Annotated in this window: 69 protein-coding genes (1 of these 69 only partly in view); 28 read left to right on the plus strand and 41 right to left on the minus strand. The window is 72.5% G+C overall.

Annotated features, from left to right (window positions below; all coding sequences use genetic code 11):
- Positions 1–237: integrase core domain-containing protein (locus ACXJKF_RS01750; RefSeq protein WP_456786023.1), on the plus strand; the 237-nt coding region annotated here is incomplete at its 5' end.
- Here the strand turns inward: ACXJKF_RS01750 and ACXJKF_RS01755 are convergent.
- Entirely contained in the window at positions 168–713 is a 546-nt protein-coding gene (locus ACXJKF_RS01755) for an MFS transporter (protein WP_456786024.1), read from the minus strand. The genes ACXJKF_RS01750 and ACXJKF_RS01755 overlap by 70 nt on opposite strands.
- Positions 714–813: 100 nt before the next feature.
- The gene (locus ACXJKF_RS01760; protein WP_456786025.1) at positions 814–1,089 is read right to left on the minus strand and encodes a helix-turn-helix transcriptional regulator; all 276 of its coding nucleotides are present in this window, start codon (positions 1,087–1,089) and stop codon (positions 814–816) included.
- 64 nt (positions 1,090–1,153) lie between these two features.
- Here ACXJKF_RS01760 and map point away from each other — a divergent pair, with 64 nt between their 5' ends.
- Positions 1,154–1,927 (plus strand): type I methionyl aminopeptidase, encoded by a 774-nt coding sequence (gene map / locus ACXJKF_RS01765; protein ID WP_456786026.1) that lies wholly within the window; start codon positions 1,154–1,156, stop codon positions 1,925–1,927.
- Positions 1,928–1,930: 3 nt separating this feature from the next.
- On the opposite strand, the gene ACXJKF_RS01770 is transcribed toward map, so the two are convergent.
- Genes ACXJKF_RS01770 through ACXJKF_RS01785 form a run of 4 tightly spaced genes read right to left on the minus strand, consistent with a single transcriptional unit; the run spans position 1,931 to position 3,998 of the window.
- Positions 1,931–2,308: a HEPN domain-containing protein gene (locus ACXJKF_RS01770; RefSeq protein WP_456786027.1), complete on the minus strand. Its 378-nt coding sequence runs from the start codon at positions 2,306–2,308 to the stop codon at positions 1,931–1,933.
- A 2-nt stretch (positions 2,309–2,310) separates the two neighbouring features.
- A complete protein-coding gene (locus tag ACXJKF_RS01775; protein WP_456786028.1) occupies positions 2,311–2,949 on the minus strand; it encodes a nucleotidyltransferase domain-containing protein in 639 nt (212 codons plus the stop codon).
- A 45-nt stretch (positions 2,950–2,994) separates the two neighbouring features.
- The gene (locus ACXJKF_RS01780; RefSeq protein ID WP_456786029.1) at positions 2,995–3,528 is read right to left on the minus strand and encodes an AAA family ATPase; all 534 of its coding nucleotides are present in this window, start codon (positions 3,526–3,528) and stop codon (positions 2,995–2,997) included.
- 50 nt (positions 3,529–3,578) lie between these two features.
- Complete coding sequence (locus ACXJKF_RS01785) at positions 3,579–3,998, minus strand: NUDIX domain-containing protein (protein WP_456786030.1); 420 nt, start codon at positions 3,996–3,998, stop codon at positions 3,579–3,581.
- Between the two features lie 190 nt (positions 3,999–4,188).
- Between ACXJKF_RS01785 and ACXJKF_RS01790 the strand changes: the two genes are divergently transcribed.
- From ACXJKF_RS01790 to ACXJKF_RS01805, 4 genes are read left to right on the plus strand one after another with little or no spacing between them, the layout of a single operon-like run.
- Positions 4,189–5,469, plus strand: a complete 1,281-nt coding sequence (locus ACXJKF_RS01790) for a WGR domain-containing protein (RefSeq protein WP_456786031.1) — start codon at positions 4,189–4,191, stop codon at positions 5,467–5,469.
- 22 nt (positions 5,470–5,491) lie between these two features.
- A complete protein-coding gene (locus tag ACXJKF_RS01795) occupies positions 5,492–5,806 on the plus strand; it encodes a hypothetical protein (protein WP_456786032.1) in 315 nt (104 codons plus the stop codon).
- On the plus strand, positions 5,803–5,973 hold the full coding sequence (locus ACXJKF_RS01800; RefSeq protein WP_456786033.1) for a hypothetical protein: 171 nt from the start codon (positions 5,803–5,805) through the stop codon (positions 5,971–5,973). Before ACXJKF_RS01795 ends, ACXJKF_RS01800 begins: the two co-directional genes overlap by 4 nt.
- Positions 5,970–6,725 carry a class I SAM-dependent methyltransferase gene (locus ACXJKF_RS01805; protein ID WP_456786034.1) on the plus strand — a complete coding sequence of 252 codons (756 nt, stop codon included), beginning with the start codon at positions 5,970–5,972 and terminating at the stop codon, positions 6,723–6,725. Before ACXJKF_RS01800 ends, ACXJKF_RS01805 begins: the two co-directional genes overlap by 4 nt.
- Positions 6,726–6,727: 2 nt before the next feature.
- Here ACXJKF_RS01805 and ACXJKF_RS01810 read toward each other — a convergent pair whose 3' ends face one another.
- Together ACXJKF_RS01810 and ACXJKF_RS01815 are read right to left on the minus strand one after the other, a co-directional pair.
- The gene (locus ACXJKF_RS01810; protein ID WP_456786035.1) at positions 6,728–7,393 is read right to left on the minus strand and encodes a cation transporter; all 666 of its coding nucleotides are present in this window, start codon (positions 7,391–7,393) and stop codon (positions 6,728–6,730) included.
- Entirely contained in the window at positions 7,390–7,719 is a 330-nt protein-coding gene (locus ACXJKF_RS01815; RefSeq protein WP_456786036.1) for an ArsR/SmtB family transcription factor, read from the minus strand. Before ACXJKF_RS01815 ends, ACXJKF_RS01810 begins: the two co-directional genes overlap by 4 nt.
- Positions 7,720–7,788: 69 nt before the next feature.
- Between ACXJKF_RS01815 and ACXJKF_RS01820 the strand changes: the two genes are divergently transcribed.
- Together ACXJKF_RS01820 and arr are read left to right on the plus strand one after the other, a co-directional pair.
- Positions 7,789–9,153: a CoA transferase gene (locus ACXJKF_RS01820; protein ID WP_456786037.1), complete on the plus strand. Its 1,365-nt coding sequence runs from the start codon at positions 7,789–7,791 to the stop codon at positions 9,151–9,153.
- A 12-nt stretch (positions 9,154–9,165) separates the two neighbouring features.
- A complete protein-coding gene (gene arr, locus ACXJKF_RS01825) occupies positions 9,166–9,594 on the plus strand; it encodes an NAD(+)--rifampin ADP-ribosyltransferase (protein ID WP_456786038.1) in 429 nt (142 codons plus the stop codon).
- Here arr and ACXJKF_RS01830 read toward each other — a convergent pair.
- The 5 genes from ACXJKF_RS01830 to ACXJKF_RS01850 all read right to left on the minus strand — a co-directional run bounded on the left by ACXJKF_RS01830 (position 9,591) and on the right by ACXJKF_RS01850 (position 13,557).
- Entirely contained in the window at positions 9,591–10,010 is a 420-nt protein-coding gene (locus tag ACXJKF_RS01830; protein ID WP_456786039.1) for a DUF6314 family protein, read from the minus strand. The two genes, arr and ACXJKF_RS01830, sit on opposite strands and share 4 nt — an antisense overlap.
- 50 nt (positions 10,011–10,060) lie before the next feature.
- Positions 10,061–10,498, minus strand: a complete 438-nt coding sequence (locus tag ACXJKF_RS01835; protein ID WP_456786040.1) for a hypothetical protein — start codon at positions 10,496–10,498, stop codon at positions 10,061–10,063.
- 38 nt (positions 10,499–10,536) lie between these two features.
- Positions 10,537–11,646 (minus strand): glycoside hydrolase family 53 protein, encoded by a 1,110-nt coding sequence (locus tag ACXJKF_RS01840; RefSeq protein WP_456786041.1) that lies wholly within the window; start codon positions 11,644–11,646, stop codon positions 10,537–10,539.
- A gap of 169 nt (positions 11,647–11,815) precedes the next feature.
- On the minus strand, positions 11,816–12,415 hold the full coding sequence (locus tag ACXJKF_RS01845) for a histidine phosphatase family protein (protein WP_456786042.1): 600 nt from the start codon (positions 12,413–12,415) through the stop codon (positions 11,816–11,818).
- A gap of 8 nt (positions 12,416–12,423) precedes the next feature.
- Complete coding sequence (locus ACXJKF_RS01850; RefSeq protein ID WP_456786043.1) at positions 12,424–13,557, minus strand: PEP/pyruvate-binding domain-containing protein; 1,134 nt, start codon at positions 13,555–13,557, stop codon at positions 12,424–12,426.
- A gap of 53 nt (positions 13,558–13,610) precedes the next feature.
- On the opposite strand from ACXJKF_RS01850, the gene ACXJKF_RS01855 reads away from it, so the two are divergent.
- Entirely contained in the window at positions 13,611–14,006 is a 396-nt protein-coding gene (locus ACXJKF_RS01855) for a DNA-binding protein (RefSeq protein WP_456786044.1), read from the plus strand.
- Complete coding sequence (locus tag ACXJKF_RS01860; RefSeq protein WP_456786045.1) at positions 14,003–14,638, plus strand: transcriptional regulator; 636 nt, start codon at positions 14,003–14,005, stop codon at positions 14,636–14,638. The genes ACXJKF_RS01855 and ACXJKF_RS01860 overlap by 4 nt, the downstream gene beginning before the upstream one ends.
- A 203-nt stretch (positions 14,639–14,841) precedes the next feature.
- Here the strand turns inward: ACXJKF_RS01860 and ACXJKF_RS01865 are convergent, their stop codons facing one another.
- The 4 genes from ACXJKF_RS01865 to ACXJKF_RS01880 all read right to left on the minus strand — a co-directional run bounded on the left by ACXJKF_RS01865 (position 14,842) and on the right by ACXJKF_RS01880 (position 18,251).
- On the minus strand, positions 14,842–16,191 hold the full coding sequence (locus ACXJKF_RS01865; protein WP_456786046.1) for an MSCRAMM family protein: 1,350 nt from the start codon (positions 16,189–16,191) through the stop codon (positions 14,842–14,844).
- A 102-nt stretch (positions 16,192–16,293) separates the two neighbouring features.
- Entirely contained in the window at positions 16,294–16,851 is a 558-nt protein-coding gene (locus ACXJKF_RS01870; protein WP_456786047.1) for a dihydrofolate reductase family protein, read from the minus strand.
- A 15-nt stretch (positions 16,852–16,866) separates the two neighbouring features.
- Positions 16,867–17,670 carry an MBL fold metallo-hydrolase gene (locus ACXJKF_RS01875; protein ID WP_456786048.1) on the minus strand — a complete coding sequence of 268 codons (804 nt, stop codon included), beginning with the start codon at positions 17,668–17,670 and terminating at the stop codon, positions 16,867–16,869.
- Positions 17,670–18,251, minus strand: coding sequence for a dihydrofolate reductase family protein (locus ACXJKF_RS01880; protein ID WP_456786049.1), 582 nt, complete (start codon positions 18,249–18,251; stop codon positions 17,670–17,672). The genes ACXJKF_RS01875 and ACXJKF_RS01880 overlap by 1 nt, the downstream gene beginning before the upstream one ends.
- A gap of 74 nt (positions 18,252–18,325) precedes the next feature.
- Between ACXJKF_RS01880 and ACXJKF_RS01885 the strand changes: the two genes are divergently transcribed.
- From ACXJKF_RS01885 to ACXJKF_RS01910, 6 genes are all read left to right on the plus strand, one after another.
- The gene (locus ACXJKF_RS01885) at positions 18,326–18,790 is read left to right on the plus strand and encodes a winged helix-turn-helix transcriptional regulator (RefSeq protein WP_456786050.1); all 465 of its coding nucleotides are present in this window, start codon (positions 18,326–18,328) and stop codon (positions 18,788–18,790) included.
- Positions 18,791–18,833: 43 nt separating this feature from the next.
- Positions 18,834–19,418: a pyridoxamine 5'-phosphate oxidase family protein gene (locus tag ACXJKF_RS01890; protein WP_456786051.1), complete on the plus strand. Its 585-nt coding sequence runs from the start codon at positions 18,834–18,836 to the stop codon at positions 19,416–19,418.
- Positions 19,419–19,561: 143 nt separating this feature from the next.
- Entirely contained in the window at positions 19,562–19,876 is a 315-nt protein-coding gene (locus ACXJKF_RS01895) for a hypothetical protein (RefSeq protein WP_456786052.1), read from the plus strand.
- A gap of 177 nt (positions 19,877–20,053) precedes the next feature.
- Complete coding sequence (locus ACXJKF_RS01900) at positions 20,054–20,968, plus strand: eCIS core domain-containing protein (protein ID WP_456786053.1); 915 nt, start codon at positions 20,054–20,056, stop codon at positions 20,966–20,968.
- Between the two features lie 5 nt (positions 20,969–20,973).
- The gene (locus ACXJKF_RS01905; protein ID WP_456786054.1) at positions 20,974–21,333 is read left to right on the plus strand and encodes an immunity 8 family protein; all 360 of its coding nucleotides are present in this window, start codon (positions 20,974–20,976) and stop codon (positions 21,331–21,333) included.
- Positions 21,334–21,374: 41 nt separating this feature from the next.
- Positions 21,375–21,812: a VOC family protein gene (locus ACXJKF_RS01910; RefSeq protein ID WP_456786055.1), complete on the plus strand. Its 438-nt coding sequence runs from the start codon at positions 21,375–21,377 to the stop codon at positions 21,810–21,812.
- 5 nt (positions 21,813–21,817) lie between these two features.
- Here the strand turns inward: ACXJKF_RS01910 and ACXJKF_RS01915 are convergent, their stop codons facing one another.
- From ACXJKF_RS01915 to aroA, 9 genes are all read right to left on the minus strand, one after another.
- Positions 21,818–22,165 (minus strand): hypothetical protein, encoded by a 348-nt coding sequence (locus ACXJKF_RS01915; RefSeq protein WP_456786056.1) that lies wholly within the window; start codon positions 22,163–22,165, stop codon positions 21,818–21,820.
- Positions 22,162–22,410 (minus strand): DUF6406 domain-containing protein, encoded by a 249-nt coding sequence (locus ACXJKF_RS01920; RefSeq protein WP_456786057.1) that lies wholly within the window; start codon positions 22,408–22,410, stop codon positions 22,162–22,164. The genes ACXJKF_RS01915 and ACXJKF_RS01920 overlap by 4 nt, the downstream gene beginning before the upstream one ends.
- The gene (locus ACXJKF_RS01925) at positions 22,407–23,876 is read right to left on the minus strand and encodes a C2 family cysteine protease (protein WP_456786058.1); all 1,470 of its coding nucleotides are present in this window, start codon (positions 23,874–23,876) and stop codon (positions 22,407–22,409) included. Before ACXJKF_RS01925 ends, ACXJKF_RS01920 begins: the two co-directional genes overlap by 4 nt.
- Complete coding sequence (locus tag ACXJKF_RS01930) at positions 23,873–24,199, minus strand: hypothetical protein (RefSeq protein ID WP_456786059.1); 327 nt, start codon at positions 24,197–24,199, stop codon at positions 23,873–23,875. The genes ACXJKF_RS01925 and ACXJKF_RS01930 overlap by 4 nt, the downstream gene beginning before the upstream one ends.
- Before the next feature lie 67 nt (positions 24,200–24,266).
- Positions 24,267–25,058: an alpha/beta fold hydrolase gene (locus ACXJKF_RS01935; protein WP_456786060.1), complete on the minus strand. Its 792-nt coding sequence runs from the start codon at positions 25,056–25,058 to the stop codon at positions 24,267–24,269.
- Positions 25,059–25,100: 42 nt separating this feature from the next.
- Positions 25,101–25,592 (minus strand): hypothetical protein, encoded by a 492-nt coding sequence (locus ACXJKF_RS01940; RefSeq protein ID WP_456786061.1) that lies wholly within the window; start codon positions 25,590–25,592, stop codon positions 25,101–25,103.
- Positions 25,593–25,863: 271 nt separating this feature from the next.
- The gene (locus ACXJKF_RS01945; protein ID WP_456786062.1) at positions 25,864–26,337 is read right to left on the minus strand and encodes a hypothetical protein; all 474 of its coding nucleotides are present in this window, start codon (positions 26,335–26,337) and stop codon (positions 25,864–25,866) included.
- 122 nt (positions 26,338–26,459) lie between these two features.
- The gene (locus tag ACXJKF_RS01950; RefSeq protein ID WP_456786063.1) at positions 26,460–27,635 is read right to left on the minus strand and encodes a VOC family protein; all 1,176 of its coding nucleotides are present in this window, start codon (positions 27,633–27,635) and stop codon (positions 26,460–26,462) included.
- Positions 27,636–27,742: 107 nt separating this feature from the next.
- Positions 27,743–28,984, minus strand: a complete 1,242-nt coding sequence (gene aroA, locus ACXJKF_RS01955; RefSeq protein WP_456786064.1) for a 3-phosphoshikimate 1-carboxyvinyltransferase — start codon at positions 28,982–28,984, stop codon at positions 27,743–27,745.
- Between the two features lie 231 nt (positions 28,985–29,215).
- On the opposite strand from aroA, the gene ACXJKF_RS01960 reads away from it, so the two are divergent.
- Complete coding sequence (locus tag ACXJKF_RS01960) at positions 29,216–29,932, plus strand: hypothetical protein (RefSeq protein ID WP_456786065.1); 717 nt, start codon at positions 29,216–29,218, stop codon at positions 29,930–29,932.
- A gap of 36 nt (positions 29,933–29,968) precedes the next feature.
- Here ACXJKF_RS01960 and ACXJKF_RS01965 read toward each other — a convergent pair whose 3' ends face one another.
- A complete protein-coding gene (locus ACXJKF_RS01965; protein WP_456786066.1) occupies positions 29,969–30,301 on the minus strand; it encodes a YnfA family protein in 333 nt (110 codons plus the stop codon).
- Between the two features lie 237 nt (positions 30,302–30,538).
- On the opposite strand from ACXJKF_RS01965, the gene ACXJKF_RS01970 reads away from it, so the two are divergent.
- Positions 30,539–31,219: a hypothetical protein gene (locus ACXJKF_RS01970; RefSeq protein ID WP_456786067.1), complete on the plus strand. Its 681-nt coding sequence runs from the start codon at positions 30,539–30,541 to the stop codon at positions 31,217–31,219.
- 118 nt (positions 31,220–31,337) lie between these two features.
- On the opposite strand, the gene ACXJKF_RS01975 is transcribed toward ACXJKF_RS01970, so the two are convergent.
- Together ACXJKF_RS01975 and ACXJKF_RS01980 are read right to left on the minus strand one after the other, a co-directional pair.
- Positions 31,338–31,772 (minus strand): hypothetical protein, encoded by a 435-nt coding sequence (locus ACXJKF_RS01975; RefSeq protein WP_456786068.1) that lies wholly within the window; start codon positions 31,770–31,772, stop codon positions 31,338–31,340.
- 131 nt (positions 31,773–31,903) lie between these two features.
- Positions 31,904–32,566: a Type 1 glutamine amidotransferase-like domain-containing protein gene (locus tag ACXJKF_RS01980; RefSeq protein ID WP_456786069.1), complete on the minus strand. Its 663-nt coding sequence runs from the start codon at positions 32,564–32,566 to the stop codon at positions 31,904–31,906.
- A 173-nt stretch (positions 32,567–32,739) separates the two neighbouring features.
- Between ACXJKF_RS01980 and ACXJKF_RS01985 the strand changes: the two genes are divergently transcribed.
- Entirely contained in the window at positions 32,740–33,393 is a 654-nt protein-coding gene (locus ACXJKF_RS01985; RefSeq protein ID WP_456786337.1) for an HAD family hydrolase, read from the plus strand.
- 6 nt (positions 33,394–33,399) lie between these two features.
- Here ACXJKF_RS01985 and ACXJKF_RS01990 read toward each other — a convergent pair whose 3' ends face one another.
- Positions 33,400–33,969 (minus strand): TetR/AcrR family transcriptional regulator, encoded by a 570-nt coding sequence (locus tag ACXJKF_RS01990; protein ID WP_456786070.1) that lies wholly within the window; start codon positions 33,967–33,969, stop codon positions 33,400–33,402.
- A 168-nt stretch (positions 33,970–34,137) separates the two neighbouring features.
- Here ACXJKF_RS01990 and ACXJKF_RS01995 point away from each other — a divergent pair, with 168 nt between their 5' ends.
- Positions 34,138–35,406, plus strand: coding sequence for an MFS transporter (locus ACXJKF_RS01995; protein ID WP_456786071.1), 1,269 nt, complete (start codon positions 34,138–34,140; stop codon positions 35,404–35,406).
- Between the two features lie 99 nt (positions 35,407–35,505).
- Entirely contained in the window at positions 35,506–36,009 is a 504-nt protein-coding gene (locus ACXJKF_RS02000; RefSeq protein WP_456786072.1) for a GNAT family N-acetyltransferase, read from the plus strand.
- Between the two features lie 36 nt (positions 36,010–36,045).
- Here the strand turns inward: ACXJKF_RS02000 and ACXJKF_RS02005 are convergent, their stop codons facing one another.
- Genes ACXJKF_RS02005 through ACXJKF_RS02015 form a run of 3 tightly spaced genes read right to left on the minus strand, consistent with a single transcriptional unit; the run spans position 36,046 to position 38,512 of the window.
- A complete protein-coding gene (locus tag ACXJKF_RS02005) occupies positions 36,046–36,603 on the minus strand; it encodes a RidA family protein (RefSeq protein WP_456786073.1) in 558 nt (185 codons plus the stop codon).
- Between the two features lie 26 nt (positions 36,604–36,629).
- Positions 36,630–37,256: a LuxR C-terminal-related transcriptional regulator gene (locus ACXJKF_RS02010; RefSeq protein ID WP_456786074.1), complete on the minus strand. Its 627-nt coding sequence runs from the start codon at positions 37,254–37,256 to the stop codon at positions 36,630–36,632.
- On the minus strand, positions 37,253–38,512 hold the full coding sequence (locus tag ACXJKF_RS02015) for a sensor histidine kinase (RefSeq protein WP_456786075.1): 1,260 nt from the start codon (positions 38,510–38,512) through the stop codon (positions 37,253–37,255). The genes ACXJKF_RS02010 and ACXJKF_RS02015 overlap by 4 nt, the downstream gene beginning before the upstream one ends.
- 158 nt (positions 38,513–38,670) lie before the next feature.
- Between ACXJKF_RS02015 and ACXJKF_RS02020 the strand changes: the two genes are divergently transcribed.
- The 3 genes from ACXJKF_RS02020 to ACXJKF_RS02030 all read left to right on the plus strand — a co-directional run bounded on the left by ACXJKF_RS02020 (position 38,671) and on the right by ACXJKF_RS02030 (position 41,659).
- Positions 38,671–39,756, plus strand: a complete 1,086-nt coding sequence (locus ACXJKF_RS02020) for an ABC transporter permease (protein WP_456786076.1) — start codon at positions 38,671–38,673, stop codon at positions 39,754–39,756.
- A gap of 39 nt (positions 39,757–39,795) precedes the next feature.
- Complete coding sequence (locus ACXJKF_RS02025; protein ID WP_456786077.1) at positions 39,796–40,524, plus strand: ABC transporter ATP-binding protein; 729 nt, start codon at positions 39,796–39,798, stop codon at positions 40,522–40,524.
- A gap of 157 nt (positions 40,525–40,681) precedes the next feature.
- Positions 40,682–41,659, plus strand: coding sequence for a squalene cyclase (locus tag ACXJKF_RS02030; RefSeq protein ID WP_456786078.1), 978 nt, complete (start codon positions 40,682–40,684; stop codon positions 41,657–41,659).
- Here ACXJKF_RS02030 and ACXJKF_RS02035 read toward each other — a convergent pair.
- Positions 41,656–42,594 (minus strand): fructosamine kinase family protein, encoded by a 939-nt coding sequence (locus tag ACXJKF_RS02035; protein ID WP_456786079.1) that lies wholly within the window; start codon positions 42,592–42,594, stop codon positions 41,656–41,658. The two genes, ACXJKF_RS02030 and ACXJKF_RS02035, sit on opposite strands and share 4 nt — an antisense overlap.
- A gap of 108 nt (positions 42,595–42,702) precedes the next feature.
- On the opposite strand from ACXJKF_RS02035, the gene ACXJKF_RS02040 reads away from it, so the two are divergent.
- Positions 42,703–43,062 carry an MmcQ/YjbR family DNA-binding protein gene (locus ACXJKF_RS02040; protein WP_456786080.1) on the plus strand — a complete coding sequence of 120 codons (360 nt, stop codon included), beginning with the start codon at positions 42,703–42,705 and terminating at the stop codon, positions 43,060–43,062.
- On the opposite strand, the gene ACXJKF_RS02045 is transcribed toward ACXJKF_RS02040, so the two are convergent.
- Complete coding sequence (locus ACXJKF_RS02045; protein ID WP_456786081.1) at positions 43,029–43,910, minus strand: alpha/beta fold hydrolase; 882 nt, start codon at positions 43,908–43,910, stop codon at positions 43,029–43,031. The genes ACXJKF_RS02040 and ACXJKF_RS02045 overlap by 34 nt on opposite strands.
- Entirely contained in the window at positions 43,897–46,644 is a 2,748-nt protein-coding gene (locus tag ACXJKF_RS02050) for an MGH1-like glycoside hydrolase domain-containing protein (protein ID WP_456786082.1), read from the minus strand. Before ACXJKF_RS02050 ends, ACXJKF_RS02045 begins: the two co-directional genes overlap by 14 nt.
- A gap of 199 nt (positions 46,645–46,843) precedes the next feature.
- Here ACXJKF_RS02050 and ACXJKF_RS02055 point away from each other — a divergent pair, with 199 nt between their 5' ends.
- Positions 46,844–47,434, plus strand: coding sequence for a maleylpyruvate isomerase N-terminal domain-containing protein (locus ACXJKF_RS02055; RefSeq protein ID WP_456786083.1), 591 nt, complete (start codon positions 46,844–46,846; stop codon positions 47,432–47,434).
- Between the two features lie 197 nt (positions 47,435–47,631).
- Here ACXJKF_RS02055 and ACXJKF_RS02060 read toward each other — a convergent pair whose 3' ends face one another.
- Positions 47,632–47,853: a hypothetical protein gene (locus ACXJKF_RS02060; protein WP_456786084.1), complete on the minus strand. Its 222-nt coding sequence runs from the start codon at positions 47,851–47,853 to the stop codon at positions 47,632–47,634.
- Between the two features lie 467 nt (positions 47,854–48,320).
- Positions 48,321–49,943 carry a glycoside hydrolase family 6 protein gene (locus ACXJKF_RS02065; RefSeq protein WP_456786085.1) on the minus strand — a complete coding sequence of 541 codons (1,623 nt, stop codon included), beginning with the start codon at positions 49,941–49,943 and terminating at the stop codon, positions 48,321–48,323.
- 253 nt (positions 49,944–50,196) lie between these two features.
- On the opposite strand from ACXJKF_RS02065, the gene ACXJKF_RS02070 reads away from it, so the two are divergent.
- Positions 50,197–51,270, plus strand: coding sequence for a LacI family DNA-binding transcriptional regulator (locus ACXJKF_RS02070; protein ID WP_456786086.1), 1,074 nt, complete (start codon positions 50,197–50,199; stop codon positions 51,268–51,270).
- 35 nt (positions 51,271–51,305) lie between these two features.
- Here the strand turns inward: ACXJKF_RS02070 and bglS are convergent, their stop codons facing one another.
- From bglS to ACXJKF_RS02085, 3 genes are all read right to left on the minus strand, one after another.
- Positions 51,306–52,088 carry a beta-glucanase gene (gene bglS / locus ACXJKF_RS02075; RefSeq protein WP_456786087.1) on the minus strand — a complete coding sequence of 261 codons (783 nt, stop codon included), beginning with the start codon at positions 52,086–52,088 and terminating at the stop codon, positions 51,306–51,308.
- 167 nt (positions 52,089–52,255) lie between these two features.
- Complete coding sequence (locus ACXJKF_RS02080) at positions 52,256–52,789, minus strand: putative immunity protein (RefSeq protein WP_456786088.1); 534 nt, start codon at positions 52,787–52,789, stop codon at positions 52,256–52,258.
- A 1-nt stretch (position 52,790) separates the two neighbouring features.
- Positions 52,791–53,342 carry a GNAT family N-acetyltransferase gene (locus ACXJKF_RS02085; RefSeq protein ID WP_456786338.1) on the minus strand — a complete coding sequence of 184 codons (552 nt, stop codon included), beginning with the start codon at positions 53,340–53,342 and terminating at the stop codon, positions 52,791–52,793.
- On the opposite strand from ACXJKF_RS02085, the gene ACXJKF_RS02090 reads away from it, so the two are divergent.
- Positions 53,341–53,649, plus strand: the start of a protein-coding gene (locus ACXJKF_RS02090) for an alpha/beta fold hydrolase (RefSeq protein WP_456786089.1). Its footprint extends 438 nt past the window's final position; only the first 309 of its 747 coding nucleotides appear in the window; the start codon lies at positions 53,341–53,343; the stop codon falls past the right edge of the window. The two genes, ACXJKF_RS02085 and ACXJKF_RS02090, sit on opposite strands and share 2 nt — an antisense overlap.

Below are 53,649 nucleotides of genomic sequence, written 5' to 3' on the forward strand. Positions count from 1 at the left end.
GTCGCTGCGGACCTCGGGGCGAAGCAGGTCTTCATCCGGCCGCACTGCCCCTGGCAGAACGGCAAGGTGGAGCGCCTGAACCGCACCCTGCAGACCGAGTGGGCCTACCGGCAGGTCTTCACCAGCAACGCCGAACGTACCGCCGCCCTTGCCCCCTGGCTCGAGCACTACAACACTCGACGACGCCACAGCGCCCTCGGAGGCCTCCCACCGATCAGCCGACTGTCACCAACGTGACGGCCGAGTACACCTAGCGGCGGTCCGACGAACTCGTCGACGACCGTCTGCGTGGCCGCGACCTGCGAGTTGGCCCGGTCGAGCGCGTCGGGTCGCACCGCCTGCGGCAGGACCGCGAACGACGCGCTGTCGGAGAGCGTCTCGACGACGCCCATGACCGCGTACACGACGTACAGCGCGGCGAGCGGGGTCGCGCCCGTGAGCACGAGCGCGGCGAGCGCGGCGAACAGGGCGGCGCGGGAGACGTTCGCCGCGACGAGCAGCCGGCGCCGGTCGACCCGGTCGATCAGCACCCCGATCCCGAGCACGGACAGCACCCGCGGCGCGGAGTACGCCACGGCCAGGCCCGCGATCGCGATCGGGCTCTGGGTCAGGGTCGCCGCCAGGAGCGGGAGCGCGACGAACGTGATCCCGTCGGCCAGGTTCGCCGAGGCGTTGCCGGCCCAGATCCGGCGGTACTCGCTGCCGAGCGTCATCGGCGCAGCAGCGCGACGAGATCGACCGCCCTCATCTCTGCCTCTCGCTCGCTCTCGACCGACGAATCTGCGCTGCGGTCACACCGGCCAGGGAGACGGCTTACGACGCGAGCGGCTCCCGGGCGTCGCGCCCGGGAGCGCTGATCTCCGCCCACACCTCGTCCAGCGAGAGCCCGAGCACCGCGGCGATGGCCGCGACCGTCGGGAAGGCCGGGGTCGCGACGCGGCCCGTCTCGATCTTGCGGAGGGTCTCGGGCGAGACGCGGGCGTCCAGCGCGACGTCGAGCATCGGACGCTGTCCCCGTGCACGACGCAGCAGGGCACCGAGGCGCTGTCCGCGCTCGATCTCGTCCGGGGTGAGCGGCAGCCTGACCATGACCGCGATCCTAGCCGGGATAATATGGCCGGGATAGTTATTGGACTTCGCCGGAGGACGACGCATGATCGAGATCCTGACCCCCACCGAGATCGCCCGCGCCCGGGAGACCGGCGCCCTGGTCGGGCACATCCTCCAGACGCTGAGGAGCCGCGCCACGGTCGGCACGAACCTCCTGGACATCGACCGGTGGGCCCAGGCGATCATCGTCGAGGCCGGAGCGCAGTCCTGCTACGTCGACTACGCGCCGACGTTCGGGCGCGGGCCGTTCGGCCACTACATCTGCACGTCCGTCAACGACGCCGTGCTGCACGGCCGCCCCCGCGACTACTCGCTCGCCGACGGCGACCTGCTGACCCTGGACCTCGCCGTGTCCCTGGGCGGGATCGCGGCCGACTCGGCCGTGAGCTTCCTCGTCGGCGACGCACGGCCCGCCCAGAGCGTGGCGATGATCGACGCGACCGAGCGGGCGCTGAGCGCAGCGATCGCCGTCGCCGGACCCGGTGCCCGCATCGGCGACCTCTCCCACGCCATCGGCACGGTGCTGAGCGAGGCGGGCTACCCGGTCAACACGCAGTTCGGCGGGCACGGCATCGGGTCGACGATGCACCAGGACCCGCACGTCACGAACACCGGACGGCCCGGCCGCGGGTACACGCTGCGCCCCGGGCTCCTGCTCGCGCTCGAGCCGTGGGTCATGGCCGACACCRACGAGCTGGTCACCGACGCCGACGACGGGTGGACGCTGCGCAGCGCCACCGGCTGCCGGACCGCGCACAGCGAGCACACCATCGCGATCACGGACGACGGCGCCGAGATCCTGACCCTCCGCACGTGAGCCTCAGCCGCGCACGACGTCGTCGGCCGCGTCCACGATGCGCGTCGCCCACTCCACCGCCTTCTCCGCGTCGGCGGCACTGACCGGAGTCGGCTGGTACTGCGCTGCCGTCTTCATCTCGATCAGCCGCCGGAACGTCGACTCCAGGCGCTTCCCTGCCGGACCCGCGCCGGCGAGCTCCGTCACGGCCGCGCGATGGTCGTCGGTCTTGCCGGTCCGTCCCGTCAACCGGTAGCAGAGGGCGTCCTTGGCGTTGATCCCGGCAAGGACGGCGCTGGACGCCGCGGCGCTGTACAGCTCCCCGGCAAGCTCGACGTCGGCCGCGGTGAGGAACTCCCGGGCCTTGGCGAGATGATGGCGGGCGGCAGCGAGCGGCTCCACGCTCAGCCCGCCGTGGCCGGAGMCGGGACCGCGCTCAGGCGTCCGACCAGGGCACGACCGTCGCGACGGATGTTGTCCAGGAGGGGCTGCCGCTCGAGGGCCATCACGGCCAGGTCGCGGGGGGATCGGTCGAGGATCTCGGCGCTGTTGCCGGTCCAGCGGTGGACCGCGTCGGCGAGACCGGTCAGGCCGGCCTGCCAGTCCGTGTCGTCCTGCGGGACGGCGTCGGGGCGCACGACCAGGAGGTCGACGTCGCTGCGGCTGCCACCGTCTCCACGCGCAGCGCTCCCGTAGACGATGAGCCCGTCGGGCTGGTGAGCCCAGGTGCGGGTGTGCTCGACGATCGCGTCCCACAACCTCGCGCGCAGGTCGACGAGCGCAGAGATCGCGTCGGCGGCGAGGTGGTCGCGGTTGAAGGCGTACAGGTAGGCGCTGCCGGCAGGCGTCACGGTGACGATGCCGTCCTCGGTCAGCGCCCGCAGGATCTGAGACACGTGGCTCTGGGAGACGTGCGGGTCGGTCAGGTCCGCGACGGCTCGGCCGGTCAGCGGAGTGCCGGACCTCGCGAGGACGGTCAGGACAGGTGCGTATGCGGTGGGCAGGACGCTGCGGATCGGCGTGCCGAGGTCCACGTCACGCACCCGCCCTCTCAGTCATGCGACCACTATAGCGCTCGCATGAGCGTTCTAGCGCTCACAGCCGTTCCCCTTCGTCCTGGCGATCTGCTGGGCCACCTGCGCGGGCGTGAGGTGGTTGGTGTCGACGACCTCGGCCTCGGCGTGCAGCCACGTGCGGGCCGCCTCGGTGTACGCCTCCACGTACTGGTGCCGGAACGCGGACGGACCCATGACGGTGTCCCCGTCGATCCGCGCGCGCAGCGTGTCCTCGTCGGCGTGCAGGACGACATGCCGCACGGGGATGCCGTGCGCGGCGAGGCCGGCGCTGATCTCGCGCCAGTACGGCTCGACCAGGACGGTCATCGGCATCACCAGGGTCTCGCCGGCGTAGTCGAGGACCCGGCGGGCGGTCTCGACGACGAGCGGACGCCACGGCGGCCAGTGCTGGAAGTTGTCGGTCTCCGGCAACCCGGGCGTGATGTCCATCAGCGTCTCGCCGACCTTCTCGGCGTCCAGGACCCGGGCGTCCGGGAGCAGGGGCTGCACGAGCGCGGCGACCGTCGTCTTGCCTGCGCCGTGCGTGCCGTTGAGCCAGACGATCATGGCCCGAGGCTAGAGGCAGCCCGGCTCCTGCCTGCGCAGGCGTGCGGCCACTACGGCGCGGTGCGCCCCGCCTGGTCCAGGGCGGCCCGCAGGAGGCCGTCCAGCGCGGGGTGCGCCAGGTCGGCCGTCGGCAGGTCGTCGACCCCGAACCACTCCAGCGCGTCGTGCTCCTCGGGCGCTCGGTTGACGGGCGTCCCGGCCCACGCCGTCACCAGCCACACGTCGATGACGACGCCGTCGGGGAGGCAGACCCGGTCGTGCTCGCGGGCGGACAGCACCGTGACGCCGAGCTCCTCGCGGACCTCGCGCACGAGGGCCTCGCGGCTCGACTCGCCCGGCTCGACATGTCCTCCGGGGACGTCCCACACGTCGGGGTACCACCGGCGTCCCGGGTGGCGGTGCCCCAGGAGCACGCGACGCCCGGCGACCAGCAGCCCGCCGACGACGTGGACGGTCCGTCCCGGCGTCATCGGCGGTCGCCGACCCCGGTCGGCACGTCGTCGACGTCCCGCCGGCACGGGAGGTCCAGGGCAGGCTCGACCGTCGTCACGGGGTGCAGTGTGCCAGCGGAGCAACCGCGCCCGCCCGGCGTTGCTCCGACCGGCTGACCTCGTCGACCGCCGGGCTCGTCTGTCACCGGGCGCGGCTACCGTGCGGCGCATGACCGACACCATGGGCTCCGTCGTGACGCTCGAGTTCACGCAGGGCAGCAGCGACAAGTTCTACCGGGTGTTCACGGTCGGCGACGCGATGACCTGCCAGTACGGCCGCAACGGCACCTACGGCTCGTTCACGGCACGCACGGTGTTCGCCGACGTCTCCGCGGCTCGCGCGGCGGCGCTCAAGGCGGTGGCCGGGAAGGTCGCCAAGGGGTACGTGGTGACCCGCACGGGTGAGACTGCGTTCGACACGGGACCGACCGACGCGGACCTGGACGGCTGGGCGGGCGCCCTCCCTGCCGACGGTCTCGCGGTGGCCGTCGTCGTGCCGCAGGAGCGCCGGCAGGCCGCTGCCGTCGCGGCGGTCGCGGACGGTCCGTACGACCCTGCCGCCCTCGCGCGCGTCACCGACGCCCTGCTCGCGCTGGACCTGCCCACGCCCGCCGCGATGCCCGGCACCACGACCCCGCTGCCGATGCTCGCGCAGAACGTGGAACCGGCACGGCTGGACGGGCTGCTCGACGACGAGGCGTGGGTCGCGCAGCCCAAGCTCGACGGCGAGCGGCTCCTGGTCGAGGTCGTGGACGGCGCCGTGCGGGCGTTCGGTCGCAACGGGCAGGCGAAGGCCTCGAACGTCGGGGCCGCGATGCTCGCGCCGTTCCGGGCGCTGACCGCGGGTCGGTGGGTGTTCGACGGGGAGATCGTCGGGCGCACCCTGTGGCTGTTCGACCTGCCGGCCGCGGCGGACCACGTCGGCGCGGGCACCCCGTTCCGGCTGCGGCACGCCGCCCTCGTGGCGGTCGTGGGGGCGCTGGCGCCGGACCCCGTCGCGGTCGGCGTCGTGGGCATCGCGTCGGGCCCGCAGGCGAAGCGGACGCTCCTGGCGGACGCCGAGTCGGGACGCAAGGAGGGCGTGATGCTCCGCGCCGCGGACGCCCCGTACACGGTCGGGCGGTCCGCCGGGCTGCTGCGGCACAAGTTCGTCAAGACGCTCGACGCCGTCGTCGTCGAGACCGGGCGCGGCGGCAAGCAGACCGCCGTGCTGGGCGTGCACGACCACGACGGCGCCCTGGTGCGGATCGGGAACGTCACCACCATCGGCAAGGGCGGTGCCGCCGGCATCTCCGTCGGTCAGGTGGTCGAGGTCGCCTTCCTGTACGTCGTCGACCCCGAGCACYCCGTGCTCTACCAGCCGCGCATCCTGGCGGTCCGCACCGACAAGTCGCCGACGGAGTGCAGCGTCGACCAGCTGCTCGGTGCGCACACCGACCGCACCGCGTGACCGGACGGGCATGATGGCGGCCATGGAGGTCCTCGACCACGAGCGCTGGAGCTGGTTCCTGCTGGCGTCGGACGGGGACCTGCTGTTCGACGCGGTCGTCAGCCACGGCCCGTTCAGCACGTCGCTGCTCATCGCGCTCGACGACGACGAGCGTGCCGCCCTGGACCGCGAGGGGCGGACGTACCTGGACCGGCTGGCGCKGGAGATCCAGGACTCCGTACCGCTGCGGGCCGACGCGGGTTCGACCTACCGACCGCGCGACCTCACCAGGACGTTGAACGACGCCGTCACCCAGGCCGTGGTCGCGTGGCGGGAAGCCACCGGGACCCCGGTGTGACGCTGCCCGACGGTCGGCGGACGGGTCGGCAGGACGGCGTCGGGGTGGACGGCCTGACCCCGGAGCGCAGCGAGACGATCGGGTTCGTGCTCGCTGCGCTGTTCGCGGGAGCGATCGACGTGGGCGAGCTGCGGGCGCGGGCGCTGGTCGTAGGGTCGCGCGGGTGACCGCCTTCGACAGCCATCTCGAGGACTGGCGTGCGTGGCAGGAGTCCCCGTGGGGTCGGATCCGCTACCGCGTGGCAGCGCACACCCTCGCCCGGACGTGCGGGGCGGTCGCCGCGCGGCCTCTGCGGGTCCTCGACGTCGGCGGTGGCGACGGGAGCGACTCGGCCCCCCTGGCCGACGCCGGCCACGACGTCACGGTCCTCGACCGGTCCGAGGTCCTGCTCGCCCAGGCGCGCTCGCGGGCAGACCTGCGCACCGTCTGCGCCGACCTGGACGACCTTCCCGGGCTGGGACTCGGAACCTTCGACCTCGTCCTGTGCCACAACGTGATCCAGTACCGGCCCCACACCGTGGCGGTCGTCGGGGTGCTCGCGGGCGTCGTCGCCGTCGGTGGCGCGATCTCGCTCATGGCGCCCAACCCGCCCGCCGAGGTGCTGGCGGCGGTCATCCGGCGCGCCGACCTGCAGGAGGCCGCGCACCTCGTCGACGCACCGACGATCCGGACGGCGACGTTCGACCAGGACGTGCGGCGGGTCGGTGCCGACGAGGTCGTCGTCGCCCTGCAGGACGTCGGCTTCTCCTCCCTCACGCGCTACGGCATCCGGTGCGTCACCGACTACATCGCCGACGACGACCGCAAGAGCGACCCCGACTTCTACGCCGAGCTGGAGGCGCTGGAGCTCACGCTCTGCGACCGCGAGCCCTTCGTCCGGACAGCCCGGATGTGGCAGCTCGTCGCCCGTCGTCCCTGAGGTCAGCAGCGGTCGTCCGGGCACCGGCCTACGTCGCCGGCGACGAGCTGGGAGACGGGGGTGCAGCACGCGTCGCCGCGCCAGGCCTCGATGCCCTCCCGGAGGGCGAACGCGGCGATCACCACGGCCGCGATCGGGTCGGCCCACCACCAGCCCACGGTGCTGTTCAGCACGAGCCCGACCAGCAGGACCGCGGACAGGTACGTGCAGATCAGGGTCTGCCTGGAGTCCGCGACGGCAGAGGCCGAGCCGAGCTCGCGGCCGGTGCGGCGCTCGGCCCAGGACAGGACCGGCATGACTGCCAGACTCACGGCCGCCAGGATGATCCCGGCGGTGGAGTGCTCCGGCTCCGTCGCGTTCAGCAGGGTCCGGACGGCGTCGACGGTGACGAACGCGGCCAGGCCGACGAACGACAGTGCGATGGTCCGCATCGCCGCGCGCTCTCGGGTGTGCGGGTCCGGGGCCGAGAACTGCCAGGCCACCGCAGCGGCGGACAGCACCTCCACGACGGAGTCGAGGCCGAACCCGATCAGTGCCGACGACGACGCGAGCCGGCCGGCGACCAGCGCGACGCCGGCCTCGACGACGTTGTAGGCGATCGTCGCGGCGACGATCCACCGGATCCGCCGTTCGAGCAGCGGTCGGCGGTCGGCGGTCGTGGTGCTCATGCGCAGGTGCAGTCCGGTCCGCAGCACGTCGGGTCCACCGCGAGCACCAGCTGCAGCAGGTCCGCGAGCGCCGACGACAGGTGCGGGTCCGCCAGCCGGTACCAGGTCCGGCGCCCGTCGGGGACGGACTCGACCAGCCCGCACCCGCGCAGGCACGCAAGCTGGTTCGACATGACCTGCCGGGACACGCCCAGCGCGTCGGCCAGGTCCGACGGGTACGCGGGTGCCTCCCGCAGGGCCAGGAGGATCCGCGTGCGTGTCTCGTCCGACAGGGCGTGCCCCAGCCGGGAGAGCGCGGAGGTGTGCGTGAGCGTGGCTGTCCCCATGGACGCGACGATACACATTTCGCTGTATTCAGAGAAGGCTGTACCGAGGTCGGCGCTAGCCTCCGGGAGATGAGCGCTGTGGACCCCGCGACCGCCCACGCCTGGCACGCGCTGGGTGGTGCGGCGGAGCTCGCCGAGCAGGTCACCTACACCGGGTCGGCGCAGCTGGGTGGCACCCTGCCGACGCGCGAGCTCGCCCGGGCGAGCGTCGGCGTCTGCTCGCTCGCCGCCGCCGAGCTTCTCGCGCTGCGGACCGGACGCGCGCTGCCGGCGGTCCGCGTCGACGAAGGGTCGGTCGCGGCCGCCTTCGCCAGCGAGCGCCACCTCCGGGTCGACGGACGACCGATCCCGCTGTTCGCCCCGCTCTCCCGCTTCTGGCCCGCGGCCGACGGCTGGGTGCGCACGCACGCGAACTACCCGCACCACCGGGCGCGGCTGCTCTCCGCCCTGGAGCTGCCGGAGTCCGGCGACGACGCGGCCCTGGTCGACCGGCTCTCCGCCGCGATCCGCGAGCGCGCAGCGCGTGACGTGCAGGAGACCGTCTACGCCGCGGGCGGGCTCGCCGTCGCCGTCGCCGCGCCCGGGTCGTTCGACGAGCCGCTCGTGACCCGCGCCACGGACGGCACGGACGACACCGCACCCCTGCCGCCGGCCACGCTCCCCGCCGAGGGCGTCCGCGTCCTCGACCTCACCCGCGTCCTGGCGGGGCCCGTAGCCACCCGGACGCTCGCGCTGCTCGGTGCCGACGTGCTGCGGGTCGACGCCCCGTGGCTGCCCGAGGACCACGGCACCCACCTCGACACCGGCTTCGGGAAACGGACGGCCCGGCTCAACCTCGGGGACGCAGCCGACCGCGCAACCTTCGAGGGTCTGCTCGACGCGGCGGACGTCGTCGTCCTCGGGTACCGCCCCGGCGCACTGGACCGCCACGGGCTCGGTGCGGACGCACTGGTCGCCCGCCGGCCCGGGCTGGTCGTCGCCGAGCTCTGCGCCTGGGGCTGGGACGGCCCGTGGGCCGGACGACGCGGGTTCGACAGCCTCGTCCAGGCCGGCACCGGAGTCTCKGTCGTCGAGGGGACCGCCGACGGACGACCGGGCGCCCTGCCCGTCCAGGCGCTCGACCACGGCACGGGCTACCTGGTCGCGGCGGCCGTCCTGCGTGCGCTCACCGCCCGGGCGGTCACGGGCGGCGGCCAGCACGTGCGGCTGTCGTTGGCGGGCACCGCGACGTGGCTGTTCGGCACCACCCCGCTCGCTGCACCGACCCCACCGGCGGGCTCGCCCGACCGGTGGCTCGTCGAGACCGGCTCTCCCTGGGGGCGGCTCCGTCATGCGCTGTCCCCGATCGCTGTCGAGGATGTCGCGCAAGACTGGACCCGGCCGCCCCACCCGTGGGGCACGGACGAGCCCCGGTGGGAGACGCCGGCCGGCTGAGAGGGGACGCGCATGAGCACCGGTCCGACACCCTTCGAGGTCCACGAGTCGGGGGCTCTCCTGCACGGCACGAAGGCGGACCTCCGGGTCGGGGACGTCCTCGAGCCCGGCCGCCGGTCGAACTTCGGGGGCGGCAGGACGGCCGGCCACGTCTACGTGACCGCGACGCTCGACGCGGCGACGTGGGGCGCGGAGCTGGCGCAGGGTGACGGTCGTGGCCGGATCTACGTCGTGGAGCCGACGGGCGACCTCGAGGACGACCCGAACGTCACCGACAAGCGGTTCCCCGGCAACCCGACCCGGTCCTACCGCACCCGCGAGCCGGTCCGCGTCGTCGGGGAGATCGAGGACTGGGTCGGGCACCCGCCCGAGCAGCTCCGGACCATGCGTGACCACCTGGACGAGCTCGACCGGCTGGGCACCGCGCAGATCGACGACTAGCCCGCGGACCGGCGGTAGGTCGTCGTGAGGCGGTAGTCCTTGTGCGGGCCGACGGCGTGCCAGACCTCCTCGAACCGGTCCACGTCGAGGAAGCGCCCTTCCACCGAGTAGGCGTCCTCGGCGCAGGGGTGCTCGCCGGACCAGCGGTCGTCGACGAGGTCGAACCGGTAGAAGAAGCGGCCGTCGCCAAACAGCACGTCGACCGTCGGTCCGCCCACGTCCCGCAGCAGCAGCCGTCGGCTCGCCGGCCGGACGTCCCCGCCGAACGTCAGCACCCCTGCCTCCACGCAGGACAGCGCGCCGTCGCCCGTCGGCTCGAACCGCGCGGTGCCGCTCAGGTGGCCAGCCAGACCGGCGTGCGCGTCGTGGATGGCGCGGTCGAGGGACCACACCCCGGCGAACCTGTCGACGACCACGGTCGCGACGGTCTCACGGCGACCCTGGTCGGCGGTAGGGACCGGCCTCGTCAGCCCACGACCGGGATGCTCTGGATCCACAGGCCCATGAGGGCAACCAGCAGCAGGACGAGCCCCAGGACGAGCAGGACGATGCCGATGATGGTGACCGTCCACCCCGGACCGACCTTGCCCTGGGGTCGGGTCTTGACGTCGGTGGGGTCCTCCGGGTTGACGTAGACGTAGCCGTGGAACATCGGCGTCGCGCCGAGACCCTGCCGGAACGCCGCGAAGACCTCGGCGCGCAGAGGTGCGCCGTCGGGGCCGGGGTACTCGACGGTCATGACGTCGCCCGCGACGACGTCGACCTTGCTGACCACGCGTGCCGGCAGCTGGATGCGGGGCACGGAACGGGCACGGACGAGCAGCACGATGCCCACCGGGAGGGCGATCAGGCCGAGGAGCAGCAGCAGGATCGCGAGGGTCAGCAGGAGGTGGGGGCCGCTCATGGTGGCTGAACGTACCGGCTCGGGCCTCCCACCTGTCGTCAGGGCGTCCAGCGGAAGCCGGGGTTCACGCGGCCGCTCCAGCTGAAGACCGCCATGTTGTCCCACCCGTCGCCGGTGCCGTTCATGTTGTACGGGTCCCAGCCGTTGCCCTGCACGGCGGTCCAGGTCGGCTCCCAGTAGAAGACGCCGATCCCGCCCGCGTTCCGGACGGTGTTCTGGACGTACTGGAACATCGTCGCCTGGCTGCTCCAGCTGGCGTCGAAGCCCGCGCAGGTGCCGTTGGCGCTGTTCGCCTGCGAGTCCGCGTTCGCCGTCGTGAAGGGGTAGGCGGTCTCCACCAGGACGACGGGCTTGCCGTACCGGGTGCGGGCGGTGGACACCGCCGAGTACAGGGCGTCCAGCCCGCCGTKCCAGAAGCAGTAGTAGGACAGCCCGGTGATGTCCCACTTCACACCTTGGCTCGCGATGCCGTCGTAGAACCACGTCAAATGGTCGGTGCTGTCGGAGTTCGCGGTGTGGATGATGACCTGGGTGGACGAGCTGCACGCCTTGACCGCGTTGTACCCGGACTTGAGCAGCAGCCCCAGGTTGGTGAAGTTGCTGTTCGAGACCTTGCCCTCGTTCCACAGCATGCCGACGTTGATCTCGTTCCCGATCTGGATGCTGTCCGGCGTCGTGCCCTGGGCCTTGAGCGTCGTGCAGATCCCGTAGGTGAAGTCGTAGACGTCCTTCTGCAGCTGCTGGATGTTGTGGTTCGCCCACGCGGCGGGCTTCCACTGGTTGCCCGGGTCCGCCCAGGTGTCGGAGTAGTGCAGGTCCACCATGAGCTTCAGGCCGCGCGACTTGACCTCCTTGGCGTAGGCGGCGACCTTGCCCGGGTTGTTGTACCCGGACGCCGGGTTGTTCCACACCCGCAGCCGCGCGTAGTTCATGCCGGCGCCCTTGAGGATGTCCAGCGGGTGCTTCTGGCTCCCGTTCGCGTCGTAGTACTTCACGCCGAGGTCGAGGCTGCGCTGCAGGCTCGACACGTCACCGCCCAGCATCGACAGGCTGTTGGCTGCCTGGACCGGCGAGGGGACCGCCAGCGCCACGGCCGCCGCCAGCACGGCGGCCACTCCCATCGCGGTGAAACGCCTCTGAGTGCTCACGCAATCTCCAGTGACTGTCGTGCGGTGTGCACTGCCCTCCGCGGGCGAGCTCCACCCTGTGATCGCTCACAGTAGAGAGAGGTCAGCGACCCGCGGAAGGCGCCTAAGCCTTTCGGGACTGCGCTCAATGCCGGGTCGACCCGGCTGTGCACGAGCCCAGCATCGCGGTCTACGGCCTGACCGTGTCGGCGAACCCCGTCCAGCGCAGCTCGGCCGGCAGGTGGCTCATGTCGTTGAAGAGCACGAGCGCGGGAGGCAGGGCCGGGCGGTACTCGATCACCGTCAGGGCGGCGTTCCCGCTGTTCAGACCGAGCCACCGGGACGGCGGCGCGCCCAGGGCGTGCCGCACGAGCCAGCCGATCTGGAACGCGTGGGTGACCAGGACGAGGTGGGTGTCGCTGGACGGTGCGTCGTCGCCCGCGAACCGGTCGACCAGCGCGTCGGCGAGGGCGCGACCCGACGCCGCCTCGTCCTCGTCGTAGCCGTCGAAGAAGCCGAGCCACGGCCGCGGTGTCTCGCTCGCCGGCGGGACGTACGGCACGTGGTCGACCAGCTCGGCGGCCTGCGCGACGGGGACCCCGGGTAGGTGCCGGCCGATCTCGTGCGCGCTCGCGACGGCGCGCGGCAGGGGCGAGTGCCACACGGCGTCCGCCGGGATGCGCGCGAGGCGTGCGCCGAGCAGGTCCGCCTGCCGGCGTCCGGCCTCGGTGAGCTCGCCGAGGGCGTCGGCCTCGCCGTGACGCGCGAGGTAGAGGTGGCGGGTTCCCATGGCGGTCCTCATCGGTGGGTCGTGACCGTGCCGGCGGTGCCGTCGATCGTGAGCGTGGTGGCGTCGTGCAGCGTGGTCGTCGCGTCGGCGATGCCGAGGACGGCGGGGATCCGACGTTCGCGCGCGACGATCGCGGCGTGCGAGAGCACCCCGCCGGTCTCCGTGACGACGCCGGCGGCGACGCGCAGCAGCGGCGTCCAGCTCGGGTCGGTCCACGGGCAGACGAGGATGTCCCCCGGGCGCACGCGTCCGAAGTCGCCCGGACCTCGGACGATCCGCGCGGTGCCGGTCGCGGTGCCGGGGCTGCACGGCGTCCCGACGAGCGTGGCGGTCGAGACGTCATGGACCGGCTGCGCGAGCCGCTCGGGCAGGTCCGCGGTCGTCGGCCGGGCCTGCAGGACCCAGAGGTCACCGTCGACGACCGCCCACTCGACGTCCTGCGGCCCGCCGAGCAGGTCGGCCACGGTCTGCCCGAGCGCAGCGAGCCGGACGGCCGTGGCGTCGTCGAGGGTCGCTCGCCGCCGGTCGTGCTCCGGGACGTCGCTGGTCACCAGGCGCGTGCCTCGCCGGTCCAGACGGGTGCGCTTGTCCGCGACCGTGCGGGTGACCGTGCCGTCCGCCGCGACGCGGTACGCGTCGGGGGTGACCGTGCCGCCGACGACGCTCGGGCCCAGACCCCACGACGCCTCGATCTGCGTGTCCCCGGCGGTGAACATCACGCCGGACACGTCGGCGTCCAGGTGCCGCTGGACGAGCACCCCCATGCTCGGCTCCCCGCCCCCGTCCCGGTACGCGACAGCGCGCGGCGAGTGCAGAGACGCCCAGCAAACGAGCACCGCGTCGGCGACCTGGTCGATGCCCTGCACGGCGAGCACGCTCTCGTGCTGGCCGGCCGCGGACGCGCCTGCGGTGTCCTCGACGTCGGCCGAGGACCGCACGGCGACGGGTCCGGCGCCGAGCGCGCGTGCGAGTGCCTCGCGCACGTCGGCGGGGAGCGTCGACCCGCCCGCGGCCGCGCGGTAGGTGGCGAACGGGAGGACGAAGCCGTCAGGAACCGGGAGTCCCGCACGCAGCAGGGCGCCGAGCGCACCCGCCTTGCCGCCGCACGTCGCGCTCACGGCGTCGCCGAGCAGGACGAGCACGAGGGGGACCTCCTCCGTTGACAACGTTTTGTTGACTATGCACGATGTGGCGCATGGGGAGCAAGGACGACGCCCGCCGCGCGGCGCACGCGGACCAGGCGCAGGCCCGCCGCGAGTCCGAGGCGCGCGAGCACCTGCGCCGCCTGGGAGCCGACGGGCTCGACGCTCGCCCGTGGCGTCCCGCTCCCGTGCCGGCGTCGGCGGTGGACCTCGTGCAGCTCGCCCTGTGGCGCGCCGCCGACCTGGAGCCCGACGACGTGCTCAGCGCGCTGGCCCTGCTCCCGGCCGCGCGGGCCGAGGTCGACGGGCTCGAGGACGGGCTGCTGTTCGTCGCCCGCAGCGCAGGACTTACCTGGGCGCAGATCGCCGACGCCATGGGGTTCCGGTCCCGGCAGGCGTGTCAGCAGCACTACGCCAGGCTGGCGGCCCGGCGGGGCGTGGCGTCATGACGCACGAGTCGACCGTCGACCTGCTGGTGCTGCACTCCGTGCGCATCGTCGGGTTCGCCGACACCGCCACCGTCGCGCGCCGCTACGGCCTCGAACCGGACGAGACCGGCGAGCTGCTGCTCGACGCCGAGGCGCACGGCTGGGTGCAGCACTCCGCGTTCGCCGACCTCGGCGGCTGGTCCCTGACCGAGCGCGGCCGGGCGCAGGACGAGCGCCTGCTGGCGGCCGAGCTCGCGCGCGTCGACGGCGAGGCCGAGGTGCGCGAGGTCCACCGCGAGTTCCTCCCGCTGAACGAGCGGCTGCAGCGCGCCTGCACCGACTGGCAGCTGCGGCCGACCCCCGCGGACCGGCTCGCCACCAACGACCACACCGACGTCGAGTGGGACCGTCGCACCCTGGACGAGCTCGAGGCGATCGAGCGAGGCCTCACCCCGCTCGCCGCCCGGCTCGGACGGCTCCTGGCACGGTTCCAGGGGTACGACGCGCGCTTCTCCGTGGCGCGACACCGCGCCGGGACCGGCGACGTGGGCTGGGTCGACGGCACGGACGTCGACTCCTGCCACCGTGTCTGGTTCGAGCTCCACGAGGACCTCGTCGCGACGCTCGGGATCGACCGGCACAGCACCACCTGACCCGCCTGTGGACAGACCGACCCCACTCGGGCCCCGGACGGCTACCGTGCCGCGCGGTACGTCATCCGGAGTCGAGGGGGCAGACGACGACCGTCACGCCGCAGGTCGTCGAGGGCGTCGGGGTCGACGCCGGTGACGGCATCCGGCTCCTCGCGCTCGGCGACGGGCTGGTGGCCTACCGCCTGCCGTGACCGGACCCGGGCTCAGCCGCGCAGCCGAGCGGAGATCTCGACCGCCTGGCCCGTCCTGACCTTCACCCTGGTCGCGGTGCGCAGGTCGTGCGTCGTCCCGGCAGGCGCCCGGAAGTACCGCACGGAACCGTCGGGCGACGTGAGCCTCACCGAGTACGAGCCCGCAGGAAGGCGGCCGATCAGGAACCGGCCGTCGGGCCCGGTGGTCCAGAGCCCCCAGGTACCCACCTCGCCGCTGCGCGGGACCAGGGTGACCTCGACGCCGGGCACCGGCCCGTCGGCACCCGTCACCACCCCGGTGATGCGACCGGCGAGCAGGGGGGTGAGGGTGATCCCGGTGACGACCGTCCCGGCCGCGACCTCGACGGGCACGGCACGCTCCGGGGCGGTGGCGTCCCGGTAGTACTCCGGCAGCAGCGGTCCGTTCCACTCGACGTGCTCGACGTGGACCAGGTACGAGCCGGCGACGAGGTCGTCGAACCGGAACGCGCCGTCGGCGGCGGGGGTCGTCCCGGCGACGACGACCGACCCGGCCCGCAGAACCTGGTGGACCACCACCCGCACCTCGGACATCTCCACGCCGGCCGGCAGCCGGACCCGGCCCGCGAGCCCCTGGGCCGGCAGCGCGGTCACGTCGATCCCGTCGAGGACCTGCCCGGCCTCCAGCGTGATCGGGGTCGCCGCCGCGGCGTCCGCGACCCCGGACCAGTAGGTCGTGCTCAGTCCGGTGCCGGGCTCGGGGACGACCCGGAGCCGGTACGTCCCGGCGGCGAGCGGCCAGACCTCGTACGTGCCGTCGGCCCGGGTCGAGGCGCCCACCTCGATGCCCCCGAGCAGGTCGGTCCGTTCGAGGGAGACGGACGCGCCCGCGACCGGCGCCCCGGACGCGTCGGTGACCCGCCCCCGGACGACCGCCGTCTCGGCGAGCTGCGCGTCCAGCCCGGTCACCACGTCACCGTCCGCCACCCGCACGTAGGTCGCGCTGAGGTACGACCCCGCGTCGTCCCAGTACTCGCCGACCAGGTCCGAGCCGATCGGCGGCCGGAACTCGACGCGGTAGCCGCCCGACGGCAGCGCCGGGATCGTCCACGCCCCCGACGGGTCGGTGCTCGCCGAGCCGCTGCCCGACCCGTACGCGTGGACGCCGATCCCCGCGACCGCGACGCCGTCGTCGTCGGTGACGCGACCGCTGAGCGTCACCGTGCCGGTGCCCGAGGTGAACCCCGGGCTCGGGACGACGGTGGGCGAGGGGACCGCCACCGCGGCCGCGCCCGACGCCGGAGAGCTGCTCGCCGCGAGCGCGACGACGACCCCCGAGGCGAGGGCGACGAGGCCGGACAGGACCGAGCGAGATCGGGGCACGGGCACTCCTTGGTCAGCACCGGACCGGGCACGATCTCCGCAGCGTGCCAGTTCGCCCCCATGCTGAACGGTTTCACCGCCTCGGTACGCCGGGGATCCGGCTCAGCGGGTCCGGTACCGCGCGTAGATCAGCCCGCTGTCGAAGGCGCGCTGCTCGACCAGCTCGAGGTCGAGGCGCACGCCGTCGGGGAAGAACCGCGTGCCACCGCCGACCACCGACGTGGTCATGAAGAGGTGGTACTCGTCCACGAGGCCGGCGGCGATCGCCTGGGCGGCGAGGTTCGGCCCGTCGACGGAGAGGTCGTGGTCGGACTCGGCCTTGAGCCTGCGCACCGCGTCGGGGTCGAAGGTCCGCTCGATCCTGGTCCTCGCGCTGGACACCTGCTCCAGCGTCGTGGAGTAGACGACCTTGTCCGCGGCCTGCCAGTCGCGGGCGTACTGGACGATGTGCGGCGGGGCGTCCGGATCGGTGTGCGCGGTCTCCCAGAAGACCATCGTGTCGTACATCCGTCGGCCGTACAGGAACGTGCGGACGGGCCGGAAGACGTCGCCGATGAAGGTGTGGACCTCCGGGACCTCGGCCCCGGTGCCGAGGTCGCCCTGCGCCGCCTCGGTGTAGCCGTCGAGCGAGGTGATCATCGAGTAGATGAGCTTTCCCATGTGTCCTCCTAGGCGTCAGCGGTCGCGGGTGAGCCGTTCCAGCTGCCCGGCGTGGACGTCGGCGACCCACTCCCAGCCGTCCTTGGCCGACGGGCCGATCCGGGGGTCGTCGGGGGTGCGCCCGTCGCGCAGCGCCTCCAGGTAGGCCCGGTCGAGGTCGATGCGTGCGCGCAGGTCGTCGGCACCCCCGACGGACCCGTGGCCGGGGACGACGACGTGGGCGCCGCCCGCCGCGTCCTCGATCAGCCGGAGCGCGACGAGGCCGTCCTCGATCGGGTCCTCGGCGAACGGGCTGAGCAGAGGGACGAGGACGTCGGACAGCATGTCGCCGGCGACGAGCACGCCGCGCGCCTCGATCAGCAGCGCCGCGTGGCCGGGGGCGTGCGCGGAGTGCTCGATGACGCGGACCTCGGGGCCGTCCCACGGGACACGCACCGTCCCGGCGGGCAGACCGGTGATGCGGCCGAACAGGCCGTCGAGCGTCACCTGGTCGACGATGTCCGCCGGGATCATCCCGGCGACGAACGCCTTCCAGTCGGGGTCCGCCAGCCGCGCGTCGATGGCGGCAGCGCACCGGGCCGTGCCGTACCGGGGGGCGTCGCCGAACCGCGCGTGCCAGAGCAGGTGGTCCCAGTGCGGGTGCGTCGAGAAGCCTGCGACGACGGGCGCGGTCARGTCCGTCGCGATGCCGGCCAGCTCGTCGTCGAGGACCCCGGGGTCGACGAGGAGGACACCGGCCCCGCCGCGCGCGACCACGGCGTTGCTCTGCAGGAACGCGCTCTGGTGGACGAGCACGCCGTCCGCTACCTGTCGAAGCATCAGGAGGCCTCGCTGATCGTGTAGTGGCGGACCGTGACCCCGGAGTCGAACGACCGGTGGTCGAGCAGCTCGAGCTCGATCGGCCGGTCGTAGTCGTCGAAGAGCGGGCGGCCGAAGCCGAGGATCGCGGGATGGGTGGTCAGCAGCAGCTCGTCGAGGAGCCCGGCCCGGAGCAGCTGGGTGGCGAGCGCGGCGCCGCCCACGCCGATGGTGCCGTCGGTCTCGGCGCGGAGGGCGGCGAGCTGCTCGATCGCGTCGTCGCCGCCGATGACCCGGGTGTTGTGGTCCGCGCTCTGCCGCGTGCGCGAGACGAGCACCTTGGGCTTCGCGGTCCAGATCTCGCCGTACTCCCGCAGGACGTCGGGGAGCGACGCGTCCTCGCGTGCCCGCGGCATGTACTCCTCCATGACCTCGTAGAAGACCCGGCCGTGGACGATCAGCGCGACCGCTCGCGCCCGCGCGTTCAGCTCGCGGTGCAGCGCGGTGTCGATGCGCAGCCACTCGCCCGCGCCGTTGTCGCCCGGGACCTGCTCGATCCGCAGGTCGAGGGAGACGTTCATCGCGTACAGGAAGCGGCCCATCATCTCCTCGTTCCCATAGTGATTGCGTTCTGCAACCACTATATTGAGGCCGAAACGGGTGTCAAGGAGGAGTCGTGGAACCGGTCAGCGCCGCCGTCGACGTGCTCGGAGACCGCTGGACGCTGCTCGTGCTGCGCGACGTCGTGTTCGACGACCGCCGCTACTTCCGGGTGCTGCTCACCGGGTCCGTCGAGCGCATCGCGTCGAACATCCTCGCCGACCGCCTCGTGCGGCTCGTCGAGGCGGGGATCCTCACCCGTGGCGCCGCCGCCCGGGGGCAGCGCGCCCGCTACAGCCTCACCGAGGCCGGCATCCAGACCGTCCCGATCATCGCCGCCCTCGGCAGCTGGGGCCTCGACTGGCGCCCCGGCAGCGCCGGTCTCCGGAGCCGGCAGCAGCTCCTGCGCGACGGCGGCCCGGCGTTCCTCGACGAGCTCATGGACGAGCTCCGCGTCCGCCACCTCGGCGCCCCGCCGACCCCGCACGACGGCCCGACCCCGCTCGAACGCCTCGCCGCCGCCTCCGCCGACCAGACCTGAGCTCACCGGCTGTCGATCCGGGCCGCTGCCGATCGTCATCCAGGTGAACGCCGACGCGACCACGTCGCCGCGCGCGACAGACGAGAGCGAGCCGACCATGACCGACCGGGCCAGCCAGACCGACCAGCTCGCGCAGGGCGATCCCCGCCTGCTCCTCGAGCCGGGTGCGCAGGACCTGCTGAGGTCGTCGACCCTGGCCCGCCTGGCCTACGTGGCCCGCGACGGCGGACCACGGGTCGTGCCCACCTGGTTCCACTGGACCGGCCGGCACGTCGTGATGGTGACCTACGTCGCCGGCCCGAACGCGGGGATCGCGCACCCGGCGCGACGGATCGCCGACCTGCGCGCCGACCCCCGGGTCGCGATCAGCATCGACACCGACGGGATGCCTCCGACGGCCCTGCAGCTGCGTGGCCGGATCGAGGTGGACGAGGTGGACGGCATCGCACCGGAGTACGCCGCAGCGGCACAGCGCTACCTCGGCGTGGCACAGGCGAGGGACCTGCTCGCGTCCGTCGACCAGCMGGGCACGCGTCAGGCTCGCCTGGTGCTGCAGCCCGACTGGGTCGGCCTGATCAACTTCACCACCCGCCTGCCGAGCGCGCAGGGTGGCCTCCGAGCGGGGTGAGGAACCGCCGACGCACGCGCGAGTGAACCACGAACCGGACGAGTGAAGAAGCGGACATTTCCGGCAAAATACCTCCGGGTCTCCGGCTACGCTGCCACCCGCGCCGACAACAGGCGTCCCTCCCGCCGCGAGAAAACGGACCCATGAACTCTGTCCCCAGCACCACGCCCGAGCAGGACGTCGACGTCGACGAGGAGGAGTCGTCCTGGACCGACTTCCTCCTCCCGATCGCGTTCTTCGCCCTTGCGGCGATCCCCTTCACGCCCTTCTGGGAGCAGATCGCGGACCCGGAGAGCACCCGCCGCCGGTACGGCGGCATCTCGCGCTTCCTCGACTCCGTCGGCCCCGTGCCTGTCGCGCTGGCCTTCGCCGGCATCGGGGTGGCCCTGCTGGTCGTGGCCATCGTCCAGCGGTCCCGCAAGAGCGGCTCCGCAGCTGCTGAGGGCTCCGAGGACTGACACTCCGCTCGTATCCACGACCGGGCACCGTCGCGACGAACCGACGCGCGGTGCCCGGTCGGGATCGAGCAGCACCGACCCGCCAGCGCACCTGCCGCGTCCCGTTGCGTAGAAAGTACGGATGCGGGGACACGACCCTCCGACGCAGGCTGGCGGGAGGCAGACGGAGGGGGCGCCATGACACGGCACGTCGAAAAGCTCGCGGTCCCCGGGTCGCCGACGCAGGCCGACGCCGGCTCGCCCGAGCACGCAGCCGCGTCTCCGCTGCGCCCGGCACCGGTCGCCGGGCTCGCGGTCGGGCGCGTCGACGACCCCGCCGAGGTCGCCGCCGAAGCCCGCGCGACMTCGGTCGTCTCACGGCTGCGCCGGTTCGGCGGCGTGTCGCGACCCGGCCCGGCGCGCTCGTCGACCGCCCCGGTCGAGGTCGGCCGCTCGGGCGGAGCCGTCCGGACGGCACGCAGCAACCAGATCTCCAGCACGCTCGGCCGCGGCGCACCGCTCTCGGATGCCGTCCGACGCCGGATGGAGGAAGGGTTCGGCACGTCGCTCGGTCATGTGCGGGTGCACGACGACCCGTCGGCCGCGCAGCACAGCGCAGCGCTGGGCGCGAAGGCGTTCACGGTCGGCAACGACGTCTTCCTGGGCGCCGGAGTCGACCCGACCCGCGAGCGCGGCGAGCACGTGCTCGCCCACGAGATCGCTCACGTCCTCGACGAGGGGGGTGCGCAGCACACGCCGGTCCGTCGCGAGCCCGGGGACAGCGACGACGAGGACGGCGCGCCGGCCGAGATGACCGCCGCCGAGATCGTCGCAGCGGCGGTGAACCCCGTGAGGGACAAGGCGATCGGGTCCGCGACGACGGCGCGTTCCAACGAGGCGGGCCTGCTGTGGACGGGCCTGGCCGTCGCTCCGGTGGGAACCCCGAAGGGCTACTGGGTCAGCGCGGACGGCCAGAAGCGCTATCGTCCTCCGGCGGTGAAGCCGTCGCTCGGCAAGACCCAGTCGAACTTCGAGTCGGGTCCGCCCCTGCCACCCAAGAGGCCGCTCAAGGACATCTGGGCCAGCAACGCCCACCTCGACATCACGGACTAGGGATCATGAGAGCTGCACTGCGCGAGACCTACAGCCTCGACGACGGCGTCGAGATCGACACCTACGTCCCGCGCGACCCGACGAACGACGGCGTCCGGGTGCGGCTCATGGTCGGGCCGGCCGACGGCGACGGCGAGGAGTCGTTCGACGTCCTCGTGTGCACGCCGGCGTGGCTGCAGGAGATCGTCGACGAGCACGGGCCCCAGCTTGGCCGCCACCTGCTCCTGGTCGGGACCCTCGACCTGCCCGCCGCCGTCTCCTTCCTGCGCGATCACGTCGAGGCCCTCGAGGCACCCGACTGGCGCGGCCTCGCCGAGAAGCTCGCGCGGGTGGGCAACTGGGAGTTCGAGGACTACACCCTGTAGCCACGGGAGGGGCCGTCCGCCCGCTCGGTAGCATGCGCCGCATGCCCATCAAGCTGGAGAACGTCGCCATCGCGGTCCGCGACCTGGAGGCGACGATCGCGTTCTTCACGGACCTCGGCCTCACGGTCGTCGGCCGGGACACGGTCAGCGGTGCGTGGACGGACACGGCCGTCGGCCTCGACGGCAACCACGCCAAGATCGCGATGCTCCAGACGCCCGACGGTCACGGCCGTCTCGAGCTCTTCGAGTACATCCACCCCGACGCGATCGAGACGGAGCCCACCCTCCCGAACGAGATCGGCATGCACCGCGTCGCGTTCTCGGTGGACGACATCGACGACGCCCTGGAGATCGCCGCGCGGCACGGCTGCTTCCCGCTGCGTGGCGTGGCGACGTACGAGGACGTCTACAGGCTCACCTACGTCCGCGGCCCCAGCGGCATCCTCGTGATGCTGGCCCAGGAGCTCACGAAGGACTGAGCCGGTCAGTCGGCGACCGGAACCACGTCGAGCCCGCTCTCGCAGATCCGCACGACCTCGTACGTGGTGCTCTCGCCGTCGAACGTCGTGCCGACCGACACGTCCACCCGCAGGGACTCGTCGAGGGACGGCGACGTCACGCTCAGGTCCGCCGTCGGCGGCGAGGCGGTCATGTCGACCTCGGCCGCGACGGCACGTCCCCCGCCCGACAGCGGCGTCGGCACCATCACGGCGATGCGCTCGGCGCCCTCGACGACATCGCCCACGCAGTCCGGCGTCTCCGTCGGCTGGGTGCAGCCGGCCAGGACGAGCAGGGACACGACCGCGGCCGGCACGACCCGCCGCGCTCTCATGACGCCTCCTCGAGGTCCAGGCGCGGGCGAGGCGACGCCTCGATGCCGACCACCGTCCACGCGAGCCCTGCGAGCTCGATCTGGTCGCCGACGTGCAGCTCGTGCTCGACCGTGCGGCGGTCCCGCACGACGCCCAGGGTGGCGGCCCGCGGGTCGTCGCTGACCTCCTTGAGCGCCAGGGCCACCTTCCGGTCGCCCTCACCGAGCCGGTAGGGGATGCCGGGGCGCACGGTCAGGCGGGTCACGGGGCACCTCGCAGGTCGATGGCCTGGGGCGAGTCGAAGTATTCCTCGAACTCGGCGGGGGTCAGTCGCAGCGGCTCGTAGTCGGCGCCCCACGGGTTGGCGACGAGCACGTGGTCGTCGGTGATCTCGGTGACGTAGTAGACGTGCCGACCGAAGTAGCCGGCCTTCAGGTGCTCGGGCACGTCGTCCTTGTCGCCGGAGGTCGCCACGATGACCGGGGATCCCGAGTCGAACGCGTCTTTGACGTCCTCGAAGCTCACGTCGAGCCCGCGCGCGTCGTTCCCTGACACGTACGGGGGCGCCTTCTCGGTCCAGTCCCACTCGAGCGCCCCGTAGGTCCCCTGCTCGGACCGGTCGTAGAGCGGGTCCCCGCCCTTCCCGTCGGGGGCACCGCCGCTGTCCTCCTCGTAGAGGAGCGCGAACGCCTTCTCGTAGTAGGCGGGCCACAGCTCGCCGTCGCCGTGGGCGCCCAGGGGCGATCCGTCGTCGGCCAGCGGCAGGTCACGCGTCATCGTCACCCACCGCGCCGTGCCGTCGTGGTCCCAGAGCCGCACCGAGATCGTGCCGTTCGGGTTCTCCCGGATGTTCCGGGTGACGAAGTCGGGGTCCATCTGGGTGGTCGCCGCCAGGGAGGCGATGAACCAGCAGTCGCCCAGGCGCCCCTGGTACACGTCCGTGCTGGAGACCCCGTCGGCGAACAGCGGGCCCTCGGGGATCCCGTACGTGATGCCGCTCGCGTCCGCTCCGGTCTGGGGGTTGGCGCCGTCGAGGAAGACGTCGGTCGTGTCGAAGCCCGGCGCCATCCACGGGAAGGCGTCGCCCAGCTCGTCCAGGTGGGTCGACCCCGTGAGCGCGAGCAGGTCGCTGGCGAGGGCGATCCGCTCACCCACCGGGAGCCCGTTGTGGTMGAACGGCGACCAGCCCGAGTCGGAGGTGTCCGCGACGGCCTCGCCGAACGCGTGCAGGTCCGCGGCGGGGGCGTCGTCCAGGAACAGGTCGAGCTCAGCCGCGGTCAGACCGGTGAGCAGGTCCGCGATCCGACGGAGGTCGTCACGGTTGCCGTTGATGCCCGCGTCCAGGTCGGCGAGCCCCGCCAGCGCGTCGACGGCCTTCTGCACCTTGGCCGGATCCGGCGGCACGGCGTCCTCGAACACGAGCCGGGGATCCACCAGGTGACCGTCCTCGAACAGGACCCGGCACGCCGCGAGGTGGTCGCACCGGCGGTCGATGCTGCCGGCGACGTCCGGCAGCGACCAGGCCAGCGACGACGGCAGCCCGAAAGGGAGGAACCCCTGCGTCCGGGTCAGCGCCGCGCTCGTGGTGGCCGGTCGTCCGCGCAGGGCCTTCTCCGCGTCATCGAGGACCGCCGCGACGTCACGACGGATGTCGCCGGCGCTGTCCCCCGTCCGTCGCAGGCTCCCGGCGAACGTGCGCAACCGGTCGACGTCGAACCCGGTGTAGCTCATATCGCCCCCGCCGGCGCCGACGCGGCCTTCTGCACCTCGTCGGCCAGGTCCTCCAGGCGCTGCGCCTCACGGAGCCAGGAGGCCGTGTCGCCCAGCAGGTCCTCGGCCATCTGGCGCAGCGCGTCGCGCTGCTCCACGAGGGCGGCCGTGGTGTCCCGGGCGTAGGTCCCGTACCAGAGCCCCGCCGACTGGGCGGTCTCGACGTCAGCGTCCAGAGCGGTCCCGAGCGACCCTGCGACGCGCTGACCTCGGGCCGCCGCGTCGCGCAGCGCCGAGGCACGCCGACGCAGCGACGGTGCACTCTCCCCGTTCGCCAGGGGCACTGTGGAGATCTCCCTCGTCCGTGCTGCGCGGTGCGGACGACCATACAGGGGCGTCCGACTCGCCCGGCTACCGCCCGGCGTCCATCCGGGAGAGCCAGTCGACCAGGAGGGCTGCGGTGAGCGCCGGCTGGTCGAGGTGCACGTTGTGGCCGGCGCGGTCGAGCACCGCGGTCGTCGCGTGGGGGTAGTGCCGGTCGACGAGCGCGGCGGCCGACCGGTAGCCGACGACATGGTCCTGGCGCCCGGTGACCAGGAGTGTCGGACGAGCGAACGGCGCGGAGCCGGCCTCTGGCTCGACCGTGAGGGCGTACCGGGCGAGCAGCCGCTCGATGACCTCGGGCCGGGAGGCCCGCAGACCGGGCAGCGCGTGCTCCCGGAACAGGGCCCAGCCCTCGGGCGACTGGACGACGGCCATGTCCGCGTACTCGCGGGCATCGGCGGGGTCGAGCGACGCGAGCAGCGCCGCGTCCTCGACCAGGACGGTCCGCTCCGGCACGTCACGGTCGGCCGGCTCCGCCTCGATCAGCGGGGCGAGCATGGCGAGGCCGAGCACCTGGTCGCGCAGCGCCGCCACCATGTGCCGCGCGATCATGCCGCCGTAGGAGCTGCCGAGCACCGCGAACGGCTCGTCGCCCAGCTCCTCCCGCACGAACCTGACCACGGCGTCGGCGACCGCGTCCGAGCTGTCGACCTCCGGGCCGGCGTCCGAGCGACCCATCCCCGGCAGGTCGACGTAGACGCGCCGCCAGCCGCCGTGCGCCGCGACCGCACCGTCGAGCGCCAGCAGCAGCCGGTGGTCGACGCAGAACCCGTGCACGAGCAGCAGAGGGGTGCCCGACCCCCGGGTCACATGGAACATGCCCCGAGAGTAGGACCGACTTCCGACGCCCCCCGGCCAGGCTCAGCCCGCCGAGGTGTCCCCAGCGACGCACGCCCGGAGGGTGTCGAGGAGGGCGTCGCCGCCGAGCCTCAGGACGTCCCAGGTGGCGATGAACCCCTCCGACTGCCGCAGGCCCCTGTTCCTGCTCGCGGACTCGTGCCAGACGGCGGCGACCGCCGTTTCCTCGCCGTCCGGCATGGCGGCGACGACCGTCGCGACGCGGTCGAGGAACGCCGGCCAGTCTTCGACGTGCCAGTGCTCGTCACCGGACGGGAGGCGGACGTCGACCTCGGGCGAACCGAGATCGACCCCGATCAGGACGAGCTCGCGGGGCCGAGCCGACGTGAGGTCGACCTCCCGCAACGTCCATCCCGGGGGTCTCTCCGCGTCCGGTCTCGCGCCCAGGGTCAGCCCCTGGACGATGCCCGCGAACGTGCAGCCGACCAGGTCGCTCCACCCCCAGTCGGTCGCGCCGAATCGGGCGTTGCGGAAGCCCCGTGCAGCACATCGCACTGAGGTCCGCGCCCGAGAGGTCGAGGCTCGACCAGGCGGGCTCGTCCACACCCTGACCGACCGCCGGTCGACGCGCGCTGCCCTCGACTCGCGCGAGGGTCTGCGACACCGGGCACCCGCGCAGGTCCACCCGCTGCTCGACGTGCCCGAAGGGCCCGTCGGGGATCGGTCGCCCTCGGACGAGCTGCATGGCCAGCTGCGCGACCTCGGCCGCATCCACCCCCGACCAGCGCGCACGCAGGTCTCTCAGGTCGTCCACCCGTGCCACGGCCTACTCCTCGACGAGGTCGGCGCCGGAGAGGTCCTCGACGGCGCTGGGCGTCGTTCCCTCGAAGACGACGCCGACCCCGAAGGGGTCTCCCATCTCGAGGCTCGACTCGGCGAACCGCACCATCCAGGTCCCGTCCGCCCAGATCACGGCCGCGGGCTCGCCGAACGGCGCGACCGGCGCGTCCAGGGCCGAGAGCTCGGCGGAACCAAGACCGAACCGTGGCTCGCGCAGCCGCTGACGCAGGTAGTCGGCGGCGAGCTCGGCAAGCTCTCCGAACCGGGACAGCACGGTCTCGGCGAGCCCGCGCATCGCCGCGTCCGGCACGGCCGCCGGCTCGACGACGAGGTTCACCACCCGCGCCGCACCGCCGCTCTCGGCATCCGCGACCGACGTCCAGCACGCGATCGAGTCGTCCGAGCCGGTGCGCGAGAAGGTTGCGTCGCCGATCACCACACGCTCCGGGAGGTCCGACACGAGCCGAAGTCAACCACGGTGCGCTCAGCGTCCTCCGGGCTGCTCACCTGGCCGACAACCGCGCCTCGGACCCGACCCTCGTCGACGCACCGGAGCCGTCCGGGAGCCACGAGGGCGCGAGCTCACGCCCCGCTGACGATCACCAGCTCGTTGCCGTCGGGGTCGGCGACCCGCCAGCGGTCCTCCGACTCGTCGAGGAGCCGTCCACCGGCTGCGAGGGTCGTGGCGAGGCGCACCTGGACGACGTCCGACGGCACGGCGAGCTCGACGTGGATGCGGTTGCGCTGCCGGCGCCGCTCGGTCTCCGACGTGTCGATCTCCTGGAACACCAGCTCCGGGTTCAGCCGCCGCGGATCGTAGATGTCGCTGGTCCCCGTCCGCCGGTCGTGCGTGTAGCCGAGCGCGGCGACCCAGAACGCGCGGGCCGCGGTGACGTCGGCGGCGTCGAGGAAGAGCTGAGCGAAGCGCGGCAGCGCCGGATCCGCGACGGCCCCGAGCGCGCGGGCAGCGGTCTGGATGCGGGCGGCGAGGTCGGTGAAGTCGAGCGCGAGGCCGTGAGCGTCGGGCTCCCACTGGTCCTTGCCGCTGTCGATGATCACGAGCCCGGGGCGCAGGTCGACCACCAGCGGGAAGCCCGCGTCGTCGGCCAGTGCCGCTGCCGCGGCGGCGAGCTCTCGCTGCTGCGTGGTCGAGGTGGTGCGGTAGCACGCGATCGCGCTGAACACCGCGTGCCAGTCGGCTGTCCCGACGCTCTCGTCGAGCGCACCGCCCGGCACCAGGTCGACCTCGTTGCCGTCGGGGTCGGCGTGACAGACCCCGAACGCTCCGTAGGCCTCGCCCAGACCCACCTGCTCGACCACCGCGGCCGGCCGCACCACGTCGAGGTGGATGCGGTTGCGCAACGGCCGTGACTCGGTCGACGGCCGGATCCGTAGCGCGGGGTCGCGACGCAGCGGGTCCGCCAGACCACCGTCCTCCCCCGGCGTGTAGCCGAGCGCGCGCTGCCAGAAGGGCCGCACCGCCGACGGGTCGGCCGACTCGAGCACGACGCTCAGCTGCTGCAGCGCGGCGGGGTTCGCGGTCAGCCCGAGATCCCGCGCGGCAGCCGACACCGCCTCGGCGTGCTCGGCCGAGTCCAGCCGCACCCGGACGCCCGTCGCGCGCACGTCGACCGGGATCTCGGCCGACAGCTCCACGACGCGCCTTGCCAGAGCGGCCCCCTCGATCAGCGACGGCGCGTCGAACCATGCCGTCGCGACGCCGTCCAGCACCCGCCAGTCCGTCCCGATCTCCGTCATTCCCGGCACTGTAGGACCCACCACCGACAGTGTCTCTCCCGGACGGTGCACCCCTCGCGGCGCTGCCAGGCGACGACCTCTTCCGCAGCACTCGAGCCGCCTCAGCCTCAGACGGCCTCGAGCGCGAGCTCCTCGACGACGTCGGCGAGGGTCTCGTGGAACGTGGGGAACGTCTTCTTGACGCACGCGGGGTCGTCCAGGGTGATCCCGGGGGTGCGGAGACCAGCGATGCTGAAGGCCATCGCGATGCGGTGGTCGCGGAAGGTCTCGACGTGGCCGGCGACCGGGGTGCCCGGGTGGATCCGTATCCAGTCCGGCCCCGTGTCCACGTCCACGCCGAGCCGGCGAAGGTTCTGGGCGCTCACCTCGAGCCGGTCGCACTCCTTCACGCGGGTGTTCGCCACGTCGACGATCGTCGTCGGACCGTCCGCGTAGGGGGCGATCGCCGCGAGCGTCGGCATGGTGTCGGAGATGTCGCGCATGTTGACGGTGATGCCGTGCAGCCGTCCGCCGACGACCGTCGTCGAGTCGCCCGTCTGCCGCACCTCCGCGCCCATCTGCTCGAGCACCCGGACGAACGCCAGGTCGCCCTGCAGGGCGTCGGAACCGAGCCCAGGAACCGTCACCGTGCGGCCCAGCACGGCGGCGGCCGCGAAGAAGTAGCTGGCCGACGATGCGTCGGGCTCGACCTGGTAGGTCCGCGCCCGGTAGGTCCGCGCGGGAACCGTGTAGGTGCCCCCGTCGACCGCGACGTCGACGCCGAAAGCGCGCATCATCGCGAGGGTGATGCCGACGTACGGGACGGACACGAGGTCGTCGACGTCGATCACCAGACCGTCGCGGAACAGCGGCGCCACGAGCAGCAGCGCCGTGAGGAACTGCGACGACGTCCCGGCGTCCAGTCGGATCGAGCCACCGACGATCCCGTCCGTCGCGATGACGAACGGGTGGTGGTCAGGTTCACCCTGGAACGTCAGTCCGGCACCGAGCGAGCGCAGGGCGTGCGTGAGGGGCGCCATCGGTCGGGCGCGCATCTGGTCGGAGGCGTCGAAGGCGAACGTGCCGTGCCCGGTCGCCGCGAGGGCGGGCAGGAACCGGGCCGTCGTGGCACCGTCGCGGCAGAAGACCTCGGCACGCGTCACCGAGGGGCCTCCCGCGCGGCCCTCGATCGTCCACTCCCGCCCGTCGGCGCCGACCTCGTAGCCGAGAGCTCGCAGGCCGAGGACGAACGCCTCGGTGTCGTCCGAGTGGAGCGGGTCGACGAGCGTGGTGCGACCGTCAGCCGCCGCCGCGAGCAGCAAGGCCCGCGCGGTGACCGACTTGGAGCCTGGGACGGTGACGACGGCCATGGGCCGCGACTCTAGCCATCGAGGACCGACCCGGCCGGCCGTGCTCGGAGTGCGAACCCGTTCCGCTGCGGTGCGCGCGGGCGACCACTGGGTGAAGTCCTCCTTGCTCCCTTGCGCCGACGCGTCGTGAGGGCTACCCCGGACGAGAGGGGTGGCCGCCACGGGGCGCCGCCTCAGCCGCCCCCGTGGGGAGCGGCTGCCATGGCGACGGAGCGAGCAGGTAAGCGATCGGTGGCTCGTCGTACCGCGTGGTGGTCGGTCGTCGTGCTGCTCGTGGCCGGACTGGTGCTCGTCGCGGCGCCGTCGGCATCCGCGACGGGGTGGCGGACCCTGGCCCTGAGGGTCCCCGCAACAGTCGTCGCAGGCGTCCCGTTCGACGTGACGGTGGCGGTCCTCAACGCGGCAGGACGACCGGCGACGGCGTACCGCGGCACCGTTCGCTTCGCCACCGACGACGTGCTGGTGCGGACGCTCCCGGAGGCGTACACCTTCACGCGAGCCGACCGCGGGACGCACACCTTCACCGGCGTGACCCTCGTCGGAACAGGTCCGCACCGCCTCGTCGCACGCGACAGCAGCAGTCGCCGGCTGCACGACGTCGACCGTGTCCTGGTCGCGGACGCGGGGGCCGCGATCGAGGGCCAGGTCCTCTCCGGCTTGGACCCCGTGGCGGGCGGGACCGTCACGGTGTACGACGCCGTCACCGGCCTCGCGCTGAGGTCCGGACCGGCGGACATCGATGGCTACAGGTACCGCATCACCGGGCTGCCGGCGGGTGACATCACAGTGGGGGCCGTCGTGCCGGGCCCGTACCAGCCGGACTTCGCCAACGACCGGGACACCTTGGCTCAGGCAGACGTCTTCACCCTCAGCCCGGGCACGACGCTGGTGCAGAGCTGGGAACCGGAGAGCTTCGGTCCGTACCTGGACGTGCAGCACCTCGGGTAGAGCAGGGGTCGGGTCTGGTGCACGGAGCGGGCGCCGTCAGGTGCGCGGTGCGTACATGATGACGGCGACGCCGAGCAGACAGATGGCCGCGCCCGTGATGTCCCAGCGGTCGGGCTGGAACTTGTCGACGGCCATGCCCCAGGCCAGCGAGCCGGCCACGAAGATCCCGCCGTACGCGGCCAGGATCCGTCCGAAGCTCGCATCGGGCTGCAGGGTGGCGACGAACCCGTACGCACCGAGGGCGACCACCCCGGCGCCGATCCAGAGCACGCCGCGGTGCTCTCGTACCCCCTGCCAGATCAGCCAGGCGCCACCGATCTCGGCGACCGCCGCGACGGCGAACAGGAGCAGGGATCGAAGCACCGTCATGGGACGCAGTCTCTCGTGGGCCGGCACATCCACAGCCCTGCCCCGCCCACCGAGGTGAGCTCACGGCCATGCGCGCGACGCTCGACGACTCCCTGCGGCGCGCACGCAGCTATATCGCCGAGCACGGATAGACACGACCCGGCACCGCTCACCGACGTGCACGGTGCCGCGCGAGGCGCTTTCCTACCTCCATGGTGCGTTGCCCTGCGAGGGCAGCATGGACGACGAGGTGGTCGCGTGGGAGGTGCCCTGGGTGGTGCGCTGACGATCGCGGTCCTGGTGCTCGTGTGCGCCGTGCCCGTTCTCCTGTCGCTGCGACGGCGACCGGTCGACGACGTGGTGACCCTGGAGCCGGCCGACGGAACGTGCGCGCTGGCGATCCACCCCGAGCGTGGGCACCGCCTGCTTCCCCTGCTGGCGTGGGCCTTCGCCCTCGGCATGCTCGCCGTCGGTGTCGCGACCCTGCGACCGGCACCGTACGCGGCCGCCTTCTTCCTCGTCGTCGGCGCTCTCCTCGTCTACCTCGGCTGGGCGCGCGCCACGGGACGGGCAGGCGACGGGACGCTGACGCTCACCCCGGAGGGCATCCACCAGCTGTGGGGCGGGTCGGACGTCTTCGTGCCGTGGGACGACGTGCGCGGTCTGGTCACGACCCCCAGGCTGCTCATCGTCGAGACGCGGCGCCCCGCGCGACGACGTCGCACGCTGCCGCTGCTCGGCGGACGCCGCACGATCCTCCAGGCTGACGCGGTCTCGATCCCCCATGCCTTCCTCCCCGCGCTGCCCTACCAGGAGATGGTGGAGCTGTACGCGACGAGCCCCGAGGCGAGGCGGGAGCTGGCCACCGACGAGCCGGTGGAGCGGGCACGACGCCTCCTGCGGGACGACCGGGCCGGTCGCGCGTCGGAGACGTCGTAGCGGGTCCACGGGACGAGCTGAGCCGACTGCGAGCGTCACCGCCGGCGGCGTGCCTCGCACCAGCGCATCGCGTCGTCCGTCCCGATGCACTGGTGCTCGACTGCCGTGGGCCGGCGCCTCAGGCGCGCGGCACGAACGGGTCACCGTAGGCGGGCGGCGCCGACGGCCGAGGGCCCTGCCCCGACAGGTGGCCCTGCGGCTGGGCGGGCACGGGGCGGCGTCGGCGGACCCRGCTCAGGACCAGGACRTTGGCCAGGTGGAACACGCCGAGCAGGAGCGCCACGGCCCCGAGCTTGGAGGCCAGGGACTCGATGGCTTCCTGGGCCGAGGTGACGGGATAGCTCACCCGGAGCATGAGCGACACGAAGCCGAGGTTCACGAGGTAGAACCCGACGACCAGGAGCCGGTTGGTCGCCGCGGCGACCTTCTCCTCGCCATGGAACACGTCGACGAGGAAGACCTCTCCGTTCCGCGTCAGGGTCCTGGCGACCCAGATCGTGAGCGCGACGCTGACTGCGATGTAGATGAGGTAGGTGACGACGGTGGGGTTCATCGGATCGCTCCTGGGACGCGGGCGTCAGCCGAGAGGTCGTCGGCCAGTTGAACGTGTTCAACAGTGATGACGCTAGCCTTCGTTTTGAACATGTTCAAGTGACGCTGGTCACGGCGGATCGGTGCGACCGGTCACTCCTCGAACCGGGTCCACTGCCCCTCGGAGACCACCTCGGCGGCGCCGTCGACGACCACGATGGCCGTCTGCTCGTCGATGGCGTAGGACGGGACGCCGAGCTCGGCCGCCCACCGCTGCGCGTGCGCCAGGGTGTTGGACGGGAAGGCGTCCAGGTGCGGGAAGATCGCGAAGTCGACGACGCCCAGGGTGGTGTCGTCCGGCGCGGACGGCCACTCGACGAAGGACGCCCCGATCCGGGGCGTCATCACCATGCTCCCGGCGCTCACCCCGACCCAGACCGTGTCCGGCAGCGACGGCAGCAGGTCGGCCAGCCCCGACTCCCGCATCCAGTGGCACAGGTACGTCGCGTCGCCACCGTCGACCAGGAGCACGTCGGCCTGCCGCACCCAGGGAACCCACCGCTCCGCGCCGATGGTGGGCAGGGCGGTGAGCTCGAGGACACCGAGCGACGCCCAGCCCAGACCGGAGAAGTGCCGGAACCTGGGCTCGGCCGCCACCAGACCGCGCACCGATGCCGGTCCGCACAGGGGGTGGCCCCACTGCGCGGTCGGGACGACGAGGGCATGGCACTCGGCGACCGGCTTGCCGAGGAGCTGCACGAGCGCCGAGTGGATGCTGGCGTTGGTGACGCCTCCTGACGTCAGCAAGAGCTTCACGGTGCCTCCGAGGTCGCGCACGGGAGATCGATGCGCAGTGCTCGCCGCCGCTGAGGGTCGATCCAGGTGTGGAGGGACGGGCGCCACGCAGGCTGGACCAGCCGATGCTCCCGCGAACAGCCGGAGGGGGAAACCCGAGCACGGCTCTGTGGCGGTGACGGTCGCGGGTGGCGATGATCTCCGACGTGAAGAAGTTCCTGCTGTTCGACCACGACGGCGTCCTGGTCGACACCGAGCACTGGTACTACACCGCCGGCGAACGGGCGCTGGCCGAGATCGGCGTGACGCTCGACAAGGAGCAGTACCTGCGGGACATGGCGCACGGCGCAGGCACGTGGACCCAGGCGAGGGCTGCCGGGATCGACGACGGCACCATCGACCGACTCCGCCGGACCCGCAACGAGTACTACCAGGAGTACCTGCGGACCGAGCCGATCGAGATCGACGGCGTGCTCGCGGCTCTCGCGGAGCTCTCCCCGTACGTGCGCATGGCGATCGTGACCACGTCCAAGCGCGAGGACTTCGAGCTGATCCACCGAGACCGGCACATCATGCAGCACATGGACTTCGTCCTCGTCCGCGACGACTACCACCACGCCAAGCCGCACCCGGAGCCGTACCTCACCGCCCTGCGGAGGTTCGGGGCGGACAAGGACGAGGCGCTGGTCGTCGAGGACTCGTCGAGGGGGCTTCGCTCCGCGGTCGCGGCCGGCATCGACTGCGCCGTGGTCCACAACGAGTTCACGACGTCGCACGACTTCTCGCAGGCGACCCATCGGATCCGGTCGCTGACGGAGCTGACGGAGATCGCCCTCGGCTCGACGTGACGCCTACTACGGCTGCTGCCGTGCCGGGGCGCGGGTGATCAGGTCCACGGCGCGCACGACCTCCTCGGGTCCGTGCGGCTCCGTGTCCAGGGCTCGGTGGATCGTCAGGCCCTCGATGAGGGCGTCCAGGAGCCGAGCGGTGGCGGGGTCGAAGTGCCGCTCCAGGGCATCGCGGCTGCGCGCCATCCACTCGTGCGTGAGGCGTCGGTACCCGGGGTCACGGGCCGCCAGCGTGTAGAGCTCGTGGGTGAGGACCAGCTCCTCCGGGTCGACGAGCACGTCCACGCTGATCAGCTCGACGACCGCGCGGCGCGCCTCGTCGACGTCGGCCGCGCGGGACATGTAGTCCTCGAACCTGTCGCTGACCCGGTGCGCGAACCGTTCGAACGCCGTGCGCAGCAGCTCGTCGACGTCGGTGAAGTGGTAGGTGATCGACCCGAGCGGCACATCCGCGACCGCGGCGATGCGCCGGGTCGAGGCGCCTGCGACGCCCACCTCACCGATCACGTGCAGGCACGCGTCAAGGATGCGTTCGCGCCGGTCGGGGTCGTGCCGCCGGGCCCGCCGCTCGGTCATCGGGCGCACGTCCGGGTTCTCTCGTGCGCGACCGGTGCGCGGTCACCCGCGCTCATCGGCTCCCGCTCGGCACTCATGTGTTCGATCGTACAGATGGTATGTACGATTGACCATATGGTGCGCCCACCGGCCGCGTGCACCGCAGCCCTTCAACTCTCCCGGAGCACCATGTCCGTCTCGTCGCCGCCCACCGTCTCGACCTCCACGCGTCGCGCCCGCGCAGCCGTGTCCGCGGTGTTCCTGGTCAACGCCGTGCTGTACGCGAACCTCGTGCCGCGCCTCCCGGAGATCAAGGACCACCTCGGCCTCAGCAACGCCGCCCTCGGCACCGCGATCGCCGCGATGCCGCTGGGTGCGCTGCTGGCCGGTCTGCTCGCCCCGCTGCTGATCCAGCGGCTGGGCTCGGCCGCCGTCGCCTCCTTCGGGCTCGTCGGTCTGGCTGTGGCGGTCGCCGCCATCCCGCTCGCCGGCGGATGGGCGGTCCTGGCCGGCCTCTTCCTCCTGGCCGGAGCGCTCGACGCGATCATCGACGTCGCGCAGAACGCGCACGGCTTCCGCGTGCAGCGGCTGTACGGGCGCTCGATCGTCAACGCGTTCCACGGCCTGTGGTCCGTCGGCGCGGTCCTCGGCGGCGTCATCGGCTCGGTCGCGGCCGGGCTCGCGATCTCCTTGCCCGCACACATCGCGACGACCTCCGTGGTGTTCAGCATCGTCGCCGTGGTCGCCTACCGCTTCATGCTGCGCGGCCCGGAGGACACCGAACGGTCCGAGGAAGCAGCATCGGAGCACACGCCCGCGACCAGGTCGCTCCGGCACGTGGCCGGCCGCACGGTGCTCATGCTCGCGGCCCTCGGCGTCCTGGCGGCGTGCGGTGCGTTCGTCGAGGACGCCGGCTCGTCGTGGGGCGCGCTCTACCTGCGTGGCGAGGTCGGCGTCGGTGCCGCGGCCGCCGGGCTGGCGTTCGTCTCGCTCCAGGTCGCCATGACGATCGGCCGGCTGACCGGTGACCGGGTCGTCGACCGGTTCGGCCAGCGTCGCGTCGCCCGCGTCGGCGGCGTCGCGATCGCGATCGGCATGGGCCTGGCGCTGGCCGTGCCGTCGCTCGCCACGACCCTCGTCGGGTTCGCGCTGGCCGGGCTCGGCGTCGCCACCCTGGTGCCCGCGGTGATGCACACCGCGGACGAGCTCCCGGGGCTGCCCGCCGGCGTCGGCCTCACCGTCGTCAGCTGGTTGCTGCGCGTCGGCTTCCTCGTCTCACCGACGCTCGTCGGTGTCATCGCCGACGCCTCGAGCCTGCGCGTCGCCCTCCTCGGCGTCGTCGCGGCAGGTGTCGTCGTGGCGCTGCTCGGGCGCGTCCTCCTCACCACCGCATCGCCCGAGGTGGACAGCGAGCTGGTAGCGGCCCCGAGCGGACCCGCCGCGGCGCCGACCACCTGACGCGACCGCGCCCCGCATATCCGCTGGGGCTCCGCGCCACCCGGCTCTACGCTGCGAGGCGCGCCCGAGGTGGGCGCGCCCCGCGAGCCGGAGACGACGGTGCTGATCCGACCCGAACGCCCTGACGACGTCGACGCCATCGACCGGCTGACCGTCGCCGCCTTCGAGCCGCAGTGGTTCAGCGACGGTTCCGAGGCACCGATCGTCCGAGCGCTGCGGGCGTCCGGCGACCTGACGCTCTCGCTCGTGGCGGAGGACGACGGCGACGTCATCGGGCACGTCGCGTTCTCGCCCGTGACGATCGACGGGGCGCACGACGGCTGGTTCGGGCTCGGGCCGATCTCCGTCCGGCTCGACCGGCAACGGCGCGGTGTCGGTCGGGCACTCGTGGCCGAGGGTCTGCGCCGGCTGCGGGACCGCGAGGCGCACGGCTGCGCGCTGATCGGTGACCCGAACATCTATGGCCGCATGGGCTTCACGGGCGACGGCGCGCTGTCGCACGAAGGACTGGACCCAACCATCGTGCAGCACATCACCTTCGCCGGCCCCACGCCGCGTGGCGAGCTGCGGTTCGCCCCCGCATTCGACGCCACGGGCCACTGAGCACCGCTCGGCCACCTCCAGCGCGAGCTGCTCCGACTACCGGCGACGCGTCCGATCCGAGCCTCCGTCGAGCGCGGAACGAGGCCCCGCGAACCGTGCCTGCTCGTCGACCTCGAAGATGCACTCCGCGATGATCGGCAACCCACCGCGCAACGAGACGGCACCCAGCACCGATCGCGTGTGGATGCCGGAGTCGCCGAAGACCTCGACGAACAGCTCGGACAGTCCGTCGACGGCGAGATGATGCTCCGCGTAGTCCTCGGTCGCGTTCACGAGCGCCTGCACCCTGACCACTTGCCTGACCGGGTCGAGCGAGCCCAGGAAGTCCCGCACCACGGCAAGAACCTCCAGCCCGACCGTGCGAGCAAGGTCCGACCCTTGCGCGGTGGTGAGCTCACGACCGAGCTTCCCCGCTGTCGCAGGGTCGCTCGGCCCCTTGCCTGAGACGAAGAGCAGGGCGCCGACCTGCACGCAGTTGGTGTACGCAGCCTGAGGCGTGCTGGCTTCGGGCAGGACGATCCCCAGCTCGGTCAGTCGCGCCTCGGCGGACCACATCATTGCTGTCTTCCCTGCCTTGGCGAAGTCGTCGATCACGCTCGCCAGCGTCACACACTGCGGAGCTATGCCGGGAGGAGTCCGCGCTGCCGGGCGACGGCGATCGCCTCGGTGCGCGACTGCACGCCGAGCTTGTCGTAGACGTGGGCGAGGTGGGACTTCACGGTCGCGCGGGAGAGGAAGAGCTCGCGGGCGATCGCGTCGTTGGAGCGGCCGAGCGACACGAGGTGGAGCACCTCGAGCTCGCGGGCCGTCAGCGAGAGGGTCGGGCGGCGCATCCGGTCGAGCAGGCGGGCCTGGATCGCCGGGCCGAGGGCGACGGCGCCGGTGGCGGCGGCCCGGATGGCGGCGGCGAGCTCGTCGGTCGGCGCGTCCTTGAGCAGGTAGCCGCTCGCACCGGCCTCGATCGCGGACAGGATGTCGGCGTCCGAGCCGTACGTGGTGAGGATGAGCACGGGCGGGCCGCCCGCCGCGACGATCTGGCGGGTGGCCTCGGCTCCCCCCAGCCGCCCGGGTCCGAACTGCAGGTCGAGCAGGAGGACGTCCGCGGGTTCGCCCCGGCGGACTCTGGCGACGAGCTCCTCCGCGGTGCCGAGCTCGGCGATGACCCGCATGTCGGGCTCGCCGTCGATGACGGCCCGCAGACCGGCTCGGACGACCGGGTGGTCGTCGGTGAGGACGACGTCGATCACGGGTTCTCCTCGAGGTCGTCATGGCCGGGCGGCTCGTCCGCGACGTCGCCGAGCGGCACACGCACAGCGAGGGCGGTTCCCTCGCCGGGCGCGCTCTCCACGGTCAGCGTGCCACCGAGCTCCTGGACGCGGGAGGCCATCGCGACCAGCCCGAACCCGCCGGCCCCGGTGCCCCCGGCGTCCGACGCCGGGGTGAAGCCCTGGCCGTCGTCGACCACGTCGAGGATCAGCTCGTCGTCGAGGTAGGTCAGGGTGACGGAGACGTTGCGGGCGTGCGCGTGCTGGACGACGTTGGCCAGCGCCGACTGCGCGACACGCACCAGCGCGGCCTCGACGGTGACCGGCAGCGGTCGTGGGGTGCCCGTGGTCTGCACCCGAACCTGCAGCGTCCCGCCCACCGCCGTGTCCTGCGTCCGCTGGGCGACCCGCCGCACGGCCTCGACGAGGGTCGCCGCGTCGAGGTCCGCGGGGGCCAGCGCCCGCACGAACCGGCGCGCCTCGCCGAGGTTCTGCTGAGCGGTGGCACGCGCCTGGTCGACGTAGCCGCGCGCCACGGCGTCGTCCGCGCCGATGCTGGCCCCCGCGGCGCGCAGGAGCAGCTCGATCGCGGAGTAGCCCTGCGCGAGGGTGTCGTGGATCTCGCGGGCGAGGCGCTCCCGCTCGCCCGCGACCGCGGCGTCCCGCTCCGCGGCGGCGAGGTGCTCGCGGACCTCGGTGAGCTCCTCGACGGTGCGTCGGCGCTCCTCGGACTCACGCGCCAGCGCCTCGAGCCCGAGCATCACCACGACCGCCACGGCGGCGCCGACGACGGGACCGAGCACGAACCCGATCACGCTGTCGGTCCCGGTCCGACCGAGCAGCCCGGCACCGACGGCGACCACCGTCGTGCCGGCGACGGCGAGGACGCCACGGTGCGGACCGAGGACGTGCATCTGCAGGAGCATCAGCGGGAACGCGATCCACAGGGCCGCGGAGCTCGTGGCCAGCAGCACCGCCCAGAGCACGAGCAGGCAGACGATCCAGGCGCCCCCGGGCCACCAGGCTCCGCGCGGCGCGGACAGCGGCGCCTCGTGGACCCGGACGACGGTTCGGCCCCACGCGTACACCCCGCCGAACGCGAGGGCCACGACGAGGTTGGCCCCGGCGGCGACCGACGGGTCGGGTTGGAGCGCGGCCGTCGTGAGCAGTGCGACCACCAGGACGTCGTTGGCGATCAGCAGCCCACGGGTCACCGGGAGCGGGGTGTGGGCGAGCACGTCTGCCACGGTAGCCACCCACCACCCGCGGGGATCGGCCAAAGGGTGGAGGTCGGGAGCATCCCCACGGTTCCTGAGGACCGATCGCCCGCCCGATGGGCTCGGCCGTCCGGATCGACAGGCTGGAGCAAGTCGTTCCACCGACCTGGAGGTCACCGATGTTCGTCGCCCTGCGCGACCTGCGGCACGCCCGCGGGCGCTTCGCCCTGATGCTCGTCGTGATCACCCTGATCACGTTCCTCGTCACGTTCCTCGCGTCACTGACAGCGGGCCTGTCGCGCGAGTCGACGTCGGCGATCACCCGACTGCCCGCCGACCATCTGGCCTTCGCGATGCCCGGCCCCGGCGACGCGCCCGAGTTCACGGCGTCCGCCGTCACGGCCGACCAGTGGCAGGCGTGGGCCGCGGCGCCCGGCGTGGTCCACGCCGACCCGCTCGGCGTGGCGACGACCCGCGCGGAGTCGCCGTCGACGACCGCGGCCGTCACGGCGCTGGGCGTCGACCCCGGGTCGGCCTTGCTGCCAGCCGGGTCCGAGAGCCTGGCCGACGGCACGATCCTGTTGTCCGCGGCCGCGGCCTCGGACCTGTCCGCCGGCGTCGGGGACCAGGTGCGCGTGGCCGGGCAGGACTTCCGCGTCGGGGCCGTCCTGGACGTCGAGCGCTCGTTCGCGCACACGCCGGTCGTCTGGACGACCCTGGACGACTGGCAGGGGATCGGTGCACCGGGCGGAGCCGCCACCACGGCCACCGTCGTCGCGCTCACCCTGGACGCACCGCGCGCCGCGATCGCGGAGACGGACGCCGCCGCGCGGACGACGACGGTCACGACGGACCAGGCTCGGAGCGCGATCAGCTCGTTCTCGTCGGAGAACGGGTCGCTGACCCTCATGCAGGTCTTCCTCCTGGCGATCTCGGCGCTCGTCGTCGGCGCGTTCTTCACCGTCTGGACGATCAGCCGTGCCGGGGACGTGGCCGTGCTGAAGGCCCTGGGCGCGTCCACCGGGTACCTGCTGCGCGACGCGATCGGGCAGGCAGCCGTGGTCCTCGTGCTCGGCGTCGGGGTCGGCACTGCGCTGGCAGCCGCCGGTGCGGCGCTCCTGTCCGGCGCGGTGCCCGTCGTCGTGAGCGCGTCCACGACCCTGGTCCCGGCCGTCCTGCTCGTGCTGATGGGTCTGGCCGGTGCGTCGCTCGCCATCCTGCGGATCACGCGCGTGGACCCGCACGCCGCACTCGCCGCGCACTGACCCGACCGTCCGACCGATCGACCGACTGGAGACCCTCCGATGGACCTGAACCTCGACCACATCACCCTCGTCTACCCCGACGGAGACACCACCCTCACCGCGGTGGACGACGTCAGCCTCGCAGTTCCCTCCGGAACGACGACGGCGCTGCTGGGCCCCTCGGGCTCGGGGAAGTCCAGCCTGCTCGCGGTCGCGGGCGGCCTGACGCGGCCCACGGCCGGTGGCGTCCGCATCGGCGGTGACCTCGTCTTCGAACCCACCACCACGCTGGCGGACGCCACCCGGCTCCGGCTCGAGCAGATCGGGATGGTGTTCCAGGCGCCCCAGCTGCTGGCGTCGCTGACCGCGCTCGAACAGCTCGAGCTGCACGCGCACCTGCGCAGTCGCCGCCCCGGCAGTGTCCGAGCCCAGGCGATGGCCCTGCTCGCGGAGGTCGGCCTGGCCGACCAGGCGCACAAGCGTCCGGCGCAGCTCTCCGGTGGCCAGCGTCAGCGGGTCGCGATCGCCCGCGCCCTGGTCGGGTCGCCCGGCGTCCTGCTCGTCGACGAGCCCACCTCGGCGCTCGACCACGAGCGTGGCACGAGCATCATCGAGCTCATCACCCGCCTCGGTCGTGAGCTCGGCGCCGCGACCCTGATCGTGTCCCACGACGCGTCCACGCTGGACTCGGTCGACGGGACCGTCCGGCTGCTCGATGGACGCCTGGATCGTGCGGCGGCCCCCGCCCGACCGCGGGTCACCAGCGGGCCGCGAGCGCGCGCCACGTGAGCCAGGTGCCGATCCGGGCGGGCTCCCTCACGCTCGGAACGGACGTGTGGACGGTGTCCTGCACCGCGTCGCGTGATGCTCACCGGCCACGGTGGTCGTGGACGGGCCGTCACCGTGAGCGTCGACGTCCACGTGAGGTCGCAGCTAGCGTGGAGCGGTGGCAACGGACCAGCGCCTGCTCACCTGGCTGCTCGACTCCGATCCTGCCCTCCGCTGGCAGGTGGAGCGGGATCTGGCGGGCGCCCCGCCGGAGACCTGGGAGGCGACGCGGGCCCGGGTCGCGACGGAGGGCTTCGGCGCCGAGCTGCTCTCGAAGCAGGACGCGGACGGTCAGTGGGCGGGCGGCGCGTACTTCCCCGCCGGATTCTTCGGCAGTGCCGAAGCCGATCGTCCGGGCCAGCCGTGGACCGCGACCACCTGGGCGCTGAAGGACCTCCGGGAGTGGGKCCTCGACGCGTCCGTGCTGACCGGGACAGCGGACAAGCTCGCGGCGAACAGTCGCTGGGAGTACGACGACCTGCCGTACTGGGGTGGCGAGGTCGACGTCTGCATCAACTCCTACACGCTCGCGACCGGGGCGTGGCTCGGMGCCGACGTCTCCGCCCTTGCCGCATGGTTCCCCGCCCACCGCCTCGCCGACGGCGGCTGGAACTGCGAGGCCGAGGAAGGCCGCTCGACACGCTCCTCGTTCCACTCGACCCTCAACGCACTGCGCGGCGCGCTCGCCTACGAGCGGATCAGCGGTGACACCAGCGTCCGCTCAGCCCGGCACGCCGGCGAGGAGTACCTGCTCAGCCGGCACCTGCTGAACCGGGCGACCACAGGCTCACCCGTCGGTGACTTCGTCGCGCACTTCGTGTTCCCGAGCCGGCACCGGTACAGCGCGCTCGTGGCGCTCGATCACTTCCGCGACGCCGCGCTCCTCGACGGGACGCCTCCCGATCCGCGCCTCGCCGATGCCGTCGACGTCGTGCGGGCAGCTCGTCAGCCGGACGGCACCTGGCTGCAGGGTGCTCCCCTGCCCGGCCGTACGTGGTTCGACGTCGAGGTCCCCGAGGGTGAGCCGTCGCGGTGGCTCACTCTGATCGGAGCGCGCGCGCTCGACTGGTGGGACCAGTCTCCGGCTCGGACCTAGAGCAGCAGCCGGCGGTCGGCCCACTCCCCACCGCCGGGCTGCACACCCGGGTCGGTCGATCGGCGCCGGAACGGCGCCAGGACCGCGCGTGCCATCTCCGCGTGCCCCCAGTCGGGCTCGAACTGCGCGACGACCGCGAGGTTCTGCCGGAGATAGAGCAGCGGCATCCGCTCGCGCCACCCCGCGTCGAGGCCGGTGACCTCGGCGTACACCTCGAAGAACCGGTCCGACTCCGGTGGCCGCGGCTCGGACCAGAGCATCGCCACGTCGACCTCCGCCCACGTACGGGACACGGCAGGGTCGACGAGCACCGGGTCACCGTCGGTCGTCGCGACCACGTTCGACGACCACAGGTCGCCGTGGGTCAGGCACGCCGGACGGTCCGGCAGGAGCTCAGGCAGCCGGGTGCAGAGGTGCTCGAGAGCACGCCGGTCAGCCTCGTCGAACGCGCCCTGCACGCGCGGCTCGGGCAGCCAACGCAGCAGGCGGCGACGCGCGAAGAACTCGAACCCGTCGTCCTCCCACGTGTTGTCCTGCGGCTCCAGCCCGAGCCACGTCGTGCGGTGCCACCCGAACCGAGGGCCGGCGGTCGACGTGTGCAGGTGGGCGACGTCCTGCGCGAGCCGCTCCCAGAAGTCGGCGGTGTCGGGGCGCGGCACCATCGCCTCCAGGACCAGCAGGTCGCGGGTGACGAGGTGCACGTCGGGCGTCCGGATGCCGCCGAGCTCCCGCAGCGACTGCAGGCCGTCCGCCTCGGCCGCGAACATGTCGCCCTCACGGCGACGCATCGCCGTCTTGGCGAACACGGGCGGCGCCGACATGCTGTGCGCCAGCCCGGCCGCATGCACGACGCCCCCGTGCAGCTCCTCGACGTGCCTCACGTCGGTCAGTCCTGCCTCGTGCAGCCGGTGACGCAACAGGTCGGGCGTCGACACGGCTGCCACCGTAGCCTCGTCGACCGGCCGTGCGCAGCGACTCTCGGACGCGGCGCGCGTGCGGCTGTCGTCATCGCCGGTCCCCTGAGCGACGTGTGAACATGAGGCATGGCCGTCCTCGAGGATGTCCGATCGCTGGCCACCGAGCTGGAGCGGTCCTCGCCGGTCGTCGTGCGCGGCCGGCTGAAGTTCCGCGTCGGGCAGATCGTCTATGTCGCGTTCTCCCTCGACGAGCGGGTCATGGGCTTCGCCTTCCCCAGGGACGAGCGCGCAGCGCTCGTGGCGAGCGACACCCGCAAGTTCCAGCTCCCGGGGGAATCCGACCTGCGGTTCAACTGGGTGCAAGCCGACCTCGCGGCGCTCGATCCGGCCGAGGCGCGTGAGCTCGTCGTCGAAGCCTGGCGCATGGTCGTCCCGCAGAAGATCGCCCGGGCCTACGACGTGGCCCATCCTGCCGGGCCCGGCTGAGCCCGTGCATCAGGACCGTCGTGGCTCAGAGGGGTGTCGTGGCGCGCCCGGTCCGCCGCCGCGGCGAGGAAGGCATCGACCGCCTCGTGAAATCGGCCGGGCTGGTCGCGCCGGACGCAGTGACCCGAGTCCGGGATGACGACGGTCCGGACACGAGGGTTGTGAAGGAGCTCGGGGCGGGGCGCCATCTCTGACGCGGGCGGTACGACGAGGAGCGTCGGCACCGTGAGGTCGTTGAACAGCTCCTCCCACGCGGCGTCGCCGAGCGGCAGGCCTCGTCGGACGTACTCGCGGTCGACGGCCGGCTTGCAGGCTGCCCATGCTTCGATCTCGCGCCGGCTCCAGGTCGTCTCGGCCAGCATCAGCTCCACACGCTCGGGGTGCCGGTCGACGTCACTCATGGAGTCGAGGAAGGCCTCGTTCGCCGCGACGAACTGCTGGTCAGGACCGCCGCCCTCGGGCCTGGCAGGGTCTTCGAGCACCAAGGCCCACACCTTCTCCGGACGCGCCAACGCCGTACGAAGCGCCAACAGACCACCGAGCGAGTGCCCCACCAGCGCGACCGGCTCGGTCAGGGCATCGACGATGGCGACGACGTCGCCGAGGAGGACCGCGGACGCATCCGCCAGCTCGTCCTCGGTGAGGCGCGGCGAGAGCCCATGACCTCGCAGGTCCGGGGCGTGCAGGTCCCATCGACCACCCCAGTGGCTCACCAGGTCCGGCCAGGCCGTCCCCGCCTCGGTCAGCCCGTGCACCAGCACCACYGGCGCGGCGCCCGGATCTCCGTAGCGGTGAATCGTGAGTGGCTGCACCGACACGTCGGCGCAGAGGTCATCAGTCGTGGGCACCGGGGCGCTCCGACCTCAGCCCGGCGAGAGGCCGGCCCGTGGGCCCGTCGTCCACGGGCGCCAGCCCGATCGTGTGCAGAAGGTCGCTCAGCGAGGCGACGCCCGAGCCCGGCCGGCGGCGGACCAGATCCGCGACGACGCCCGTCCACCCGGTCTGGTGCGTGGCGCCGAGGCCCGCGCCGTCGTCCCCGTGGAAGTACTCGTTGAACTGCACGATCCCTTGCCAGTGGGGGTTGTCGCGGAACTGGCTCACGTACCCGTAGCAGGGTCGGCCGTCGCCGTCGAGGGTGAAGAGCGAGATCAGCCGCCTCCGCAGGTCTTCGGCGATCTCCGTGAGGCCCGCGCGCTCGCCGGACCCGGTCGGGTACTCGATCTGGACCTGGTCGCCGAAGAACGTGCCGTAGACCCTGATCGAGCTGACCAGCAGGTAGTTCAGGGGGAACCAGATCGGGCCTCGCCAGTTCGAGTTGCCGCCGAACATCGCCGTCGTCGACTCCGCGGGCTCGTAGTCGATGCTCGCCCTGAGCTCACCGATGTCGAGGACGTACGGATGGTCCCGGTGGGCGGCTGAGACCGCGCGCAGGCCGTACGGCGACAGGAACTCCGTCCCGTCGAAGAGTCGCCGGAACAGGCGCTCGATCCGCTCGACGCCGACCACGCCGATCAGCATCCGACGATCGCCTGGTATGCCGCGGATCATGCCGGCGTCGGGTGCGAGATGAGGCTCGGAGCCCAGCAGGTCGGCGAAGCTCTTGCCGAGGAGCTCGAGGCGACGGATCAGCGGCTCGTCGATCACGACCCCGGCGAGCACCGGCAGCACACCGACCATCGAGCGCACCTTCACAGGGATGCGCTCGCCGTCGTCGAGCTGGATGCGGTCGTAGAAGAACCCGTCGGGCTCGTCCCACAGCCCTTGGTCGTCGAGCGCGTTCTTGATCAGTGCGAAGTGCTCGAGGAACTTGATCGTGAGGTCTTGCGTCGGCTGGCCACCCTGCCGGTGCAGGACCAGCGCCATCGTGGCCATGTGCAGCGAGTACAGGGCCATCCAGGCCGTCGCGTCGGACTGCTCGAGCGTGCCCGCCACAGGCAGCTTGTCGCGGTCGATGGGACCGATGTTGTCCAGACCGAGGAAGCCGCCCTCGAACAGGTTGGAGCCGTCGGAGTCCTCGCGGTTGATCCACCACGTGAAGTTGACCAGCAGCTTGTCGAACACCCGGCGGAGGAAGTCGAGGTCCGTCCCGCCGTCGACGCAGAACACCTCGAGCGCGGCCCACGCCTGAACGGGCGGGTTGAGGTCGTCGAACGACCACTCGTACGCGGGCAGCGCGCCGCTGGGGTGCTGGAACCACTCACGGCAGATGAGGATCAGCTGGTACTTGGCGAAGGCCGGGTCGACGTGCGCGAGCGCGACGCAGTGGAACGCGAGGTCCCAGGCCGCGAACCACGGGTACTCCCACGTGTCGGGCATCGACATGATGTCGAAGGCATCGAAGCTGCGCCACCGACTGTTGCGGCCGGTCTTGCGTGACTCCGGCGGCGGTGGCTGCCCGGGGTCCCCGTCGAGCCAGCGCGCGACGTCGTAGCTGTAGAGCTGCTTGGACCAGAGCATGCCCGCGAATGCCTGCCGCATCACGAGGGCCTCGTCGGCGGTGGTTCCCGCCGGCGTCAGCTCGGCGTAGAACTCGTCGGCCTCCGCGCGGCGCAGCGCGGTGACCTGGTCGAACGACGCACCGACGGCCCCGGCGGGTCCGCCCCGCGGGCGCAGGCGCAGACGCAGCTCCACGGTCTCCTGGGACCGCACCTCCACCTGGTACCACGCGGACGCCTTGGTCCCCGCTCCGTCCGGGTTGACCGTCGGCGCGCCGTGCAGCACGTGGTCGTTGATGCCGTCCTTCGGGTACGCCGGGGACTCGTCGGCACCGAAGAGCATGGCCGCGTTCGTGTCGTTGTCGCAGAAGAGCAGCGGTGGGACGGAGCCGTCGGGACCCGGCCCGACGACGAGCTCCAGGTCCCCGAACTCGGGGTGGTCGATCTCGACCGTCGCACCGGCGCCGGCACGCAGCGCGGGACGAGGCTGGTCCGGCTCCCACGACCAGGTGTTGCGGAACCAGACCGTCGGCAGCACGTGCAGCACCTCGGTGTCCGGACCRGCATTGGTGACCTGGACCGTCATGAGGACGTCGTGGGGGCCGTCCTTGGTGTACTCGACCTCGACCACCCAGAACCGGTCCTGGTCGAACGCCCCGGTGTCCAGCAGCTCGTACTCGGGCTCGTGCTTGCCCCGGCGGCCGTTCTCCGTCACCAGGTCGGCGTACGGGAACTCCCCCTGCGGATAGTGGTACCGCCACCGGTTGAGCGCGTGGCTCGGCAGGGCGTCGGTGAACCACCAGTACTCCTTGACGTCCTCGCCGTGGTTGCCCTCGTTGCCCGTGAGGCCGAACATCCGCTCCTTGAGGATCGGGTCTCGACCGTTCCAGAGCGCGAGCGACAGGCAGAGCCTCTGCTGGACGTCGCTGAAGCCGGCCATGCCGTCCTCGCCCCACCGGTACGCCCGCGAGCGCGCGTGGTCGTGCGGGAAGTGGTCCCAGGCCTCGCCGTCCGCGCTGTAGTCCTCGCGGACAGTGCCCCACTGCCGCTCGCTCAGGTACGGCCCCCACAGGTACCAGTCGCTGGCCTGCAGCAAGCCGTCCTCCAGCCGACCGAAGGCCGCGACCCGCTCGCGCTCGGCACCCATCTCACGCCTTCCCGTCGACCGGGCGCGTCCGCGGAACTCGGGGTTGACGGCTCATGCCCGACAGACTGCCTGCCGCAGGGCGCGCAGGTCATCACCCGAAGGAGATGACGCGGCGTCGCGGATGCCGCACCGGACTCGCACGGCACGATGTGCACGGCTTCGACAGCTGGGCGCAGGGCACCGTGGTTACGGTTGCGCGATGAAGCCGATCGCGACCATCGACGCGTGCCGCACGAGCCATCAGCTTCTGCTGGAAAGCCTTGTACCGCTCACCGACGACGATTTTCGTGCGCCGAGCCTGCTGCCCTGCTACTCGCGGGGCCACGTGGTGACGCACATCGCGAACAAGGCCCGGGCCCACGTGGTGCTCCTCGAGGGCGCTTCGGTCGGTGAGGTCCGCTGGGTCCACCCGGACGGGTACGACGTGGACCAAGCAGCGGAGGTAGGTGCCGGCCGCCCCGCAGCTGAGCTCCGCGCCGACCTGGTCGACTCCCTGCAGCTCCTCGAGGCCGCGTGGGCGGCACTGGAGGAGGCTCACTGGGACCGGCAGGGGATCATGGCCGCCGGCCCACGGACGATGGTCGAGATCATTGGCCACCACCTGCGGAACGTCGAGGTCCACCATGTGGATCTCGAGATCGGTCATCACCCGTCCGACTGGCCCTCGATCCTCGTCGAGGTCGAACTGCCGAAGCGTCTCCACGCGCTGCCCGACCGGGCCAGCCACGCCGAGCTCCTCGCTTGGCTCCTGGGCCGGGCACCCGCACCGGATCTGGTGGGCCCGTGGTGACGCTCCCTCGTCGAGCACTGCTGGCCGCCGCCTCTGCGGCTTCCGGCTTCCAGACAAGTCGGGTCGATGAACTAGGCAGCCCGAACAGCCCGGCTGGCTCCTGCGGACCGGCCGGCAGCCGAGGTCACGGCGGGTGACGCCGCACCTCCGGTGTCGGTGGACGGCGAGTCCGCGCCGACGGACGGCCCACGAGTGGATCAGTCGGTGGGCTCGACCGCCGACGGGTCGTCCACGAGCTCGCCCGGCGTCGGCCCGTCGCCACCACCGCTGTCCTCGGCGGGCTCGGTGCCGTCGGGCGCGGAGTCGCCTGAGGCCTCGGCACCCGCCTCCAGCACCTCCGGGGTGACCTCCTGCTCGAGGGTCGGGTACCCGTAGCCGCCTTCCTGCGGGGCGTCCGGGTCCTGCGGTGAGTCGCTCATGATCGCCCTTCCTGCCGAGCCCGGACCGTCGCGAACCAGGTCGGTCCCATCGTCGGCGCGCGCACGCTCCAGCGCCATCCGGACGTCGGCGACGCACGAGCTGTCGGGAGCGCGGCAAGGGTGCCCAGCCCGCGGCGTCCGACGAAGCTGCGTCGGCGCGGCGCCGCCACCGTCCGCCACCGGAGAGCGCGACGTGCGACGGCGAGGGGTACGCCGTGCGCACAGGCTCTGCCAGCGGGCTTGATGCATCGTGACCAAGCGGCTGCCATCCCTCGCTGGAGCGATCGCCTGAGGCCAGGCGACCGATCGATGGCGTCGACATCGTCGGGGCGTTCAGGTCGGATCAGCAAGGTCGTCTCCGGCTCTCGTCACCCCGCTCGAGGACCCGAGCAAGCCAGCGATCACGCGGCACGAACAGCGCCGAGGGGCCGGTTGCACGGAGCCGGCCCCTCGGTGTGCGGCGACCGCTAGGAGGTGCAGGCCTGGCCGTCGAGCCGGAACTGCAGCGGCGCCTGCGCGGCACCCGTTCCGGTGACGACCAGGGTGGCCTTCTTGCCCGGCGCCAGGGTCGGCAGCACTCGGGGCGCCGTGACCGTGACCGCGTTGCCGGACTGCACGAACGAGCCGCCGACGACCGTCTTGACCCGCTGGTCGCCCTCGAACTCCCACGACAGGTGCCACGGGCTCAGTCGCTGCGTCCCACGGTTCTCCACCGTGAGGGCAGCGACGAAGCCGCGCTTCTTCGGGCCGCCGACGCTGGTGCCGATCATCTTGACGTTGCAGGTGAGCGGGTTCAGCGCCGGGACGGCGAGGGCGATGAGCTCGCGCGCCTGCTGGGTGAACCACTGACCAGCCGCAGGGTCGGCGATGCCACGCTCAGGGTCGAGCGGGCCGGCCGTGCCGCGGAAGCACTGCCCGTCGGACTCACCGGGCACCTTGATCCACAGGTAGGCGTCGACGAGCGCAGAACCGGTCGAGGCCGTCGGGCGGACGCCGAGCCCGCGGTCGGGCGGGTTGCACCAGTCCTCGTGCGCCGGGTAGACGTCCGGCGGGTACTGCCACGGCCCCACCGCGTTGCGGCTCGTGTCGATGACGAACGTGGCGGTCGGCTGGACGCCCCCGAGGATCGAGGCGTAGCGAGAGTCGACCCCCGCGGTGCTCAGCGCAGGATCGGTCGCGTCCGGCGACCATCGGCCGTACTGCGACATCGCGACGCCCTGCCAGTTGTTGGCCGGCCCGCCGTTCCAGTACTGGTTCCCGCAGCTGGCGTAGTCGCCGGGAACGACCTCGGTGGCGTAGGCGATGCACGACGAGACCCAGGTTCCGTAGGCCGTGCCGTTCTCGGTGAACTGGTAGTTCGAGGCGTTCAGGAAGAACCCCGTGGCCTTCTGCACGCCGGCCTTGACCAGGCGGTCGCTGATCTCGCCGACGTTCAACCACGCCGACGAGGTGCCGTCGAGGTAGACCTTCACGTTCGGCAGGGCGGCAAGGGCGTCCACGGCGTGGTTCAGCTGCTCGAAGCGGTTCGCCGTGGCCGTCGCGGGGTCGGTCTCGGCCGGCTGGCACCAGTCCATCGAGCCGTCGAGGTTGGTGTAGTGGGGGATGATCCCGAGGCCGTCGGGTTCGAGGATGACGGTCGCTGGCCGGCTGCCGATCCCCGCGGCGAATCCGTCGACCCACGCCGCGTAGGCCGCCGTGTCCGCGGCCCCGCCCGCGGAGTACTGCGCACAGTCGCGGAACGGCAGGTTGTACGCGACCAGCACCGGCAGCTGACCGGCCTTCGACGCGGCCGTGACGAGCCCGTCGACGTCGGCGCGCACCTCCTGCGGCGTACCGCCGGTGAACCAGTCCGCCGACGGGACGCTGCCGAGCAGCTGGGCGTCGGCACGCGCCTGCCCGGTGAGCGACTGGGCGGCCTGCAGGGTCGTGCTGTGCGGGTTGGTGTAGAACGTCGAGCCCGTCTGCGGGGCGGGCTGTGGTGCGGGGGCGGGCGGTGCCGCGTAGGCGGGGGCGAGCATCGTCAGCGTGACCGCCAGTGTCGCGGTCGATGCCAGCGCCGTGCGGCGCATCGGGGCGCGGGTGCGGGACATGTCTCTCCTGAGTCGTCGTTGACCGGCAAAGTGGGACCGCTCCCACATATTTCCAGTCATTCTGCGCATAGCGGGACCAACACGTCAACGCCCCGAGACGGTGACTTTGGACGGATGTTCACCTCGCTCCGGGCGTGCGTCGGGACGGTGGCGGGTGCGACCACCGGGCAGGCGGCGCGTGACCGAGCGCTCCCTGCGCGACGCCCCCTGACATCAGMGCAGGCCAGACCGGCGCGCCAGTAGGCTCGGCCGCATGGCAGACCCCACCGCGGCTGGTCCCGGAGACCGTCATCGGGAGGGGCCCGGCTCGCTCCGTGCGCCCCACGTGGCGACGCTCGACGAGGTGGCCCTTCGGGCCGGGGTCTCACGGTCCGTGGCGTCGCGGGCCATGAACAACGCCCGCAACGTGAGTGCGCCGAAGCGGGAGGCGGTCGCGCGCGCGGCGAGCGAGCTCGGGTACGTCCCGAACGCCACCGCTCGCGCCCTGGCGACGAGCACGGTCGGGTCGGTGGTCCTCGCGGTCTCCAACGACGACCCTGCGCTGTTCGGGGATCCGTTCTTCTCCCAGGTCCTGGTGGGTGTGGCAGCGGCCCTCGACAGGTCGGAGCTGGACCTGACGCTGATGCTCACGTCCTCGGAGCGGGGGCGGGCGCGGCTCGAGCGGCTCCTGYGGTCGCGCCGGTCGGACGGGGTGATGCTGATGGGCTTGCGGAGGGACGACCCGCTGAACCGGGTCGCCGCCGCGACCGACCTGCCCGTGGTGCTCGGTGGCCGTCCGTTCGATGCGGAGGCCCGGTGGTACGTCGACGTCGACAACCGAGGGGGCGGGCGCCTGGCCGCCGAGCACCTGCTGTCGTCGCGCCGTCGTCACCTCGCCACGATCGCCGGGCCCGACGACCTGCAGGCGTCGGTCGACCGCCTCCGGGGTTTCGCCGACGCCCTGGCGGTGGAGGGGCTTCCCTCGGACTGGGTCGAGCACTCCGACTTCAGCTACGAGGGTGGTGCCCGAGCGATGACGCGGCTCCTGGCGGCGCACCCGGACATCGACGGCGTGTTCGCAGCATCGGACAACATGGCGTCCGGGGCCCTCCGCGCACTGAGGGCGGCCGGCCGCCGGGTCCCTGAGGACGTCGCGGTGGTCGGCTTCGACGACCTGGAGATCGCGCGCCACACCGAGCCGGCGCTCACGACAGTCCGCCAGCCGATCCGCGGGCTCGGCCACGAGATGGCCACGATGCTGGTCCGCCTCATCGACGGGGACTCCCCGACCCCGATCATCCTGCCCACCCGGCTGGTCGTCCGCGGCTCCGCGCCCGGCGCGACCTGATCGTCGCGCCGGGCGCTCGACGAGCCCGACCGTGATCAGTACCTGGTGTACTTCACCCAGTCGTAGGTCGCGGTGCGCTGCCCCGAGTAGGTGAACCGTCCGAGCCAGCTGTCGACACCGGTCCCGGGCCACAGGTTCATCATGATGCGCCCCGGGTGGGTGGGGAGCCGCCCCCGGGAGCCGTTCTCCTGGTGGACCAGGCGGCCGTCGACGAACCAGTTGATGGTGCCGCCGTTCCACCACTCGAAGGCGTAGTTGTGGTAGCCGGCAGCGGCGTCGAACCCGAGGTTGATCACCTTCTCGTGCCCGCCGACGCCGTTCGTGAAGTAGTTGGTCTGCATCTGCCAGGTGTTCTTGCCCAGGATCTCGACGTCGATCTCGTCCCAGGGCTGGCCGTCGCTCGGTCCGGTGTACGTGAAGAACGAGCTGACGGTGCCGGCACCGCCCGAGGCGGCCTTCATGCGCACCTCGTAGCGCCCGTACGAGTACGTGTCGGTGGTGCGGTACTCACCCGAGGCGTACGGCTTGCCGGAGCAGCCGTTGGGGCACGGGGTGGTGTTGAGGTTCAGCCCCATGACGCCGCCGCTGTGCCAGACGTGGTCCGCGCGCCAGCCGGTGTTGAACATCGAGCCGTTGCTGTACCCGTCGGCCTTGGCCCAACGGGAGTTGGCGCTGTCAAGGTTGTCGACGAAGCTGCCACCGGCCGCCTGGGCGGGCAGGACGAGCGCTGGGCTGGCCGAGATGCCGACCACCAGTGCCGCGACCAGGAGCCAGCGGTGGAGCGTGGAGCGGTGATGATGCGTCGCCATTGAGCGCATGTGTTCCTCCATCGGTACGGGTGCGTCGCGTCGGCCCGGTGTCACCCCGGGTGCGGCGTTGTGGACTGGACTGGAAATAGTTGGAACCGATTCCAGTTTCCTCATGCTGGAGGTCGGGCGAGTGCCACGTCAAGGCCCTCAGGGGTGACGCCCTGCGGGATCCGCATCTAGCCGGCCAGCGCTGCCTGGATCTCCCGGATGACGGTCCCGAGGACACCGGACGCGAGCAGCCCGGAGCCGAGCGGGCCGGCCGGGTCCTCACCCAGCAGGGGCAGGCGTCGCAGCGCCTCCCGCGCAGCCACCGTCATGTGCTGGAGCTGCCAGCGCACTTCGTCGCCGACCGCCTCCTCGCGGTCGGGCGCCCCGAGGCCGGCAGCCTTCGCGGCGTACGCGGCGGCCCCCAGGGCGTGCGCACCCATGTGGGCGACACCGGAGGCCTGCGCCGCTGCCCTGGCCGCGGCAACAGCCGCCGGGGAGCTGACGGCACCCGCTGCACGGCCTGCGACGAAACGCTGGCGGATCTCGTCGGCGGCACGCAGCTCGCCGCGGCTGAACGCCCGGGCACGTGCGATCGCGTCGCGCGGCCGATCATCGGCAGGCGCCTCGGACTCGAACAACGGGAGGACACGCTCGGCGCAGGCCGCCGCCCACCCGGCGACCGTGCGCCGATCAGCCTCGCTGAGCGCTTGGGCAGAGACCACGTCACCCTCCATATCGCGTCGGACTGCGGTGCAGTCGACGCCGAACCATGTCCCACCTGACCGAGAGCTGTTMGTACCCCGCCGCCCTGTAGGTGGCAACCGCGGCGGCCCGGTTGGTGCAGACGGTCGCACGCGACGAGCCGAGCTCCCGGAGGTGGGCTGCCGCGGCGAGGCACACCGTGCGGCCGTAGCCGCGCAGGCGATGGTCGGGGTGCACACCCAACGGCTCGAGCAACCCCGGTCGACCTCGGTGGCCAACCCACCGCCCACACACCTGCCTGCTGGACCACCGAACCGTGTGCTTGCCGGGTTCTTTGTCGAATCGGCGCACTGAACCATGAACATCGAACACTTCCCCCGACGAAGGATCCGTCATGTCCCGCACCACGCCCCACCGCCGGTCACCGAGCCGGTCCCTGTCAGCCCTCATCCTTGTGGGCCTGACGGCAAGCGCCGTCACCGCCTGCACAGGCGCCCAGTCGGCTTCCGAACCTCGGACCCCGCTGTCCGCGACGCCCGGTACCGGCCAGCCGGAGGAAGCGGCGCTGCACATGATCGACAACGGCGGTCACCGCCTCGCGTTCTACGTCACGCAGGGAACCGGCCCCACGATCGTCCTGGACTCGGGGGGCGGCGAGGACTCCACCTACTGGAAGAGCCTCGTCCCGGAGCTGCACGAAGCCACGGGCGCCACCGTCATCACCTACGACCGATCCGGTCTCGGCAAGAGCGATGTCGTGCCGGGCCCGTGGCAGGTCGAGAGTGCCGTCAGCGACCTCGAAGCGGGCCTTGAGCAGCTGGGCGTCACCGAGGACGTGACCCTGGTGTCCCACTCCCAGGCCGGTCAGATCGCGACCTAC

This window comes from Cellulomonas sp. P5_C5 (genome assembly GCF_054049655.1).

What these genes read in the sequence shown, in the direction of transcription:
- ACXJKF_RS02055 (WP_456786083.1), top strand. Translation starts at nt 46,844, where the DNA reads ATGAAGCCGATCGCGACCATCGACGCGTGCCGCACGAGCCATCAGCTT.
- ACXJKF_RS01935 (WP_456786060.1), bottom strand. Translation starts at nt 25,058, where the DNA reads ATGTTCCATGTGACCCGGGGGTCGGGCACCCCTCTGCTGCTCGTGCAC.
- ACXJKF_RS01815 (WP_456786036.1), bottom strand. Translation starts at nt 7,719, where the DNA reads ATGGGGACAGCCACGCTCACGCACACCTCCGCGCTCTCCCGGCTGGGG.
- ACXJKF_RS01780 (WP_456786029.1), bottom strand. Translation starts at nt 3,528, where the DNA reads ATGATCGTCTGGCTCAACGGCACGCACGGCGCAGGCAAGACGACGGTC.
- ACXJKF_RS01870 (WP_456786047.1), bottom strand. Translation starts at nt 16,851, where the DNA reads ATGGGAAAGCTCATCTACTCGATGATCACCTCGCTCGACGGCTACACC.
- ACXJKF_RS01965 (WP_456786066.1), bottom strand. Translation starts at nt 30,301, where the DNA reads ATGACGGTGCTTCGATCCCTGCTCCTGTTCGCCGTCGCGGCGGTCGCC.
- ACXJKF_RS02020 (WP_456786076.1), top strand. Translation starts at nt 38,671, where the DNA reads ATGTTCGTCGCCCTGCGCGACCTGCGGCACGCCCGCGGGCGCTTCGCC.
- ACXJKF_RS01760 (WP_456786025.1), bottom strand. Translation starts at nt 1,089, where the DNA reads ATGGTCAGGCTGCCGCTCACCCCGGACGAGATCGAGCGCGGACAGCGC.
- ACXJKF_RS01855 (WP_456786044.1), top strand. Translation starts at nt 13,611, where the DNA reads ATGGGGAGCAAGGACGACGCCCGCCGCGCGGCGCACGCGGACCAGGCG.
- ACXJKF_RS01880 (WP_456786049.1), bottom strand. Translation starts at nt 18,251, where the DNA reads ATGGGCCGCTTCCTGTACGCGATGAACGTCTCCCTCGACCTGCGGATC.
- ACXJKF_RS01910 (WP_456786055.1), top strand. Translation starts at nt 21,375, where the DNA reads ATGCCCATCAAGCTGGAGAACGTCGCCATCGCGGTCCGCGACCTGGAG.
- arr (WP_456786038.1), top strand. Translation starts at nt 9,166, where the DNA reads ATGAGCACCGGTCCGACACCCTTCGAGGTCCACGAGTCGGGGGCTCTC.
- ACXJKF_RS01950 (WP_456786063.1), bottom strand. Translation starts at nt 27,635, where the DNA reads ATGACGGAGATCGGGACGGACTGGCGGGTGCTGGACGGCGTCGCGACG.
- ACXJKF_RS02025 (WP_456786077.1), top strand. Translation starts at nt 39,796, where the DNA reads ATGGACCTGAACCTCGACCACATCACCCTCGTCTACCCCGACGGAGAC.
- ACXJKF_RS01845 (WP_456786042.1), bottom strand. Translation starts at nt 12,415, where the DNA reads ATGGGAACCCGCCACCTCTACCTCGCGCGTCACGGCGAGGCCGACGCC.
- ACXJKF_RS02060 (WP_456786084.1), bottom strand. Translation starts at nt 47,853, where the DNA reads ATGAGCGACTCACCGCAGGACCCGGACGCCCCGCAGGAAGGCGGCTAC.
- ACXJKF_RS01985 (WP_456786337.1), top strand. Translation starts at nt 32,740, where the DNA reads ATGATCTCCGACGTGAAGAAGTTCCTGCTGTTCGACCACGACGGCGTC.
- ACXJKF_RS01860 (WP_456786045.1), top strand. Translation starts at nt 14,003, where the DNA reads ATGACGCACGAGTCGACCGTCGACCTGCTGGTGCTGCACTCCGTGCGC.
- ACXJKF_RS01990 (WP_456786070.1), bottom strand. Translation starts at nt 33,969, where the DNA reads ATGACCGAGCGGCGGGCCCGGCGGCACGACCCCGACCGGCGCGAACGC.
- ACXJKF_RS01995 (WP_456786071.1), top strand. Translation starts at nt 34,138, where the DNA reads ATGTCCGTCTCGTCGCCGCCCACCGTCTCGACCTCCACGCGTCGCGCC.
- ACXJKF_RS01810 (WP_456786035.1), bottom strand. Translation starts at nt 7,393, where the DNA reads ATGAGCACCACGACCGCCGACCGCCGACCGCTGCTCGAACGGCGGATC.
- ACXJKF_RS01895 (WP_456786052.1), top strand. Translation starts at nt 19,562, where the DNA reads ATGAACTCTGTCCCCAGCACCACGCCCGAGCAGGACGTCGACGTCGAC.
- ACXJKF_RS02065 (WP_456786085.1), bottom strand. Translation starts at nt 49,943, where the DNA reads ATGTCCCGCACCCGCGCCCCGATGCGCCGCACGGCGCTGGCATCGACC.
- ACXJKF_RS01905 (WP_456786054.1), top strand. Translation starts at nt 20,974, where the DNA reads ATGAGAGCTGCACTGCGCGAGACCTACAGCCTCGACGACGGCGTCGAG.
- bglS (WP_456786087.1), bottom strand. Translation starts at nt 52,088, where the DNA reads ATGCGCTCAATGGCGACGCATCATCACCGCTCCACGCTCCACCGCTGG.
- ACXJKF_RS01755 (WP_456786024.1), bottom strand. Translation starts at nt 713, where the DNA reads ATGACGCTCGGCAGCGAGTACCGCCGGATCTGGGCCGGCAACGCCTCG.
- ACXJKF_RS01835 (WP_456786040.1), bottom strand. Translation starts at nt 10,498, where the DNA reads ATGAGCGGCCCCCACCTCCTGCTGACCCTCGCGATCCTGCTGCTGCTC.
- aroA (WP_456786064.1), bottom strand. Translation starts at nt 28,984, where the DNA reads ATGGCCGTCGTCACCGTCCCAGGCTCCAAGTCGGTCACCGCGCGGGCC.
- ACXJKF_RS01785 (WP_456786030.1), bottom strand. Translation starts at nt 3,998, where the DNA reads ATGACGCCGGGACGGACCGTCCACGTCGTCGGCGGGCTGCTGGTCGCC.
- ACXJKF_RS01915 (WP_456786056.1), bottom strand. Translation starts at nt 22,165, where the DNA reads ATGAGAGCGCGGCGGGTCGTGCCGGCCGCGGTCGTGTCCCTGCTCGTC.
- ACXJKF_RS02040 (WP_456786080.1), top strand. Translation starts at nt 42,703, where the DNA reads ATGGCCGTCCTCGAGGATGTCCGATCGCTGGCCACCGAGCTGGAGCGG.